Annotated in this window: 62 protein-coding genes and 2 pseudogenes (1 of these 64 running past the window's edge); 41 read left to right on the plus strand and 23 right to left on the minus strand. The window is 71.3% G+C overall.

All coding sequences use genetic code 11. The annotated features are described in order from the left end of the window. The 4 genes and pseudogenes from ACFQS7_RS25925 to ACFQS7_RS25940 all read left to right on the plus strand — a co-directional run. A partial coding sequence (locus tag ACFQS7_RS25925) for a transposase (protein WP_380070135.1) occupies window positions 1-117 on the plus strand: 117 nt, incomplete at its 5' end. 39 nt (window positions 118-156) lie between these two features. After that, on the plus strand, window positions 157-1,131 hold the full coding sequence (locus tag ACFQS7_RS25930; RefSeq protein ID WP_380070047.1) for a Bug family tripartite tricarboxylate transporter substrate binding protein: 975 nt from the start codon (window positions 157-159) through the stop codon (window positions 1,129-1,131). Between the two features lie 83 nt (window positions 1,132-1,214). Next, window positions 1,215-1,349: pseudogene (locus ACFQS7_RS25935) on the plus strand (IS3 family transposase); the annotation flags it as partial. Continuing rightward, window positions 1,286-1,993, plus strand: a complete 708-nt coding sequence (locus ACFQS7_RS25940; RefSeq protein ID WP_380070048.1) for an IS3 family transposase — start codon at window positions 1,286-1,288, stop codon at window positions 1,991-1,993. The pseudogene ACFQS7_RS25935 and the gene ACFQS7_RS25940, both read left to right, overlap by 64 nt. Window positions 1,994-2,110: 117 nt before the next feature. On the opposite strand, the gene ACFQS7_RS25945 is transcribed toward ACFQS7_RS25940, so the two are convergent. Next, the gene (locus ACFQS7_RS25945) at window positions 2,111-2,899 is read right to left on the minus strand and encodes a cyclase family protein (protein WP_380070049.1); all 789 of its coding nucleotides are present in this window, start codon (window positions 2,897-2,899) and stop codon (window positions 2,111-2,113) included. Window positions 2,900-2,911: 12 nt separating this feature from the next. Then, window positions 2,912-3,847, minus strand: coding sequence for a tripartite tricarboxylate transporter substrate binding protein (locus ACFQS7_RS25950; RefSeq protein WP_380070050.1), 936 nt, complete (start codon window positions 3,845-3,847; stop codon window positions 2,912-2,914). A gap of 185 nt (window positions 3,848-4,032) precedes the next feature. Between ACFQS7_RS25950 and ACFQS7_RS25955 the strand changes: the two genes are divergently transcribed. Both ACFQS7_RS25955 and ACFQS7_RS25960 read left to right on the plus strand, forming a co-directional pair. Further along, window positions 4,033-5,511, plus strand: coding sequence for an NAD-dependent succinate-semialdehyde dehydrogenase (locus tag ACFQS7_RS25955; RefSeq protein ID WP_380070051.1), 1,479 nt, complete (start codon window positions 4,033-4,035; stop codon window positions 5,509-5,511). 161 nt (window positions 5,512-5,672) lie between these two features. Further along, window positions 5,673-6,905, plus strand: coding sequence for a YeeE/YedE family protein (locus ACFQS7_RS25960; protein WP_380070052.1), 1,233 nt, complete (start codon window positions 5,673-5,675; stop codon window positions 6,903-6,905). Between the two features lie 103 nt (window positions 6,906-7,008). Here the strand turns inward: ACFQS7_RS25960 and ACFQS7_RS25965 are convergent, their stop codons facing one another. Beyond that, complete coding sequence (locus ACFQS7_RS25965; RefSeq protein ID WP_380070053.1) at window positions 7,009-8,613, minus strand: arylsulfatase; 1,605 nt, start codon at window positions 8,611-8,613, stop codon at window positions 7,009-7,011. A gap of 14 nt (window positions 8,614-8,627) precedes the next feature. Next, entirely contained in the window at window positions 8,628-9,551 is a 924-nt protein-coding gene (locus tag ACFQS7_RS25970) for a formylglycine-generating enzyme family protein (RefSeq protein ID WP_380070054.1), read from the minus strand. Between the two features lie 173 nt (window positions 9,552-9,724). Between ACFQS7_RS25970 and ACFQS7_RS25975 the strand changes: the two genes are divergently transcribed. Together ACFQS7_RS25975 and gorA are read left to right on the plus strand one after the other, a co-directional pair. Continuing rightward, window positions 9,725-10,696 carry a LysR family transcriptional regulator gene (locus ACFQS7_RS25975; protein WP_380070055.1) on the plus strand — a complete coding sequence of 324 codons (972 nt, stop codon included), beginning with the start codon at window positions 9,725-9,727 and terminating at the stop codon, window positions 10,694-10,696. An 86-nt stretch (window positions 10,697-10,782) separates the two neighbouring features. Then, the gene (gene gorA / locus ACFQS7_RS25980; protein WP_380070056.1) at window positions 10,783-12,159 is read left to right on the plus strand and encodes a glutathione-disulfide reductase; all 1,377 of its coding nucleotides are present in this window, start codon (window positions 10,783-10,785) and stop codon (window positions 12,157-12,159) included. A gap of 23 nt (window positions 12,160-12,182) precedes the next feature. On the opposite strand, the gene ACFQS7_RS25985 is transcribed toward gorA, so the two are convergent. Beyond that, window positions 12,183-12,653: a DUF302 domain-containing protein gene (locus ACFQS7_RS25985; protein ID WP_380070057.1), complete on the minus strand. Its 471-nt coding sequence runs from the start codon at window positions 12,651-12,653 to the stop codon at window positions 12,183-12,185. Window positions 12,654-13,085: 432 nt separating this feature from the next. Between ACFQS7_RS25985 and ACFQS7_RS25990 the strand changes: the two genes are divergently transcribed. From ACFQS7_RS25990 to gltX, 6 genes are all read left to right on the plus strand, one after another. Further along, entirely contained in the window at window positions 13,086-14,465 is a 1,380-nt protein-coding gene (locus ACFQS7_RS25990; RefSeq protein WP_380070058.1) for a class II 3-deoxy-7-phosphoheptulonate synthase, read from the plus strand. 18 nt (window positions 14,466-14,483) lie between these two features. Next, on the plus strand, window positions 14,484-15,653 hold the full coding sequence (locus ACFQS7_RS25995) for a nicotinate phosphoribosyltransferase (protein WP_380070059.1): 1,170 nt from the start codon (window positions 14,484-14,486) through the stop codon (window positions 15,651-15,653). A gap of 35 nt (window positions 15,654-15,688) precedes the next feature. Further along, the gene (locus ACFQS7_RS26000) at window positions 15,689-16,549 is read left to right on the plus strand and encodes a DMT family transporter (RefSeq protein WP_380070136.1); all 861 of its coding nucleotides are present in this window, start codon (window positions 15,689-15,691) and stop codon (window positions 16,547-16,549) included. Between the two features lie 70 nt (window positions 16,550-16,619). Then, window positions 16,620-17,009 carry a hypothetical protein gene (locus ACFQS7_RS26005; RefSeq protein WP_380070060.1) on the plus strand — a complete coding sequence of 130 codons (390 nt, stop codon included), beginning with the start codon at window positions 16,620-16,622 and terminating at the stop codon, window positions 17,007-17,009. Continuing rightward, a complete protein-coding gene (locus ACFQS7_RS26010; protein ID WP_380070061.1) occupies window positions 17,006-17,308 on the plus strand; it encodes a hypothetical protein in 303 nt (100 codons plus the stop codon). Before ACFQS7_RS26005 ends, ACFQS7_RS26010 begins: the two co-directional genes overlap by 4 nt. A 2-nt stretch (window positions 17,309-17,310) precedes the next feature. Further along, entirely contained in the window at window positions 17,311-18,645 is a 1,335-nt protein-coding gene (gene gltX, locus ACFQS7_RS26015) for a glutamate--tRNA ligase (RefSeq protein ID WP_380070062.1), read from the plus strand. A gap of 20 nt (window positions 18,646-18,665) precedes the next feature. Here the strand turns inward: gltX and ACFQS7_RS26020 are convergent, their stop codons facing one another. Next, window positions 18,666-18,983 carry a hypothetical protein gene (locus ACFQS7_RS26020; RefSeq protein ID WP_380070063.1) on the minus strand — a complete coding sequence of 106 codons (318 nt, stop codon included), beginning with the start codon at window positions 18,981-18,983 and terminating at the stop codon, window positions 18,666-18,668. 207 nt (window positions 18,984-19,190) lie between these two features. On the opposite strand from ACFQS7_RS26020, the gene cysS reads away from it, so the two are divergent. After that, entirely contained in the window at window positions 19,191-20,618 is a 1,428-nt protein-coding gene (gene cysS, locus ACFQS7_RS26025; protein WP_380070064.1) for a cysteine--tRNA ligase, read from the plus strand. A 382-nt stretch (window positions 20,619-21,000) separates the two neighbouring features. Continuing rightward, on the plus strand, window positions 21,001-21,804 hold the full coding sequence (locus ACFQS7_RS26030) for an RNA methyltransferase (RefSeq protein WP_380070137.1): 804 nt from the start codon (window positions 21,001-21,003) through the stop codon (window positions 21,802-21,804). A gap of 15 nt (window positions 21,805-21,819) precedes the next feature. Here ACFQS7_RS26030 and ACFQS7_RS26035 read toward each other — a convergent pair whose 3' ends face one another. Then, window positions 21,820-22,023, minus strand: coding sequence for a hypothetical protein (locus ACFQS7_RS26035; RefSeq protein ID WP_380070065.1), 204 nt, complete (start codon window positions 22,021-22,023; stop codon window positions 21,820-21,822). Window positions 22,024-22,226: 203 nt separating this feature from the next. On the opposite strand from ACFQS7_RS26035, the gene rpsD reads away from it, so the two are divergent. Next, a complete protein-coding gene (rpsD, locus tag ACFQS7_RS26040) occupies window positions 22,227-22,844 on the plus strand; it encodes a 30S ribosomal protein S4 (RefSeq protein ID WP_380070066.1) in 618 nt (205 codons plus the stop codon). A gap of 63 nt (window positions 22,845-22,907) precedes the next feature. On the opposite strand, the gene ACFQS7_RS26045 is transcribed toward rpsD, so the two are convergent. From ACFQS7_RS26045 to purB, 14 genes are all read right to left on the minus strand, one after another. Continuing rightward, window positions 22,908-23,882: a glycosyltransferase family 2 protein gene (locus ACFQS7_RS26045; protein ID WP_380070067.1), complete on the minus strand. Its 975-nt coding sequence runs from the start codon at window positions 23,880-23,882 to the stop codon at window positions 22,908-22,910. A 108-nt stretch (window positions 23,883-23,990) separates the two neighbouring features. After that, entirely contained in the window at window positions 23,991-24,977 is a 987-nt protein-coding gene (locus ACFQS7_RS26050) for an aldo/keto reductase (protein ID WP_380070068.1), read from the minus strand. Between the two features lie 104 nt (window positions 24,978-25,081). Then, complete coding sequence (gene grxD, locus ACFQS7_RS26055; RefSeq protein WP_380070069.1) at window positions 25,082-25,420, minus strand: Grx4 family monothiol glutaredoxin; 339 nt, start codon at window positions 25,418-25,420, stop codon at window positions 25,082-25,084. A 69-nt stretch (window positions 25,421-25,489) separates the two neighbouring features. Further along, the gene (locus ACFQS7_RS26060) at window positions 25,490-25,723 is read right to left on the minus strand and encodes a BolA family protein (protein WP_380070070.1); all 234 of its coding nucleotides are present in this window, start codon (window positions 25,721-25,723) and stop codon (window positions 25,490-25,492) included. Between the two features lie 4 nt (window positions 25,724-25,727). Further along, entirely contained in the window at window positions 25,728-27,950 is a 2,223-nt protein-coding gene (gene purL, locus ACFQS7_RS26065; protein WP_380070071.1) for a phosphoribosylformylglycinamidine synthase subunit PurL, read from the minus strand. 76 nt (window positions 27,951-28,026) lie between these two features. Continuing rightward, window positions 28,027-28,725: a phosphoribosylformylglycinamidine synthase subunit PurQ gene (purQ, locus tag ACFQS7_RS26070; protein ID WP_380070072.1), complete on the minus strand. Its 699-nt coding sequence runs from the start codon at window positions 28,723-28,725 to the stop codon at window positions 28,027-28,029. A 7-nt stretch (window positions 28,726-28,732) separates the two neighbouring features. Further along, on the minus strand, window positions 28,733-28,966 hold the full coding sequence (locus ACFQS7_RS26075) for a hypothetical protein (protein WP_380070073.1): 234 nt from the start codon (window positions 28,964-28,966) through the stop codon (window positions 28,733-28,735). 4 nt (window positions 28,967-28,970) lie between these two features. Then, on the minus strand, window positions 28,971-29,210 hold the full coding sequence (gene purS / locus ACFQS7_RS26080; RefSeq protein ID WP_380070074.1) for a phosphoribosylformylglycinamidine synthase subunit PurS: 240 nt from the start codon (window positions 29,208-29,210) through the stop codon (window positions 28,971-28,973). Next, window positions 29,207-29,392, minus strand: a complete 186-nt coding sequence (locus tag ACFQS7_RS26085) for a hypothetical protein (protein WP_380070075.1) — start codon at window positions 29,390-29,392, stop codon at window positions 29,207-29,209. Before ACFQS7_RS26085 ends, purS begins: the two co-directional genes overlap by 4 nt. A gap of 9 nt (window positions 29,393-29,401) precedes the next feature. Then, the gene (gene purC / locus ACFQS7_RS26090; protein WP_380070076.1) at window positions 29,402-30,166 is read right to left on the minus strand and encodes a phosphoribosylaminoimidazolesuccinocarboxamide synthase; all 765 of its coding nucleotides are present in this window, start codon (window positions 30,164-30,166) and stop codon (window positions 29,402-29,404) included. A gap of 131 nt (window positions 30,167-30,297) precedes the next feature. After that, window positions 30,298-30,558 carry a hypothetical protein gene (locus ACFQS7_RS26095; protein ID WP_380070077.1) on the minus strand — a complete coding sequence of 87 codons (261 nt, stop codon included), beginning with the start codon at window positions 30,556-30,558 and terminating at the stop codon, window positions 30,298-30,300. A gap of 302 nt (window positions 30,559-30,860) precedes the next feature. After that, the gene (locus ACFQS7_RS26100) at window positions 30,861-31,607 is read right to left on the minus strand and encodes an NRDE family protein (protein ID WP_380070078.1); all 747 of its coding nucleotides are present in this window, start codon (window positions 31,605-31,607) and stop codon (window positions 30,861-30,863) included. Between the two features lie 34 nt (window positions 31,608-31,641). Beyond that, the gene (locus ACFQS7_RS26105) at window positions 31,642-31,932 is read right to left on the minus strand and encodes a hypothetical protein (protein WP_380070079.1); all 291 of its coding nucleotides are present in this window, start codon (window positions 31,930-31,932) and stop codon (window positions 31,642-31,644) included. A gap of 87 nt (window positions 31,933-32,019) precedes the next feature. After that, complete coding sequence (gene purB, locus ACFQS7_RS26110; RefSeq protein ID WP_380070080.1) at window positions 32,020-33,357, minus strand: adenylosuccinate lyase; 1,338 nt, start codon at window positions 33,355-33,357, stop codon at window positions 32,020-32,022. 211 nt (window positions 33,358-33,568) lie between these two features. On the opposite strand from purB, the pseudogene ACFQS7_RS26115 reads away from it, so the two are divergent. The 5 genes and pseudogenes from ACFQS7_RS26115 to map all read left to right on the plus strand — a co-directional run. Continuing rightward, window positions 33,569-34,171, plus strand: a pseudogene (locus ACFQS7_RS26115) (TerC family protein); the annotation flags it as partial. Window positions 34,172-34,534: 363 nt separating this feature from the next. Beyond that, window positions 34,535-35,221, plus strand: coding sequence for a YjbE family putative metal transport protein (locus ACFQS7_RS26120; protein ID WP_380070081.1), 687 nt, complete (start codon window positions 34,535-34,537; stop codon window positions 35,219-35,221). Further along, window positions 35,221-35,796 carry a hypothetical protein gene (locus tag ACFQS7_RS26125; protein ID WP_380070082.1) on the plus strand — a complete coding sequence of 192 codons (576 nt, stop codon included), beginning with the start codon at window positions 35,221-35,223 and terminating at the stop codon, window positions 35,794-35,796. Before ACFQS7_RS26120 ends, ACFQS7_RS26125 begins: the two co-directional genes overlap by 1 nt. Window positions 35,797-35,830: 34 nt before the next feature. After that, window positions 35,831-36,742 (plus strand): methyltransferase domain-containing protein, encoded by a 912-nt coding sequence (locus tag ACFQS7_RS26130; RefSeq protein ID WP_380070083.1) that lies wholly within the window; start codon window positions 35,831-35,833, stop codon window positions 36,740-36,742. Window positions 36,743-36,834: 92 nt separating this feature from the next. Further along, window positions 36,835-37,641 (plus strand): type I methionyl aminopeptidase, encoded by an 807-nt coding sequence (gene map, locus ACFQS7_RS26135; protein WP_380070084.1) that lies wholly within the window; start codon window positions 36,835-36,837, stop codon window positions 37,639-37,641. 75 nt (window positions 37,642-37,716) lie between these two features. Here the strand turns inward: map and ACFQS7_RS26140 are convergent, their stop codons facing one another. Continuing rightward, on the minus strand, window positions 37,717-37,938 hold the full coding sequence (locus ACFQS7_RS26140; RefSeq protein WP_380070085.1) for a hypothetical protein: 222 nt from the start codon (window positions 37,936-37,938) through the stop codon (window positions 37,717-37,719). Between ACFQS7_RS26140 and ACFQS7_RS26145 the strand changes: the two genes are divergently transcribed. From ACFQS7_RS26145 to ACFQS7_RS26180, 8 genes are all read left to right on the plus strand, one after another. Continuing rightward, window positions 37,937-38,113 (plus strand): hypothetical protein, encoded by a 177-nt coding sequence (locus ACFQS7_RS26145; RefSeq protein WP_380070086.1) that lies wholly within the window; start codon window positions 37,937-37,939, stop codon window positions 38,111-38,113. The two genes, ACFQS7_RS26140 and ACFQS7_RS26145, sit on opposite strands and share 2 nt — an antisense overlap. Before the next feature lie 263 nt (window positions 38,114-38,376). Further along, window positions 38,377-39,228 (plus strand): RadC family protein, encoded by an 852-nt coding sequence (gene radC / locus ACFQS7_RS26150; protein WP_380070087.1) that lies wholly within the window; start codon window positions 38,377-38,379, stop codon window positions 39,226-39,228. 72 nt (window positions 39,229-39,300) lie between these two features. After that, entirely contained in the window at window positions 39,301-40,887 is a 1,587-nt protein-coding gene (locus ACFQS7_RS26155; RefSeq protein WP_380070088.1) for a rhodanese-like domain-containing protein, read from the plus strand. Between the two features lie 16 nt (window positions 40,888-40,903). Further along, window positions 40,904-41,647, plus strand: coding sequence for a double zinc ribbon domain-containing protein (locus ACFQS7_RS26160; protein ID WP_380070089.1), 744 nt, complete (start codon window positions 40,904-40,906; stop codon window positions 41,645-41,647). Window positions 41,648-41,789: 142 nt separating this feature from the next. Then, a complete protein-coding gene (locus ACFQS7_RS26165) occupies window positions 41,790-41,984 on the plus strand; it encodes a hypothetical protein (RefSeq protein ID WP_380070090.1) in 195 nt (64 codons plus the stop codon). Between the two features lie 42 nt (window positions 41,985-42,026). After that, window positions 42,027-42,284: a glutaredoxin 3 gene (grxC, locus tag ACFQS7_RS26170; protein WP_380070091.1), complete on the plus strand. Its 258-nt coding sequence runs from the start codon at window positions 42,027-42,029 to the stop codon at window positions 42,282-42,284. Window positions 42,285-42,457: 173 nt separating this feature from the next. Beyond that, window positions 42,458-42,952: a DUF1178 family protein gene (locus tag ACFQS7_RS26175; RefSeq protein WP_380070092.1), complete on the plus strand. Its 495-nt coding sequence runs from the start codon at window positions 42,458-42,460 to the stop codon at window positions 42,950-42,952. A gap of 5 nt (window positions 42,953-42,957) precedes the next feature. Further along, complete coding sequence (locus ACFQS7_RS26180; RefSeq protein ID WP_380070093.1) at window positions 42,958-43,359, plus strand: hypothetical protein; 402 nt, start codon at window positions 42,958-42,960, stop codon at window positions 43,357-43,359. 7 nt (window positions 43,360-43,366) lie between these two features. On the opposite strand, the gene ubiG is transcribed toward ACFQS7_RS26180, so the two are convergent. After that, entirely contained in the window at window positions 43,367-44,113 is a 747-nt protein-coding gene (ubiG, locus tag ACFQS7_RS26185; protein WP_380070094.1) for a bifunctional 2-polyprenyl-6-hydroxyphenol methylase/3-demethylubiquinol 3-O-methyltransferase UbiG, read from the minus strand. A gap of 134 nt (window positions 44,114-44,247) precedes the next feature. Between ubiG and ACFQS7_RS26190 the strand changes: the two genes are divergently transcribed. From ACFQS7_RS26190 to prmC, 11 genes are all read left to right on the plus strand, one after another. Next, window positions 44,248-45,474: an aspartate kinase gene (locus ACFQS7_RS26190; RefSeq protein ID WP_380070095.1), complete on the plus strand. Its 1,227-nt coding sequence runs from the start codon at window positions 44,248-44,250 to the stop codon at window positions 45,472-45,474. 4 nt (window positions 45,475-45,478) lie between these two features. Further along, window positions 45,479-46,528, plus strand: coding sequence for an NAD(P)H-dependent flavin oxidoreductase (locus ACFQS7_RS26195; protein ID WP_380070096.1), 1,050 nt, complete (start codon window positions 45,479-45,481; stop codon window positions 46,526-46,528). 106 nt (window positions 46,529-46,634) lie between these two features. Next, window positions 46,635-47,597, plus strand: a complete 963-nt coding sequence (locus tag ACFQS7_RS26200; protein WP_380070097.1) for a helix-turn-helix domain-containing protein — start codon at window positions 46,635-46,637, stop codon at window positions 47,595-47,597. A 91-nt stretch (window positions 47,598-47,688) separates the two neighbouring features. Further along, window positions 47,689-48,828, plus strand: coding sequence for a flavodoxin-dependent (E)-4-hydroxy-3-methylbut-2-enyl-diphosphate synthase (gene ispG, locus ACFQS7_RS26205; RefSeq protein ID WP_380070098.1), 1,140 nt, complete (start codon window positions 47,689-47,691; stop codon window positions 48,826-48,828). A gap of 2 nt (window positions 48,829-48,830) precedes the next feature. Next, window positions 48,831-48,998, plus strand: a complete 168-nt coding sequence (locus ACFQS7_RS26210) for a hypothetical protein (protein ID WP_380070099.1) — start codon at window positions 48,831-48,833, stop codon at window positions 48,996-48,998. A 70-nt stretch (window positions 48,999-49,068) separates the two neighbouring features. Beyond that, window positions 49,069-49,299, plus strand: coding sequence for an AbrB/MazE/SpoVT family DNA-binding domain-containing protein (locus ACFQS7_RS26215; RefSeq protein WP_380070100.1), 231 nt, complete (start codon window positions 49,069-49,071; stop codon window positions 49,297-49,299). Further along, window positions 49,299-49,448: a hypothetical protein gene (locus tag ACFQS7_RS26220; RefSeq protein WP_380070101.1), complete on the plus strand. Its 150-nt coding sequence runs from the start codon at window positions 49,299-49,301 to the stop codon at window positions 49,446-49,448. The genes ACFQS7_RS26215 and ACFQS7_RS26220 overlap by 1 nt, the downstream gene beginning before the upstream one ends. A 20-nt stretch (window positions 49,449-49,468) precedes the next feature. After that, window positions 49,469-49,702 (plus strand): type II toxin-antitoxin system VapC family toxin, encoded by a 234-nt coding sequence (locus tag ACFQS7_RS26225; RefSeq protein WP_380070102.1) that lies wholly within the window; start codon window positions 49,469-49,471, stop codon window positions 49,700-49,702. 40 nt (window positions 49,703-49,742) lie between these two features. Continuing rightward, window positions 49,743-51,119 carry a histidine--tRNA ligase gene (gene hisS / locus ACFQS7_RS26230; RefSeq protein ID WP_380070103.1) on the plus strand — a complete coding sequence of 459 codons (1,377 nt, stop codon included), beginning with the start codon at window positions 49,743-49,745 and terminating at the stop codon, window positions 51,117-51,119. Continuing rightward, a complete protein-coding gene (gene prfA, locus ACFQS7_RS26235) occupies window positions 51,116-52,171 on the plus strand; it encodes a peptide chain release factor 1 (protein ID WP_380070104.1) in 1,056 nt (351 codons plus the stop codon). Before hisS ends, prfA begins: the two co-directional genes overlap by 4 nt. 31 nt (window positions 52,172-52,202) lie before the next feature. Beyond that, window positions 52,203-52,787, plus strand: partial view of a peptide chain release factor N(5)-glutamine methyltransferase gene (prmC, locus tag ACFQS7_RS26240; RefSeq protein WP_380070105.1) — the 5' portion only. 285 nt of this gene lie beyond the right edge of the window; only the first 585 of its 870 coding nucleotides appear in the window; it begins with the start codon at window positions 52,203-52,205; its stop codon lies off the right edge, out of view.

Genomic DNA, 52,787 nt, shown 5'->3' on the forward strand with positions numbered 1-52,787 from the left:
AACCTCTGGGCGCGCCTCAAGGAATGGCGCGCCGTGGCCACCCGCTACGAGAAAACCGCCCGATCATTCCTCGGCGTCCTATCCCTCGCTGCCACCTTCGATTGGCTCAGGAGCTAACAGGCCCTAGCATCGCGGCGGATGCGGGGAGGAAGACACATGCAGCATGCGCAGGGGCGCCGCGCCCTGGCCGGGCTGGCCTTGGCAGGGTTGCTCGCGCCGCGGGCCGGGGCGCAGGAGGCCTGGCCGACCCGGCCCATCCGTCTGGTGGTGGCCTTCACCGCCGGCAGCGAGCCCGACATCCTGGCCCGCGCCCTGGCGCCGGTGCTGCAGGCGGAACTCGGCCAGCCCGTGGTGGTCGACAACCGCGTCGGCGCGGCAAGCGTGGTGGCGGCGGAACACGTCTCGCAGCAGCGGCCGGACGGCTACACGCTGCTGCTGACCTCCTCCTCCACCTTCTGCGTCACGCCGCATCTGTTCGCCACCCTGCCGTTCCGGCTGGAGCAGTTCCAGCCGCTGACGCTGCTGATGCGCGGCCAACTCGCGCTGTATGCCGACCCCAAGCTGCCGGTGCGCACGGTGGCCGAGCTGGTCGCCTATGCCCGTGCGCTGCCGCAGCCGATGCCCTATGCCGCCAATGTCGGGCTGGTCGCGCATCTGTCGGGCGAGCGGCTGAAACAGGCGACCGGCATCGACCTGCTCGACGTGGCCTACCGCGGCACGCCGGCGGCGCAGCAGATGCTGATGCGCGGCGACGTGGCCATGACCTTCGACGGCGTCGCCGCCTATGTCGGGCTGGTGCGCGACGGCGACCTGCGCGCTCTCGCGGTCACCGGCGAACGCCGCGTCCCGGTGCTGCCGGCGGTGCCGACCTTCGCCGAGGCGGGCTACCCGGACATTGCCCAGCCCTATTGGTACGGGCTGTTCGCGCCGGCCGGCATTCCGGCGCCGGTCATGGCCCGGGTGGTGGCCGCCACGCATGCCGCCTTGGCAGGGGCGCGGCTGGGCGAGCAGATGGTGGCCCAGGGCGCCGAGCTGCGTGGCAACCAGCCGGCCGAGTTCAGCGCCATGATCGCCGCCGAACGCGAGCGCTGGGGCGCGCTGATCCGCAGCATCGGGCTGCGGCTTGGCTGAGGACGAACCGAGCTAGGTAGGATCGAGACGCGATCACAACCTGACCAGTCCGGTGTCCCGCCTGCCGCCAGCCGCACCACGGCATGGTGCTGCTGGCACAGGTCCGGCCGGCCTTCGCGCTGCCGAACCGCACCCATGGCAGTCCGCGGCTGACATGCGAGTTGCGCGATGGCGGTCCGACCGTCGGTCGCCGCCCGACAGCACGCCTGATGCGCCGGAATCGGCTCAGGCGCGGCAGAAGCGTCGGTTCGAGCGGACGACCGACAGCCACCATGTCTGGCCGGTGGCACCGGGCCTGTTGGATCAGGAATTCACGGCGGCAGGTCCCGATGAGACACGGGCGGCCGACATCTCCTCCATCCGGACGAAGGAGGGCTGGCTTTACCTCGCCGTCGTCATCGACCTGTTCGCTCGCCGTGAGGTCGGCTGGTCGACCCGTGATCAGCTGTACCATGCCCTGGCCTTGGCGGCGCTGCGGGACGCGGTTGTGCCGCACCGCCCGGCGGCAGGCTTGATCCACCACGCGGACCACGGGGTGCAATTCGCAGCGCGTCGGGACCGCAAGCGGCTGCAGCAGCACGGCATGCTGTGCTCGATGAGCCGCAAGGGCGATCGCTGGGACAACGCGCCGATGGAGAGCTTGCATGCCACGTTGAAAGGCGAATTCGTCGAGCAGCACGACTGCCTGACGCGTGACGAAGCCAGGGCTGGCATAGTCCAGTTCCTCGAGGGCTGGTACAACCGACGCGGCTTGCATTCGGCCCTGGGCCGTCTCACGGCGAAGCAGAAGGCGGCAGCATTCCATGCGGCTGCGTCAGCCGCATGGAATGCTCTCCGTGGCAGCGGGGAAAGGCCGCGCTGAGCAGGGCGCGATGCGTGGTCATGGGTTTCCTCCGGGCCTTCTTTTCCGCGAGTGGAACGATTGCCGTCACGCCCGGCAAGCCGGCCTGCCGGCAGGTCCGGCCGCGCGATCCGCGTCCTATTCCTCGAAGATCGCCACCGCCCGCGTCCAGCCGGCCGAGGCGCGGTGCACCTTCACCGGGAAGCAGGCGACCATGAAGCCGTCCGCCGGCAGGGCTTCCAGGTTGTGCAGCTTCTCCATGTGGCAGTAGCCGATCTCGCGCCCGGCCCGATGGCCCTCCCAGATGATGTCGGGGGAGGCGCCCTCCGCCAGCCGCGCCTTGGTGACGCTGAACGGGATATCCCAGGACCAGGCATCGGTGCCGCAGACCCGGATGCCGCGCTCCAGCAGGTACAGCGTCGCCGCCTTTCCCATGCCGCAGCCGACATCGATGTAGTCGTCCTCCCCGTAGCGGCTGCCGGCGCGGGTATTGACCATGACGATCTCGAGCGGCTTGAGCACATGGCCGATGCGGTCCAGCTCCTTCGCCACGTCGTCCGGCTGCACCGTGTAGCCGTCCGGCAGGGCGCGGAAATCCAGCTTCACCCCGGGCTGGAAGCACCAGTCGAGCGGCACCTCGTCGATCCGCATCGACGGCCGCCCGCCGGGCACCAGGGCTTCGTCCTGGCGCGGGAAGAAGTGGTAGGGACTGTCGAGATGCGTGCCGGCATGGGTTGAGATCCGCGCCTGCTCGCGCGCCGCGTAATTGCCTTCCGGCAGCTGGTCCTGGCGGATGTCGAAGTAGTCCGCGATCGGCGGCGCGGTCATCCGATGGTCGTGGTAGTCGATCTGCGGCAGCGCCCAGGGCGGGTCGGACCTGATCCCCTGCTTGAGCGCGACCGAGATGTCGACGATGCGGCGGGCCATGGCGCGGCTCCTCTATTGCGGCTGCACGCCGAGCGCGCGCAGCACCTCGGCATGGTCGGCGAAGTGGTCGGACAGGCGCCGGGCGAAGTCGGCGCGGCCGAGATATTCCGGCAGCAACGCCCAGCGCTGGGTCAGCAGCCGGAAGCCCTCGGTCGCCATGGCGGCCTGGCAGGCGGCCTCCAGCCGGGCGAGCACCGGCTCCGGCGTGCCGCGCGGGGCGAAGAGGCCGGCGGCCGAGAGCTCGACCGCCTCGATTCCCTGTTCCCGGGCGGTCGGCACCTCGGGGAATTCCGGGTGGCGGCGGAGCGAGAAGGTGCCGATCAGCCGCATCTCCCCGGCGCGCGTCATCGGCACGCCGGAGGCGACGACGATCGCTGCCGCATCCAGCCGCCCGGCCTTCACCTCGAGCAGCGAGGCGGCGTCACCGCGGAAGGGGACGTGGACATACTCGCCGCCGGCGGCTGTGCGGATGCGCTCGATCCCGATGGAGGGCGCCGAATTCGGCCCGGGCGAGCCATAGGTCACCGGTCGCAGCCGCGCCGTGGCGACCATCTCCGGCAAGGACCGCCAAGGGCCGTCCGCGCGGACCATGACGCCGAGGATGTTCTCGGTGACGTTGCAGACCGGGGCGACGGCGTCCGGGCCGAGCCCGGTGTTGCGCACCAAATGCGGCTGGATGGTCAGCGGCACCAGGGCGGAGAATGCCAGCGTATGGCCGTCCGGCGGGCTGGCCGCCAGCACGCGCAGGCCGACGACGCCCGAGCCGCCCTCCCGGTTCGTCACCACCACCGGCTGGCCGAGCTGCGCCGCGAGGCCCTCCGACAGGGCGCGGGCAGTGGCATCGGCCTGGCTGCCGGTGGCATAGGGGTTGATGACGGTGACCGGGCGATCGGGGAAGGCCGCGGCCGCCATCGGCAGCAGCAACGCCAGCGCGGCGAGGCGCAGCATGCTTCCGCACGCGATATCCCGCGGCCTTCCGCGCGCGACGACGCGCGACTCTCCTCCGCGCATGGCGTTCCTCCGGCTTCGTTGCGGGCAGGCTAGGCCAGGGTCCGGCGCCGCGGAAGTGGGTCGCCCCTGACATCGCCCGCGGCACGTCCTATCTTGCGGGAAACCAAGGAAGGAGACCGGCCATGCTGGACGCCATCACGAGCCTGCCGCTGAAGGACCCCGAGCTCTTCCGCCAGGCCAATTGCATCAACGGCGAATGGGTGCAGGCCGATAGCGGCAAGACGCTGGAGGTCCGCAATCCCTCGACCGGGACCCTTGTCGGCCGCGTCCCCGCCATGGGCGCCGCCGAGACCCGCCGCGCCATCGAGGCGGCGCATGCCGCGCAGAAGGGCTGGCGCGCCATGCTGGCGAAGGACCGCGCGGTCATCCTGCGCAAGCTGTTCGAGCTGATGCTCGCCAATACCGACGACCTTGCCGCCATCATGACCGCCGAGCAGGGCAAGCCGCTGGCCGAGAGCAAGGGCGAGATCGCCTATGCCGCCAGCTTCCTCGAATGGTTCGCCGAGGAGGGCAAGCGGGTCTATGGCGACACCATCCCGCAGAATGCCAAGGGCCGCCGGGTCATCGTGACCAAGGAGCCGATCGGCGTCTTCGCCGCCATCACGCCGTGGAACTTCCCGGCGGCGATGATCACCCGCAAGACCGGCCCCGGCTGGGCCGCCGGCTGCACCGGCGTCATCCGCCCGGCCAGCCAGACGCCGTTCAGCGCCCTGGCGATCGCCGTGCTGGCCGAGCGCGCCGGCATGCCGGCCGGCGTCTGCAACGTCATCACCGGCCCGTCGGGCGAGACGGGCAAGGAACTCACCTCCAACCCGCTGGTGCGCAAGCTGACCTTCACCGGCTCCACCGATGTCGGCCGGCTGCTGCTGGCGCAATGCGCGCCGACCATCAAGAAGACCAGCATGGAATTGGGCGGCAACGCGCCCTTCATCGTCTTCGACGATGCCGATCTCGACGCCGCGGTGCAGGGCGCCATGGCCAGCAAGTACCGCAACACCGGGCAGACCTGCGTCTGCGCCAACCGGCTGCTGGTGCAGGACGGGGTCTACGACGCCTTCGCCGCCAAGCTGAAGGTGGCAGTGGAAGCCCTGAAGGTCGGCGACGGGATGGAACCCGGCGTCACGCAAGGCCCGCTGATCAACACCGATGCGGTGAAGAAGGTCGAGGAGCACATCGCCGACGCCACGGCGAAGGGCGCCAGCATCGTCACCGGCGGCAAGCGGGACGCCCGTGGCGGCAATTTCTTCCAGCCGACCATCCTGGCCAATGTCCCGCACGACGCGATGATCTTCACCGAGGAGACCTTCGGCCCGGTCGCGCCGCTGTTCCGCTTCAAGACCGAGGAGGAGGCGATCGCGCTCGCCAACGACACGCCCTTCGGCCTCGCGGCCTATTTCTACGCCCGCGACATCGGCCGGATCTTCCGCGTGGCGGAGGCGATCGAGAGCGGCATGATCGGCATCAACGAAGGGCTGATCAGCACCGAGGTGGCGCCCTTCGGCGGGGTCAAGGAAAGCGGCCTCGGGCGCGAGGGCAGCCATTACGGGATCGAAGAATATCTCGAGGTGAAATACCTGGCGATCGGCGGCATCGGCACCTGATATCCCCGACCGGCGCGCGTGGTTCGAAGGCATGTCCGCACCCGATGGCGGAATTGCCCAGAGCGCGCGGCCAGAGATGGTGAATCGGGTGGCCTGCCGCCGCAAATGGACCTGAGCGGGGCACGGTGCGTCCCGGTCCTGATCAGGAAGGTCCTTTCGGCATGTCCGCCACAACCCTCGGCGCCGCGCCATCCCCGGCGCGGCCGGCCGGTATCAACTCCCCGGCCGCGCTCGGCGCCGGCGCGCTGCTGGTCCTCGGCGCGCTGGCGATTGGCCAGGCGGTCAGCCCGCGGCAGGCATTGCTGTACCTGCTGGGCGCGGCGCTTGGCCTCGTGCTGTACCACGCCGCCTTCGGCTTCACCTCCGCCTGGCGGGTCTTCATCGCCGACCGCCGGGGGGAGGGGCTGCGGGCGCAGATGGTCATGCTGGCCATCGCCGTGCTGCTGTTCTTCCCCGCGCTCTCGGCCGGCTCGCTTTTCGGCCAGCCGGTCACCGGCAATGTCTCGCCGATCGGCATCTCGCTGCTCTTCGGCGCCTTCGTCTTCGGCATCGGCATGCAGATCGGCGGCGGCTGCGCCTCCGGCACGCTCTACACGGTGGGCGGCGGCTCGGTGCGGATGCTGCTCACGCTCGCGGCCTTCATCGCCGGCTCGGCGCTCGGCGCGGCGCATTTCCACTGGTGGGCGGCGCAGTGGCACCTGGCCCCCGTCTCCCTGGTGAAGGCCTGGGGCGTGGCGCCGGCATTGGCGGCCAACCTCCTGCTCTTCGCGCTGATCGCCGCCGGCACGCTATGGCTGGAGCGCCGGCGGCACGGCGCGCCGGCCGCGGCGCGGCCGGCGCCGCGGCAAGGGCTGGCGCGGGTCCTGCGCGGCCCCTGGCCGGTAGTGGCCGGGGCGGTGGCGCTGGCGCTGCTCAATTTCGCCACCCTGGCGCTGGCCGGGAAGCCCTGGGGCATCACCTCGGCCTTCGCCCTCTGGGGCTCCAAGGCCGCCATGGCGGTCGGCATCGATGCGGCTGGCTGGCCCTACTGGTCCACGTCGCAGGGCCAGGCCGCGCTGTCCGGCAGCCTGCTGAACGACGTCACCTCGGTGATGGATTTCGGCATCGTGCTGGGCGCGCTGCTGGCCGCCGCCCTGGCGGGGCGGTTCTCGCCGAGCCTGCGGGTGCCGCTGCGCTCGGCGCTGGCGGCGGTGATCGGCGGCGTCATGCTCGGCTACGGCGCGCGGCTGGCCTATGGCTGCAACATCGGCGCCTATTTCTCCGGCATCGCCTCCGGCAGCCTGCATGGCTGGGTCTGGCTGGCGGCGGCCTTCGCCGGCAGCATCATCGGCACCCGGCTGCGGCCGCTCTTCGGGCTGGAGGTGGAGCGGGTGCCGCGGCAGACCGGCTGCTGAGGCATCCGGCGGAGCGGGGAGGACATCGCCTCCCCGGTCTCCGTCCGGTCTCGCTGGCATGGCACCCGCCGCCTGGCCGGTGCCGGCGGCTAGGGCCAGGGGGTCAGCGGCTGCCGGCCTGTTCCATGCTGCGCAGCACGGCATCCAGGTTGAAGGCGTCCGGCCGCTGGCGGGGCGGGAATTCCTTGAAGGTCTCGTAGAACCGCTTCGCCATGGCCTGGGCCGGGATCAGCAGGAATATCCGGTCCATGTACCAGTCGTTGTAGGTGTTGCTGTCGGTGTCGGCGCGTTCGAAGGGATCCATGCGCAGGTCCAGCAGCTTCGGCGCGCGCAGCGGCACGAAGGGGTCCTGCCAGACGCCGAAGCCATGCGCCCGCTGCTCCAGGAAGACCACCTTCCAGCGTTCGTAGCGCATCGCCACCATCTGGCCGTCGTCGTTGAAGTAGAAGAACTCCTTGCGCGGGCTTTCCGTGGTCTGGCCGGTCAGCATCGGCAGGATGTTGTAGCCGTCCAGATGCACCTTGTAGGTCCGCCCCTGGGTGGTGAAGCCGGCCAGCAGCCTGGCCTTGATGTCGGCCTCGCCGGCGGCGGCGACCAGGGTGGGAAACCAGTCGAGGTTGGAGACGATCTGGTTGCTGACGCTGCTGGGCGCGACGCGGCCCGGCCAGCGGATCGCGAAGGGCACCCGGAAGGCGCCTTCCCAGTTGGAGTTCTTCTCCGACCGGAAGGGGGTGATGCCGGCATCCGGCCAGGCATTGTAGTGCGGGCCGTTGTCGGTGCCGTAGATGACGATGGTGTCGTTCGCCAGACCCAGGTCGTCAAGTTGCTTCAGGATGGCGCCGACATGGTCGTCGTGCTGCAGCATGCCGTCGGCATAGAAGCTGAGGCCCGACTTGCCCTTGTAGCTCTCCGGGACATGGGTGCGGAAATGCATCCGCGTCGCGTTGTGCCAGACGAAGAAGGGCTCGGTGCCGCCGGCCTTCCGCTTGATGAAATCGGTGGTCCTGGCCAGGATCTCGTCGTCGATCGTCTCCATCCGCTTGCGGGTGAGGGGACCGGTGTCCTCGATGGTCTGGCTGCCGTCGGGGTTGGCGCGGGTGTTCAGCACGCCGCGCGGGCCGAAGCGCTTCAGGAACTCCGGGTTCTTCGGGTAGTCGACGTTCTCCGGTTCCTCCGACGCGTTGAGGTGGTAGAGGCTGCCGAAATACTCGTCGAAGCCGTGCATCGTCGGCAGGTGTTCGTCGCGGTCGCCGAGATGGTTCTTGCCGAATTGGCCGGTGGCGTAGCCCATGCCCTTGAGGATGCGGGCGATGGTCGGGTCCTCGGGCCGCATCCCCGCCTCGGCGCCGGGCAGGCCGACCTTGGACAGGCCGGTGCGGACGGTGGACTGGCCGGTGATGAAGGCGGACCGCCCGGCGGTGCAGGATTGCTCGGCGTAGTAGTCGGTGAAGGTCATGCCTTCCTGGAAGATCCGGTCGATGTTGGGCGTGCGGAAGCCCATCATGCCGCGGTTGTTGTGGCTGAGGTTCCAGTAGCCGACATCGTCGCCCCAGATGACCACGATATTGGGCCGCCGCGCGGCGCCGGCCGGGGCGGGCGCCGCCGGGCGCGGTTGCGCCTGGGCCAGCTGCGTGGCGCCGGCGGTTGCCATGGCCATGGCCGCGCTGCCGCCCAGCAGCATGTCGCGGCGCGAACGTCCTTTGCTCATTGCCGTGCGTCTCCTCAGGGTTCGGTCGGGCGGCGGAGCACGCAGCGGAAGCCGATATGGCTCATGCCGGTGTCAACCATCTGGGCGTGGCGCGCGGCAGGGCGGTAGCGCCGGCAGTAGCTCGGCGCGCATAGGAAGGACCCGCCCTTGACCACCTTGCGGGGGATGCGGATGGCCGGCTGGGCGGGATCGAAGCTGCCCTCCATCGCCGGTCCGCGCGGATTGTCCGGCGCGCAGCAGGGCTTGGCAGGGTCCGCGGCATGCCGGGCGGCGAACCAGTCGGTGGTCCACTGCCAGACATTGCCGGCCATGTCGTGCAGCCCATAGCCGTTCGGGGCGTAGGAGCCGACTGGGGCGGTTCGCTCGAAGCCGTCAAGGGCGAAATTGCGCCAGGGGAAGGGGCCCTGCCAGGTATTCGCCTGTTGGACTCCGCCCGGCGCCAGCTCGTCGCCCCAGACGAATTCGCGGGCCTCCAGCCCGCCGCGCGCGGCGTATTCCCATTCCGCCTCGGTTGGCAGCGCCTTGCCGGCCCAGGCGGCATAGGCCTCGGCGTCCTCGTAGGCGACCTGCACCACCGGGTGGTTCGCCCGGCCCTCGACCCCGCTGCCGGGGCCTTCCGGTCGGTGCCAGCAGGCGCCGGGGGTCCAGTGCCACCAGTTGGTGACGTCGCGGGTATCGACCGGCCCGTCGGTCATGCGGAAGACCAGGGCGCCGGGGACCAGCATCGCCGGATCGGCGCCCGGGTACAGCGCCGCATCCAGTGGCCGCTCGGCCACCGTGCGGTAGCCGGTGGCGTCGACGAAGCGGGCATATTCGGCATTGGTGACGGTGGTGGCATCCATCCAGAAGCCGTCGACCCGGGCGGCGTGCGCCGGGCGTTCCTCCGGGTAGTGGCGGTCGGATCCCATGGTGAAGCGGCCGCCCGGGACCGGCCGCATGCCCAGGGGCGCGACCAATGGCGCGACAGGGGGCGCGACCCCATCCTCGCTCGACTGCACCGGATGCTCCTCCCTGACCCGCCGCCGGCACGACGCGGGCGGTGGGACTATGGCGCCGCCGGGTCGGATGTTACCAATGCCGTTGTGGCAGCTTATTCTTCCTGGAAAGGCATATGCTGAAAACCCGCGACCTGGTCCTGGTCCGCGCCATCGCCGAGCATGGCAGCCTGGCCCGCGCCGCCCGGGTGCTGGCGATGGGGCAGCCGGCGCTGACCCGCGGCCTGGCCGGCCTGGAAGCCCGGCTGCGCGGCCCGCTGTTCGAGCGCAGCCGGCGCGGCGTGGTGCCGACCGATCTCTGCCGCGCCCTGCTGGCGGAGGCCGGGGAGATCCTCGACCGGCTGGAGCGGCTCGACCGGCATCTGGCGGAGGTCCGCGGTCTCCAGGTGCAGACGCTGTCGATCAGCGCCGGCGGCTATTCCGCCGAATCCATCGCGGTGACGGCCGCCGCCCGCATGGTGGATCTGTATCCCAACATCCGGCTTCGCCTCGCCACGGCGAACTGGGCCGAGGTTCCGCGCAGCGTGCGGGAGCGTGAGGCGGCGATCGGCATCGCCGATCTCGGCGACCTCGGCGAGGCGCCTGATCTGCAGGTCGAGCGGCTGCACCCGATGCCGGCGGTCTTCCTGGTGCGGCCGGGCCATCCGCTGGCCGCGCCGGGGGAGCCGCTCGACCTGGCGCGCATCATGGCCTCGCCCTTCGTCTTCCTCGGCCGGGCACCGCGCCGCATCCAGCAACCACTGGTCCTGGCGCGCGAGCAGGCAAGGCAGGCAGGGCAGCCGCATCCCGCCTTCCCCGCCATTATGCTGGAAAGCCCGGCCGCAGCGATCATGGCGGTACAGGCCTCCAACGCCGTGGCGGGCACCACGATCGTCCTGGCCGAGGCGGCGATCGCGGCCGGGCAGGTGGTGGCGCTGCCCTGGCGGGCGCCCTGGATGGAGGCGCAGCTCGGCATCCTGCGACTGCACAACCACCAGCCCTCCCACGCCGAGGCGGCCTTCCTCGACCTGCTGCGGACTGCGGATGCGGACGCCGCCCGGCGCGGCCGGCGCTTCCTCGCGGCGCATGGCTTCGAGCCCGCGGCCTGATCAGCCGGCCGGGTACCCTTTCCTCCCCGGCCGTCGCATATAGGGGGCAAGGACCGGCACTGGCCGGCGGCGGAAAGGCGACCCTCATGGCCTACGACTTCGATCTCTTCGTCATCGGCGGCGGCTCCGCCGGCGTGCGCTGCGCCCGCATCGCCGCGACCCACGGCGCCCGCGTGGCCGTCGCCGAGGAGCGCTTCTGGGGCGGCACCTGCGTCAATGTCGGCTGCGTGCCCAAGAAGATCATGGTGAACGCCGCCGAATACGGCCAATGGGCCGAGGACGCCGCGGCCTTCGGCTGGACCGTGGAGAAGACCGGCTTCGACCTCTCGGTCCTGGCCCGCGCGCGGGATGCCGAGGTCGCCCGGCTGAACGGCATCTACGGCCGGCTGCTCGCCGGCGTCGGCTGCACCAGCTTCGACGCACGCGCCACCTTCATCGACGCGCATACGCTCGATGTCGGCGGCCAGCGGGTAACCGCGGAGAAGATCGTCATCGCGGTCGGCGGCCGCGCGGTGCGGCCCGGCCTGCCGGGCGACGAGCTCGGGATGCTGTCGGATGACATCTTCGACCTGCAGCAGGTGCCGAAGCGCCTGACCGTGGTCGGCAGCGGCTATATCGCGCTCGAATTCGCCTGCGTCTTCCGCGGCCTCGGTGCCGAGGTCGACCTCGTCTACCGCGCCGACCTGCCGCTGCGGGGGTTCGACGCGGATATCCGCGTGGCGCTGAAGGAGGCGCTGGACGCCCAGGGCATCCGCCAGCATGTCGGCCACCACCCGGCCCGGCTGGACCGCCAGGGCGACCATCTGCGGCTGTCGCTGCTGGGCGGCGCAGCGGTCGAGGCCGATGCGGTGCTGTTCGCCACCGGGCGGGTGCCCAACACCGGCGGGCTGAAGCTGGATGCCGCCGGCGTCATGTGCACCGAGAAGGGCGCGGTCGAGGTGGACGAGGAGCACCGCACCACCGCGCCGAACATCTGGGCGATCGGCGACGTCACCGACACGCTGAACCTGACGCCGATGGCGACCGCGGTCGGCCATGCCCTGGCCGATACCCTTTTTGGGAAGAACCCCCGCAAGGCCAGCTACCTGAACGTCCCCACCGCGGTCTTCACCTCGCCGCCGATCGGCACGGTGGGGCTGACGGAGGCGGATGCGGCGCTGCTCGGCCCGGTCGACATCTACCTCGCCTCCTTCACCCCGATGCGCCACACCATCAGCAAGCGGCCGGGGCGGAAATCTCTCATGAAGCTGGTGGTCTGCCAGGAGACCCAGCGGATGCTCGGCGCCCATATGCTGGGCGAGGACAGCGCCGAGATCATGCAGGGCATCGGCATCGCAGTGGCGGCCGGGCTGACCAAGCAGGATTTCGACCGCACCATCGGCATCCATCCGACGGCGGCGGAGGAGTTCGTGACCATGCGGACCCGGACGCGGGAAGCCGGCGTGCGGGCGGCGGCGGAGTAGCCGCGGGGCCAGAGCCGGCCGGGCTAATCCGCGGCCTTGCGGACCAGCGTTTCCAGCAGGGTATCGGTGGCGCGCTGGGCTTCGGGCGGGATGCCGACGCCGTGGCGGGCAAAGACCCGCTCGGCGATGTCCACCCCGGTGCTGCGAGTGACCATGGTGCGGCCCTGGTCGTCCTCCCAGACCAGCACGCGCATCGGCAGGTCGATGGCCAGGGTCGGGTTGGCCGCAATGCCCGGCGTGCCGGCGCGCGGGTTGCCGAACAGCACCACGGTCCGCGCCCGCAGCGCGAGGCCGGCCTCGCGCGCGGCGGCGGCGTGGTCGACCTCGGTGAAGACGATCCAGCCGGCCTCGCGCACCGCGGCGGCGAAGCGGTCGAGCGTTGCGCGCGGCGGATGCGCGCTGGGCCGGGTGACCAGCCCCACCGGTTGGGCCCGGGCCGGCAGGCCCGATGCCAGGGCTGCAAGCGCCGCGGCGACGAGACATCCCCGGCGCATGACCGCAGGTCTTCGCATGGCATGGCCGCAGGAAGCCGGCCCTTGCGCCGAAGCGGCTCCGGTGGCGGCAGGCAGGGCGGTGGTGCGGGACATGGGCTTGAATTCCCTGATCCTGTCGCCGAGGGCGGGCCGACCGGTTGCTGCGCGGCCCGGTGCGCCAAGCCTTCGAACATGCGTGGCATCCTCCCATGCAGCGACCGCCCGCAGCGAGCACGCCGCCGCGAGCCTGGCGGTGCCGTGCGGGAGGTTGCGGCATCGCGGGCCCGCGCGATCCAGGCATCGGACGCAGTTGGTCGTCCGGGGTGCCGGTCGGGCCGCCGGCTCCCTGCGGCGGCGGAATGGCAGACCCGAGACTGCGGCCTGCCTTTGCCGGGTTCACCTCGGCGTGCGGCTGGGCTAGGCTCCCCGCCCTTTGACTTAGGAAACGCCTCAATGACCGCGCGCGGGTGGCACCCCGGAAGCTGGCGGGACATGCCGATCCGGCAGGTTCCCGATTATCCCGATCAAGCGAAGCTGGCCGAGGCCGAGGCCCGCCTCGCGCAATGGCCGCCGCTCGTCTTCGCCGGCGAGGCGCGCCGGCTGAAGGCCGCCCTTGCGAAGGCCGGCAACGGCCAGGCCTTCGTGCTGCAGGGCGGCGACTGCGCCGAGAGCTTCTCCGACTTCACCGCCAACATCATCCGCGACACCTTCCGGGTGCTGCTGCAGATGGCGGTGGTGCTGACCTTCGGCGGCGGCACCCCGGTGGTGAAGCTCGGCCGCATGGCCGGGCAGTTTGCCAAGCCGCGGTCCTCGGACAGCGAGACCAAGGACGGCGTCACCTTGCCGTCCTACCGCGGCGACATCGTCAACGGCCCGGACTTCACCGCCGCCGCCCGCGTGCCGGACCCGGCGCGGATGGAATTCGCCTATATGCAGTCGGCCGGCACGCTGAACCTGCTGCGCGCCTTCGCCACCGGCGGCTACGCCGACCTGCACCAGGTGCACCGCTGGAACCTCGGCTTCGTCGAGCGCAGCCCGCTGGCCGCCCGCTATGCCGACCTTGCCTCCCGCATCGACGAGACGCTGGGCTTCATGCAGGCCTGCGGCATGTCCGACCTGCCGCAGGTGCGGGAGACGGATTTCTATACCTCGCACGAAAGCCTGCTGCTTGGTTACGAGCAGGCGCTGACCCGGGTCGATTCCACCAGCGGCGACCACTATGCCTGCTCGGCCCACTTTCTCTGGATCGGCGACCGCACCCGGCAACTGGACGGCGCGCATGTCGAATTCCTGCGCGGGGTGAAGAACCCGATCGGCCTCAAGGTCGGCCCGAGCTCCGACCCCGATGACCTGGTCCGGCTGACCGAGGTGCTGAACCCCGGGAACGAGATGGGCCGGCTGACCCTCATCTCCCGCATGGGCGCCGATAAGCTGGAGGCCAAGCTTCCCCCCCTGCTGCGGGCGGTGAAGCGAGCCGGCCGCAACGTGGTCTGGCTGTCCGACCCGATGCACGGCAACACCACCAGCGTCGGCGCCTACAAGACCCGGCCCTTCGATGCGATCCTCACCGAGGTCCGCCATTTCTTCGACGCCCATGCCGCGGAGGGCACCCAGCCTGGTGGCGTGCACGTCGAAATGACCGGCCAGGAGGTCACCGAATGCCTCGGCGGCGCGCATAAACTCTCCGAAGCCGACCTGGCGCTCCGCTACCAGACCTTCTGCGACCCGCGGCTGAATGCCGAGCAGTCGCTGGAACTGGCCTTCCTGATCGCGGAGGAACTGAAGGCCCGGCGCGTCGCCGCACCGGTGCTGCCCGCCCGGGCGGCCGAATAGGCGAAGGGGGGACAAGACATGGACGGATCGCCGCCGGCAGGGCCATCGGATGCGGCGATCTCCGCCCGCACCGACGCCTATTTCAACCGCACCAGGGCGATCGTGCAGCGCTTCGGCGATGTCCGCGTCACCTATGCGGTCTTCCTCCGTCGCCCGGTGGTCAGTGCACCCCGGCTGGCGGTGGAATTCCTTGAAGGCGTGGCGCGGGAACGCGGCACGCGCTTCGAGATCGAGCTGATGCACCCCGAGGGCACCTGGGTCGGTGCCGGCGACCCGCTGCTCTACCTCACCGGCTCCTTCGTCGAGCTCTCGGACCTCGAGACTTTGTACCTGCAGAAGCTGGGCCCGCCCTGCGTCGCCGCGCACAATGCCTACCAGATGTGCGTCGAGCTGCCGGAGGTATCCTTCCTGGCGATGGATGCGCGGCACTGCGCCGGCGCCGAGATGGCCAACATGATGGCCTATGCCGCCAGCGTCGGCGGCGGCGCCGCTGCCAAGGAAGGGGCGCGCGGCTTCATCGGCAACGCCACCGATGCCACCGCCCACTGGTTCGGCGCGGCGCGCGGCTACGGGACCATGCCGCATGCCCTGATCGGCTATGCCGGGACGACGCTCCGCGCCGCCGAGATGTTCCAGGAAGCCTTCCCGGAGGAGAACCTTACCGTCTTGGTGGATTATTTCGGCAGGGAGGTGACCGACGGCATCGCGGTCTGCCGCCGCTTCCCCGACCTGGCCGCGGCGGGCAAGCTTGCCGTCCGGCTCGACACCCATGGCGGCCGCTTCCTCGAAGGGCTCGATCCGGCCGAGAGCTATGCCGTGCTGGAACGCCACGCCCCCGGCGCCATCCGCCGCTACCGGTCGGAGACCGAGCTGCGCCACCTGGTCGGCACCGGCGTCTCCGCCAGCGCCATCTGGCGGATGCGGGAAGCCTTGGACGAGGCAGGCTTCCCCAAGGTGCGGATCGTCGCGTCCTCGGGCTTCAACGTGCAGAAATGCCGCGTGATGGCCGATGCCAGGGCGCCGATCGACGTGGTCGGCACCGGCAGCTTCATCCCCGATGTCTGGTCGGAAACCTATGCCACCGCCGACATCGTCGCCTATGACGGCGAGGCCCGGGTGAAGGTCGGCCGCGAATTCCTGCTGCGTCGCAATACCGACCGCAAGAAGAACGGGGGCCATCCGGGCTGAGCGTCCCGGCGGAAGCGGCGCAGCGGCGCGACCGGCTGGCCGGCTGGACCTGCGGGCTTGGCCTGCTCTGCATCTGGGTCAGCTTCCACCTGATGTCGCGGCTGACGGTGCGGCAGGGGCTGACCCCCTGGGACGTGGCGGCGCTGCGTTTCGGCGGCGCCTTCCTCGCCGCCCTGCCGCTGCTGGCCTGGTTCGGCCTGCCGCGCATCCCGCCGCGGCGCTGGCCGGCCATCATCGTCTTCGCCGGGCTCTGCTTCCCCTTGTGCGCCTATGCCGGCTACCAGCTGGCGCCGGCGGCGCAGGGCTCCACCGTGATGGCGGCCGGGCTGCCGGTGGCGGCGGCGCTGCTGAGCGTGGCGATGGGGCAGGGGCGGATCGGCCCCTGGCGGGCGGCGAGCCTGGCCATCGTCGCCGCCGGCTGCCTGCTGCTGGGCCGCGCCACGGCCGGCGCCTTCGCGGGTGCCTGGACCGGGACGCTGCTGTTCCTTACCGCCGTCACCGGCTGGGCAGTCTATACCCTGCTGGTGCAGCGCTGGCGGCTGCGGGCGATCGAGGCGACGCTGACCGTCGCCCTGCTGACCGGGCCGGTCTACCTGCCGGTCTGGTATTTCCTGCTGCCCTCCAGCCTCGCCCAGGCCTCCTGGGCGGCGGTCGTCACCCAGGCGGCCTTTCATGGCATCGGCTCGGTCCTGCTGGCCGGCGTCTTCTACACCCGCTGCGTCGCCTTGCTGGGGCCGGGCCCGACCACCATGATCGGCGCCGCGGTGCCTGGCCTGGCCGCGCTGCTCGCCTGGCCGCTGCTGGGGGAGGCGCTGTCGCCCCTGGGCCTGCTGGCGGTCGGCGTGGTCTGCGCCGGGCTGGCCCTGGCGGTGCTGCGGCCCGACCGGCCGGGCTGAGCCGCGCCGGATGCGTGCGTTCCGCCGCCCGCGGCGTTATGGCTGCCCCAATGATCCGCGGACCCATCCCATGAGCGCCTTCGATTCCGGCCTGTTCAGCCCCCCGGGCGGATTTTCCGTCCGCATCATGGACCTCTCGGGCGGCAACGGCGCCGATCCGGTCGAGACCATCGGCGGATTCCTCACCTTGGAGCACGCCAACAGCTTCGCCCGCCGCTACGTCCGGGACAGCATGGAGCGTTGCCGCACCCGCGGCATGCGGCCGGACGCGGTGATCGCCGCCTGGTTCGCCTATGGCGAGGATGCCGAGGTGGTCGGCGGTGCCGAGCAGGCCTGGCGCAGCGCCGCCGAGCTGAACGACTTTGCCGCCCGTCCCCCTGGCAATGCCGAGGACCGCAATTGGCGTGCGCTCGACCCGCGTCGCGATGCGGACGACGAGGCCGCGGAGGAGGAGGAATGAGCCGCCACAGCGTCCGCTGCGGCGACTTCGCCGACGAGGGCGACCCGGAGGAGGAATGGCTGGTCACCGGCTTCGCCTCGGCCGAGGCCGCCCAGGAATACGCCCGCCGCTTCGTCCGTGCCCAGGTCGAGGACCTCCGCCGCGAGGCCAAGTCCCCCGCCGAATTGGCCGAGATGTACGACCGCTGGGGCGAGTATGCCGAAACGCCCGGCTTCGACCGCGCCGCCTGGGTCAGCCACTGCATCGCCCACCCTGCCGCGCGGAAGCAGGACACCGACTACGCCGTGCTGGAGCCCTGACCGTGAAACTCCGCTTCGCCCCATCCCCCACGGGCTACCTGCATGTCGGCAATGCCCGCGTCGCGCTGGTCAACTGGCTGCTCGCCCGGCAACTCGGCGGCCAGGTTCTGCTGCGCCTCGACGACACCGATTCCGAGCGCAGCAAGTCCGAATACGCCGAGGCGCTGGAGGAGGACCTGCGCTGGCTCGGCCTCGACTGGGACGAGCACTTCCGCCAGTCCGACCGCATGCCGCTCTATGCGGCGGCGGCGGAGAAGCTGAAGGCCTCCGGCCGGCTCTACCCCTGCTTCGAGTCGGAGGAGGAGCTGCGCTACAAGCGCGAGCAGCAGCTCCGCCAGAAGCGCCCGCCGATCTATGACCGCGGTGCGCTGAAGATGACGAAGGAGCAGTACGACCGCGCCCTGGCCAACGGCAAGCGGCCGCATTGGCGCCTCAAGCTGAACATGTGGGAGGTCAAGTGGTTGGACGGCGTGCTCGGCCCGCGCGTCGTGAAGCTGCCCAGCCTGTCGGATCCCGTCCTGCTGCGCGCCGACGGTACGCCGCTCTATACCTTCACCAGCGTGGTGGACGATCTCGAGAGCGGGGTCACCCACATCGTCCGCGGCGAGGACCACGTCACCAATACCGGCGTGCAGATCGACCTCTGGGAAGCGCTGGGCGGCAATGCCGACAAGCTCCGCTTCATCCACCTGCCGCTGCTGACCGATGCCGATGGCGGGCCGCTGTCGAAGCGCCTGGGCTCGCTCTCGCTGCGGCAGCTGCGCAAGGATGGGGTGGAACCGGCGGCGCTTGCCGGCTATCTCGCGGCCCTCGGCACCGCGCAGGACCCGGCGGCGGGGATGCCGCGCGACCTGGTGGCCGGCTTCAGGCTCGCAGCCATCTCGAAATCCGCCGCCCGCTTCGATGTCCAGCAGCTGCTGGCGCTGAACCGCAAGCATCTGCACCACGCCAGCTTCGAGAGTGTCCGGGCGCTACTGCCCGAGGGCGCCGACGAGGCCTGGTGGAAGGCCATCCGCGGCAACCTCGACCTGCTGTCCGAGGCGAAGCCGTGGTTCGAGGTGGTGCGTGGCACCCTGGTCCCGCCGCCGCAGGAAGGCGAGGAGGAATATCTCCGCGCCGCCCTGGCCGTGCTGCCGCCGGCGCCCTGGGACGAGACGACCTGGGGCGCCTGGACCGGCGCGGTCAAGGAGGCGACCGGCCGCAAGGGCAAGCCGCTGTTCCAGCCGCTGCGCCTCGCCCTGACCGGCGAGGATCACGGGCCGGAGATGAAGGCGCTGCTGCCGCTGATCGGGCCGGAGAAGGTGGCGCTACGGCTGAAGGTGGCGGCCGCCGGCTGAGCCGGCGACCGCCTGCGGCCTCAACGCATCGGCGTGGTGGTACCGGTGGTGCCGCGCGGCGCGTCCTTCATCGGCGCACGGCTGGTGCCGGTGCCGGTGCCCGGGTTGGCGCCGGTGGTGTTGGACCCGGTGGCGCGGTCGATGGCGCGGCCGGCGGCGGTGCCGGGCGGGTTGCCGCGGGTGCCGTCGGCTGGGGTCGGCGCGCTGCCGGTGGCGCGGTCGAGGGTACGCTGGGTGGCGGTGCTCGGCGGGTTGCCGGGCGTGCCGTCCCGCTGGGCGAGCGCCGGGCCGGCGATGAGGCTGGTGGCGACGAGGCCGATGGCGAGTTTGCGGAGCATGGCTATTTTTCTCCCGTGTGGTGGATAGCCAGAAGGCCCTTCGCCCCGGGAGGTTCCCCCAACGGGATCTCGCAATCCGGTGGCATCCTCGTCGCCGCTTGGGCATGGTGCGGAATGGTCACCGCCCCGCCTTGTTGCCGCTGAACGCCCGCCGCAGGTGTGGCCGATGATGCGTTCTGCCCGCGACCGGACTATGGATGCGCCGTGATGACCTTCGACCTGACGCTGCACAACAGCCTGACCCGCACGCGCGAGACCTTCGCGCCCATCGATCCCAGCCATGTCCGGCTCTATGTCTGCGGACCGACGGTCTATGACCTGGCGCATCTGGGCAATGCGCGCCCGGTGGTGGTCTTCGACCTGCTGGCCCGGGTGCTGCGGCGGATCTATCCGCGGGTCACCTATGTCCGCAACATCACCGATGTCGAGGACAAGATCACCGCCCGCAGCCTCGAGACCGGCGAGCCGATCGGTGCCATCACCGCCCGCACCACGGCCGACTTCCACCGCGACATGGCCGCCCTCGGCGCCCTGCCGCCGGACCAGGAACCCCGCGCCACCGACAGTATCGCCCCGATGGTCGCCCTGATCGAGCGGCTGATCGGCAACGGCCATGCCTATGCCGCCGAGGGCCACGTGCTGTTCAGCGTCGCGTCCTTCCCCGAATACGGCTTGCTTTCGGGCCGCAACCAGGAGGAGATGCTGGCCGGCGCCCGGATCGAGGTCGCGCCCTACAAGCGCGACGCCGGCGACTTCGTGCTGTGGAAGCCGAGCACTCCGGAACAGCCGGGTTGGGACAGCCCCTGGGGCCGCGGCCGTCCCGGCTGGCATATCGAATGCTCCGCCATGTCCTGGAAGGCGTTGGGCGAGGTCTTCGACATCCATGGCGGCGGGCAGGACCTGCTCTTCCCGCACCATGAGAACGAGGTGGCGCAATCCCGCTGCGCCTTCGGCACCGCCGCCATGGCGAGGTACTGGCTGCACAACGGCATGCTCCGCGTCGACGGGGAGAAGATGTCGAAGTCGCTCGGCAATTTCCTCACCGTGCGGGACATCCTGGAACGCGGCGCCTGGGCAGGCGAGGCCTTCCGGCTGGTGCTGCTGCGCACGCATTACCGCTCGGACCTCGACTTCACCTTCGCCGGGCTCGACGAGGCCAAGGCCGAACTCGACGACCACTATGCCATGCTGGCCCGCGCCGTGCCGCCGCCCGAGATGATGGACGTGCAGGCCGAGATGGCCGAATGGGTGCTGGAGCCGCTGCGCGACGACCTCAATACCCCGCTCGCCCTCGGCCGGCTGCGCGACCTGCGGACGCTGGAGAACGTCGCCAGCGTCGGCGGCTCGGCCGCCACCGTGCTGCACCGGATTGGCAAGCCCTGGCCGGTGGTCGCCGGCCTGGCCGCCGCGGCCTTCCGCGACGCGGCCGCGGTTTTGGGTTTGTGCCAGGCGGCGCCGCAGGAATGGCTGCAAGGGGGCGAGGATACCGCCTGGGTGGACCAGGCGATCGCCGACCGGCTGGCGGCGCGGAAGGGCCGTGACTTCGCCGCGGCGGACCGCATCCGCGACGCGCTGAAGGCCAAGGGGATCCTGCTGGAGGATGGGCCGCAGGGGACCACCTGGCGGCGGGCGTGAGCCACAAGCAAGACCGGGGGAGAGAGGGCACCTCTCTCCCCCGGACCCCCACTCACCGTTTTCTCTGAGTCTAGGACGCGCCGGTTTGACTGCCTCGCCCGAGGATTGGCTGGATGCCATCAAGCGGATCGCGCTGACCGACCCGAAGCGGGCCTGGCTGCGGGCGCATCTCGACGCGCCGGATTGCACCGCGACCGAAGCCGCGCTGGCCGAACGGACGGGGCAGCCGATCGCGGCCTACCGGGCGCTCGCCGTCGAACTCGCGGCGGCGATGGAGACCGACCCGCCGGCCGATCCGCTGGCGCTGCTGGCCGAGCCGGCAGGGGAGGGCACCTGGCGGCTCCGGCCGGCGCTGGCCTTCGGCCTCGGCGCGCACCGGCTGATGCCGGAAGCCTGGACCCGTGGCGGCAAGCCCTCCGCCGACCTGCACCCGGCCCCGGGCGAGAGCCCCATCGTCGTCCTGGTCCGGCCGCAACTGGCGGAGAATATCGGCTCGGTCGCCCGCGCCATGGCCAATGGCGGGCTCTTCCATCTGCGCCTGGTCGCGCCGCGCGACGGCTGGCCGCAGGACCGCGCCTGGCGCACCGCCTCCGGTGCCGACCCGATCCTCGACGCGGCAGTGGTCTACCCCGACGTGCCCTCCGCCGTCGCCGATTGCCACCGGGTCTTCGCCACCTGCCCGCGGCCGCGCCATATCGTCGTGCCGATCCGCACCGCCCGCGCCGCAGCCGAGGACCTGCGCGAGATCAACGGGCGGGGGCTCCGCACCGCCGTGCTGTTCGGCCCGGAGCGCGCGGGTCTCGAGAACGACGACGTCGCCTGCGCCGATACCCTGGTCCGCTACCCGCTGAACCCCGAGCACATGTCGCTCAACCTGGCCCAGGCAGTGATGATCCTGGCCTATGAATGGTGGACGGTGGCGGAGCCGACCCCGCCGCGCCAGTTGCAGACCAACGAGACCCATGTCGCCACCAAGGGCGAGCTGGAAGGCTTCCTCGGCCGCCTCACCGCCGAGCTCGACGCCGCCGGCTTCCTCGACAACCTGCCGAAGCGCCCCGGGATGGTTCGCAACCTGCGCCACTGGTTCGAGCGCGGCGAGGTGACCGAGCAGGAGTTGCGCACCCTGCACGGCGTGGTGACGGAACTGTCGCGCGGCCGGATGCGGCGTGGCCGGCCAGAGGATTGAGCCCCGCAGGCGGCGCTACAGCCGTTTCGCCAGCTTCCGCGCCAGCACATAGCCTAGGAGTCCCGCCACCGGCGCCGCCGGCAGGACCAGCAGCCAGCCGATATGCGCGCCCTGCACCGCCAGCCCCAGCCCGACGCCGAGCATCAGCCCGCCCACCAGGCTGCCCACCACCCCGGCCGTCAGGCCGAGCACCAGGATCTCTTCGCGCGTCACGCTCATGGGAGCCGATTAGGCGGCACAATGCGGGTTTGACAAGGCCGGCTCCCGCCGACTACACCCCCGCCTCTTCCTGGGAACGTGGACATGCCCCAAGGCAACTTGGTTCGGCATGCGCCCGCCTTGGCCCATGCGGGGCCGGGGCCTACCGGGACAACACTGCAAAGAAGGCCGCATCCCGGAATGGGGGCGGACGAACACTTCGCATGACCAAGCGTCTCGAATCCAAGTACAAGATCAACCGCCGCCTCGGCGTCAACCTCTGGGGCCGCGCCAAGTCTCCGATCAACAAGCGTGAGACGATCCCCGGTCAGCATGGCGCCCGCCGCAAGCAGAAGCCGACCGACTTCGGCGTGCAGCTCATGGCGAAGCAGAAGCTGAAGGGCTACTACGGCAACATCGGCGAGAAGCAGTTCCGCAAGTATTACGAGGAAGCGGTCCGCCGCAAGGGCGACACCTCGGAGAACCTGATCGAGCTGCTGGAGCGTCGTCTCGACGCCGTCATCTACCGGATGAAGCTGGCGCTGACCCCCTTCGCGGCGCGGCAGTTCGTCAACCATGGCCATGTGCTGATCAACGGCCGCCGGCTGAACATCCCGTCCTACCAGGTCCGCGACACCGACACGATTGAGGTCAAGGAGAAGTCGAAGCAGCTTACCTGCGTGCTCGACGCGGCGCAGAACGGCGAACGTGACGTGCCGGAATACATTGAGGTGGATCACCGCGCGATGCGCGGCCGCTTCCTGCGCGCCCCGAAGCTGTCGGACGTGCCGTATCCGGTGCAGATGGAACCGAACCTGGTGGTCGAGTTCTACTCCCGCTAAACGGCCGATCCCTCCCGGATTGCCGGACGCCGGGCCCGCAAGGGTCCGGCGTTTTGCGTTGCGCTACCCAGGATAGGCCACGAACGGCCCGTGCAGCCGCCGCGGCAGCACCGGCATGGCATGCGCCGCGGCCAGCAGCAGCGCCCGCTTCGGCGTCGGCGCCTGGGCGACCGAAGCGCGCAGCCGTTCCAGCCCCGCTGCCCGCTGGCCGTGCCGGATCAGCTCCCGCCCGACGATCCAGGCATTCTCCGCCTCGGCCCGCCGCTGGATCGCCAGGAAGCGCGGCCGGCCCAGCCGCGCCTCCAGCGCCGGGTTGCCCCAGATCGCCAGCATTGCCGGGGCGAAGGCGGCCGGGTCGCGCGCCATGCGGTGATAGGCGCTGCCCGAACGCTGCCGCAGGAACAGGATCGGCGCGGCCCCCGGCGCCACCGTCCAGGGGCCCTGCAGCGACAGGCGGATCCAGTATTCCCAATCCTCTCCGTAGCGCAGCTGCGGCAGGAAGGGGCCGGCCTGGCGCACCGCGTCCCGCCGCAGCAGCAGGTGGCCGCCATTGGCGAAGAGGTTCTCGACCAGCAGCATCTCCAGCAGGTCGCCGGCGGGGAAGGGGCCGGACTTGCGGCGCAGCGGCGGATCGCCGGGGCGGGCATCCTCCGCCACCACCGCATAGCCGCCATAGGCGCCGACCGCTGCCGGCGCCGTCGCCAGCGCCGCCAGCAGGCGGGGCAGCGCGTCCGGCGCCAGCCAGTCATCGGCATCGAGGAACAGGATCGCATCGCCGCGGGCCTCCGCCATGGCCCGGCTGCGGGCGGCGGAGACGCCGGCATTCTGCTGGGTGATCAGCCGGATGCGGGGATCCTTGCGGGCCGCCACCACGTCCGCGGTGCCGTCGCGGGAGCCGTCGTCGACGACGATCATCTCCCAGTCGCGGAAGCCCTGCGTCAGCACGCTGTCGACCGCCGCGCCGACGAAGCGGGCGACGTCGTAGGCTGGCGTCAGGATGGAGACGGCGGGGGCGGGGGTGGCAGGTTCGCGCGGCATGCGGGAGGGGTGGCACAGGCGGCCTCATCCCCGACGTCACACGCGGGCGAACGGCAAACAAAAGAGCGCGGGAAGGTATTCCCCCGCGCCCGCATCTACTGTTCCGGGTCAGGCATAGACCGATTTCATCGCGCCGGGCGGGTAGCGGGTGCCGGCGGCGGCGCCGGCGGGAACGGCGGCGGCGATGCGGGCGACATCGTCGGGCGAGAGCGTCACACGCAGCGCGCCGAGGTTCTCCTCGATCCGCGGCAGGTACCGGGTGCCGGGGATGGCGACCACGTCCTCGCCCTGCGCCAGCAGCCAGGCCAGGGTCAGTTGCGCCGGGGTGCAGCCCTTCTCCGCCGCGATCGCCTCCACCTTCGCCACCAGGGCGCGGTTGGCGGCGAAATTCGCCTCCTGGAACCGCGGATGCGCCGCCCGCCGGCCGTCCACCTGGGCGAATTCCTGGATCGCCCCGGTCAGGAAGCCGCGTCCGAGCGGGCTATAGGCGACGAAGCCGATGCCGAGCGCCGTGGTGGTGGCGCGGGTCTCCTCCGCCTCCTCGCGGTACAGCAGGGAATACTCGGTCTGCACGCAGGCGATGGGGTGGATGGCATGCGCCCGGCGGATCGTGTCCGGCCGGGCCTCGGACAGGCCGAGGAAGCGGACCTTGCCCTGCTCCACCAGCCGCTTCATCGCGCCCACCGTCTCCTCGATCGGCACGTTGGGGTCGACGCGGTGCTGGTAGTAGAGATCGATCACCTCGACGCCGAGCCGCCGGAGCGAGGCCTCGCAGGCCTGCTGGACATAGCCGGCCGAGCCGTTGACGCCGTTCGGGCCGCCGGGATTCTGGGTCTGGCCGAACTTCGTCGCCAGCACCACGCGGTCCCGCCGCCCCACCAGGGCACGGCCGAGGACCTCCTCGTTATGGCCCCAGCCATACATGTCGGAGCTGTCGAAATGGTCTATGCCGCGGTCGATCGCGGCGCGGATGAGGTCGGCCGAGGCGGCGTCGTCCGCCTCCCCATAGACGCCGGAGAGCGACATGCAGCCGAGCCCGATGGCGGAGACCGAAAGGCCGGTCCGGCCCAGGCTGCGGTGCGGCAAATCGGCCATGCGGCTTCCCCCCTTCGTGCTTCGCTTGGGCGAAGCCTAGCAGGGTGGCACGGCGCGTCGAGATGTCCCGCCCGGGCCCATGGCCCGGGCGGATGCGCCCGGGATCAGGCCTCGGCCGAAACCGGGATGCCCTTCTCCTTCATCAGGCTGGACAGCTCGCCGGCCTGGAACATCTCCATGATGATGTCGCAGCCGCCGACGAACTCGCCGCCGACATAGAGCTGCGGGATGGTCGGCCAGTTGGTGTAGGCCTTGATCCCCTCGCGGATCTCGGCGTCCTCCAGGACATTCACGCCCTTGAAGGGCACCCCCAGGTGCGACAGGATCTGCACCACGCGGGCGGAGAAGCCGCATTGCGGGAAGACCGGCGTGCCCTTCATGTAGAGCACCACGGGGTTCGCCTTGATGTCGCTCTCGATGCGCTCGAAGGTCGGGTTGGTCATCTGTGGCTTCCTTTCCGCAGGTTGCGCCGCCGGTCCGCGGCGGCCGTCCCATTCATCCGTTGCTGCCGGTCAGCCCGGTGCCGAGGTCTGCAGCGCAAGGGCGTGCAGCTCGCCCCCCATCCGGCCGCGCAGCGCGGCATAGACCAACTGGTGCTGCTGCACCCGGCTTTTTCCCTTGAAGGCGTCGGAGACGACGGTCGCGGCGTAATGGTCGCCGTCGCCGGCCAGGTCCTCGATCGTGATCTGGGCGTCAGGCAAGGCTGCCTTGATCAAGGCCTCGATTTCCGCCGGCTGCATCGCCATCCGTTTACGCTCCCCCAGCTTCGCGCATCAGTGCCGGCAGAGTGCGCTCATGCGCCTCCACCAAGCTCGCGACGGATATGGACTGGCCATCGGGCAGAACCAAGCCCTCCCCCCCGCTATGGCCGATATGCGCGGCCGGCACCCCGGCCGCCGCGGCGGCCGCCAGCAGCGCGGCACCGTCCGGCACCGCCAGCAGGTAGCGGCCCTGGTCCTCGCCGAACCACCAGCCATGCCCCGGCAGGCCGTCCGGGCCAGCCGCAAGGGTCGCGCCGGTGCCGCCGGCCATGGCCATCTCGGCCACCGCCACCAGCAGCCCGCCATCCGAGAGGTCGTGGCAGGCGTCGACCAGCCCCTGGCGGATCCAGCCGCGCACCGCGTCGCCGTTGCGGCGCTCGGCGGCCAGGTCGACCGGCGGCGGCGCGCCTTCCTCCCGGCCGGCGACCTCGCGCAGCCAGAGCGACTGGCCGAGCCAGCCCCGCGTCTCCCCGACCAGCACCAGGTCGAGGCCGTGCCTCAGCGCCAGGCCAACCGCCTGGGAGACGTCCTCGAGCACGCCGACGCCGCCGATCGCCGGGGTCGGCAGGATGCCGCGCCCCTCGGTCTCGTTGTAGAGCGAGACATTGCCGCTCACGACCGGGAAGTCGAGCGCGATGCAGGCCGCCGCCATGCCGCGGACGGCGGCGGCGAACTGGCCCATGATCTCGGGCTTCTCGGGATTGCCGAAATTCATGTTGTCGGTGATCGCCAGCGGCAGGCCGCCCGTGGCGGTGATGTTGCGCCAGGCCTCGGCCACCGCCTGGGCGCCGCCCGCCTCGGGGTCGGCCAGGCAGTAGCGCGGGGTGCAGTCGGTGGTCATCGCCAGGGCGCGGCGGCTGTCCTCGATCCGGACGATGGCGGCGTCCGCCGCGCCGGGGCGCTTCGCGGTCTGGCCGCCGACCATGCTGTCATACTGGTCCCAGATCCAGCGGCGGGAGCAGAGGTCGAGGCTGCCGACCAGGGTCAGCAGCGCCGCCGCCGGGCCGACCGGGTCGGCGACCGCGGCGGCCTCCAGCACCGGCAGCTTCGGCGTCTCGGCGGTCGGCCGGCGGTAGAGCGGGGCTTCCGATTCCAGCGGGGCGAGCTCGATATCCGCCTCCAGCTGGCCCCTGTGCTTCAGCACGATCCGGCCGGTGTTGGTCAGGTGGCCGATGACGGCGAAGTCCAGCTCCCATTTGGTGAAGATCGCCTCGGCCACGGCCTCCCGGCCCGGCTTCAGGATCATCAGCATGCGCTCCTGGCTCTCGGAGAGCATCATCTCGTAGGCGGTCATCCCGGTCTCGCGCTGGGGCACGCGGTCCAACTCGAGCTCGATCCCCATGCCGCCCTTGCCGGCCATCTCGACGCTGCTGCTGGTGAGCCCGGCGGCGCCCATGTCCTGGATGGCGACGATGGCGTCGGTCGCCATCAGCTCCAGGCAGGCCTCGATCAGCAGCTTCTCGGTGAAGGGGTCGCCGATCTGGACGGTGGGGCGCTTCTCCTCACTGTCCGCGGTGAATTCGGTGCTGGCCATGGTGGCGCCGTGGATGCCGTCGCGGCCGGTCTTCGACCCGACATAGACCACCGGGTTGCCGGTGCCGCTGGCCGCCGCCGTGAAGATCCGGTCGGCCCGGGCGATGCCGACGGTCATCGCATTGACCAGCGGGTTGCCGTTGTAGCGCGGATGGAAATTGACCTCGCCGCCCACGGTCGGCACGCCGACGCAATTGCCGTAGCCGCCGATGCCGCGCACCACGCCGTCGATCACCGCCTTCATCCGCGGCGCATCCGGCATGCCGAAGCGCAACGCGTTGAGGTTGGCGATCGGCCGCGCGCCCATGGTGAAGACGTCGCGCAGGATGCCGCCGACCCCGGTCGCCGCGCCCTGGTAGGGCTCGATGAAGGAGGGGTGGTTGTGGCTCTCCATCTTGAAGACCGCGGCCAGGCCGTCGCCGATATCGATGACGCCGGCATTCTCGCCCGGACCCTGGATCACCCAGGGGGCCTTGGTCGGCAGCTCCTTCAGCCAGACCCGGCTGGACTTGTAGGAGCAGTGCTCCGACCACATCACCGAGAAGATGCCGAGCTCGCAGGGCGACGGGTCGCGGCCGAGGATCGCCAGGACGCGGTCGTATTCGTCGGGCTTCAGCCCGTATTCGGCGGCGAGCTGGCGGGCCCGTTCGGGCGCGAGGAGGGCAGGGGTCTGGGTCATGCGAGGGGGCCCGGAAAGCGCGCCCGAAGACGGGGCGAATGGCGAAGGGGAAGCGGCGCGGCGGGGCGCCGCGGGGTCACGCCGCGGCCAGCGCCGCCGCCAGGCTCTCGAACAGCGGCAGCCCGTCGGTGCCGTCGATCTCCGGGTCCACCTGGTTCTCCGGATGCGGCATCAGGCCGAGCACCCGCAGGTTGGGCGAGAGGATCCCAGCGATGTTCCGGGCGCTGCCGTTGCGATTGGCGGCCGCGGTCACCTCGCCCGACGGCGTCGCGTAGCGCAGCGCCACCAGCCCCTCGCCCTCCAGGCGATCGAGCGTCGACGCGTCGGCGAAGTAGTTGCCGTCGCCATGCGCCATGGTCGAGCGGAAGACCTGGCCGCGCCGGAAGCGGTTGGTATAGGGCGTGTCGGCGCGTTCCACCCGCATGTGGCAGTCCATCGACAGGAAGCGCAGCGTGGCGTTGCGCAGCAGCGCGCCCGGCAGCAGCCCGGCCTCGGCCAGCATCTGGAAGCCGTTGCAGACCCCCAGCACATGCCCGCCCTTCCCGGCGAAGTCCTGGATGGCCCGCATGATCGGGCTCTGCGCCGCCATGGCGCCGCAGCGGAGGTAGTCGCCGTAGGAGAAGCCGCCCGGCAGCACCACCAGGTCGGTGCCCGCCGGCAACGCGGTGTCGCGGTGCCAGAGCATCGCCGGCCTGCGGCCGGTCACCCGCTGCAGGGCGAGCGCCATGTCCCGCTCGCGGTTGGTGCCGGGAAAAAGGACGATTCCTGCGCGCATCACACCATCACCCCTGCAATACCCGCAGCCAGTGCAGGCCGCCGAGCACCAGCATCGTCACCAAGGTCGCCAAGGTCGCCGCCGTCATCCAGCGGTTCAGCTTGTGCTTCTGCTGGTCCAGCCAGCCGGCGCGCCGCTTCGGCACCGCCTTCACCGCCGCCAGCCGGTCCTCCCGCCAGCGCAGTCCGAAGGCGATCAGCACCGTCAGCACCAGCAGGACGAGGAGGGAGAGCTTGACCATGCGGTCAGGCGATCTCGACGCGGAAGCTCTCGATCACCGTATTGGCCAGCAGCTTGGCGGCCATCGCCTCGGCCGCCTGCTTGGCCGCGGCGGCGTCGGTTTCGGCGAGCTCCAGCTCGATCACCTTGCCCGCCCGCACCTCGCCGACGCCCTCGAAGCCGAGCCCGGCCAGCGCATGCCCGATCGCCTTGCCCTGCGGGTCGAGCACGCCCGCCTTCGGCATCACCGTCACCAGTACCTTCATGTCACGTCACCGCCCAGCAGACGCCGCCCGTAGCGGCCATACAGGTAGCAGCCATAGCTGCCGATCACCGCGAAGATCAGCGGCCAGATCGTCGCCGGGAAGAGCCCCAGCAGGGACAACAGGGCGTAGAAGCCGATGACGGCACAGAGCACCACCACCGCTTCGAGGAAACGCGCCAGCATCGCCGCCCCCTATTGCATCATCTCGGGACCCTTGAGGTCCCGGACCCCGGCTTCCGGCAGGATGCCGAGCCGGCGGGCGACTTCCTGGTAGCCTTCCTCGACCTTGCCGAGGTCGCGGCGGAAGCGGTCCTTGTCCATCTTCTCGCCGGTCTTGCTGTCCCAGAGCCGGCAATTGTCCGGGCTGACCTCGTCGGCCAGGACGATCCGCATCTCCTCGTTCTCATAGAGGCGCCCGAATTCGATCTTGAAATCGACCAGGGAGATGCCGACGCCGAGGAAGAGGCCGGTGAGGAAATCGTTGATCCGCAGGGTCAGCGCGACGACGTCGTCGAGGTCCTGCGTCGCGGCCCAGCCGAAGGCGGTGATGTGCTCCTCGCACACCATCGGGTTCTTCAGCGCCGCGTTCTTGTAGTAGTACTCGATGATCGAGCGCGGCAGCCTGGTGCCCTCGGCGATGCCGAGCCGGGTCGAGAGGCTGCCGGCGGCGACGTTGCGCACCACGACCTCGAGCGGGATGATCTCCACCTCGCGGATCAGCTGTTCCCGCATGTTCAGCCGGCGGATGAAGTGGGTCGGCACGCCGATATCCATCAGCCGCATCATCAGGTACTCGCTGATGCGGTTGTTGAGCACGCCCTTGCCGGTGATGGTGCCCTTCTTCTCGGAATTGAACGCCGTGGCGTCGTCCTTGAAGTACTGCACCAGGGTGCCCGGCTCCGGCCCCTCGAACAGGATCTTGGCCTTGCCCTCGTAGAGCTGCCGGCGTCGCGCCATGGTCTGATCGGTCCTTCCTGCTGCCGCGCGGCTCGGGCCCGGCGCCTGGCGCCCCGGCGGGCCGGGCGCGCCGGCAGCGTCCCTATAGCAAGCGGGACGCCCTACCGCCACGGGTGGGGGAGCGCGCCGCCTTATCGCGCCAGGGCGCCCGGCAGCAGGCTGGCGATCAGCCCGGTCGCCGTGGCGTAAAGCACTAGGTCGGGCCCTGCCGCCGCATAGCGGTAGCCGGGAAAATAGGGCAGCAGCACCGCCAGCCCGGGCGGCAGCGGCTGGTGTGGCACGCCGGGCGGCAGCGGCCTGCCCACCGCCAGCGTCAGCGCGGCGCCGGGCGGGCGCCAGTCCGGATTGGCCGCCAACCAGGTGCGGACCAGGTCCCGGTCCAGCGGACGCAAGGCAGGGCTGTCGTCGCCGGCCCGGATGGCTGGGCGCCGGGGCTGCGGCCCGGCCTCCGCGCTGCCTTCCGTCGTGCCGGCCGGGGCCGGCCTGGCCCGTGTGGAGGCCGGGCGGGCCGGCTTGGGCCCAGGCTTCGCCGGCATGGCGCGAGGCTTCGGGCCCGGCGGTTTGCCGGGCGTCCGACCGGGCGCCGTCTTGGCGGGCAGCTTCGGCTGGGTTGGCGGCTCGGGGGGCGGTGCAGCCGATGCCGTTCCCGGCACCAGCAGTCCCGCCAGGACCAGCAGGGCCTGCCGTCGCGTGCTCATGCCGGCGATGCTCCGGTCCCGACCGGGCGGAATTCCGCCGCGCCGGCCGCACCCGCGGCGAAGCGCCAGCCCAGGGCGCCGTCGGCGGCGATCGCCAGCAGGCTTGCGCAGACCGTGCCGAACCCATCGGTCGGCGGCACCCGCAAGGCGTCGGCGCGGCTTTCGGCGATGCTGTCGTCGGCCAGCAGTGCCTCCCAGCTGCGCCAGTCCGCGGTGCCGGGGTCCGGCACCGGCGCGGCGCGGAAGCGCGGCAAGTGCCGGGCGGTGCGGGGGCTGGCGAGGTCGTTCGGGTCATGCGCGGTGATCATCGACAGGCCGGGCGGCAGCGGCAGCACCTGCGGCCGGCCATGGCCCTCGGCGCGCAGGAAGATCCCGCCATGACGGTCGGCGACGGCCATGTTGAAGGATCGCCATTCAACCGCGGGCAAGGCGGCGATGGCCGCAGCGGCGGCGGCGGCGGTGGTTTCGCGCAGCGCCAGCAGAGGGAGCTCGCCGCGGCTCCGCTTGCCCGGCGCCGGGCCGAGGCTGCCCGGCCGGTTCAGCACCGCGGCCACGACGCCGGCCCGGTTGACCGCCATCCAGGTGCCGCCGCTGAGCCGGTCGCGCCCGCCGGTGACCTCGGGGAAGTCCGGCCACCAGCGGCCAGGCGGGTCCCAGGTGCGGTCGAGCATCTCGTCGCGGTTGGCGGCGACCAGGACCGGCCAGGCATGGCCCGGCCGGTGCAGCAGGATAACGGTGCACATCAGCAGGGGGCCTCAGCGGGGGCCCCGGCCGCGGTCAGCGGTAATAGTAGGGAGGCGGCGGCGGCGCGTAGTAGCGCGGCGGTGGCGGCGGGAAATAACCTGGCGGCCGGCCGTAATGGCCCGGGGGCGGGCCGTAATAGGCGGGCGGCGGCGGCCGGTAGTACACCGGCGGCGGGGGCGGCGGCCGCCAGTAGCGTGGCGGCGGCGGGCGGTAGAAACCCGGCCCCGGCCCGTACCAATGGCCATGCGCCTCGGCCGGCATGGCCCAGGCCAGGGCGCCGAGCCCGGCCGCGGCGGCGAGGAACAGCATCTTCAGGCGGCGCATCGCACCAGACCTCCTTGTCGATGCCCGATATAGGCATGGCATGGGGCGGAAACGCGGCGGCGGGACGGCCCGCCCTGGGCAGCCGCATCACGCCGCTGCGAAGACCCGGGCGAAGATCGTGTCGACATGGCGGAAGTCGCGCTGCGGGTCCATCGCCTTGGCCAGCGCCGCGGCGTCGAGCACCCCCGCCACCTCCGGGTTGGCCAGCAGGTTCTCCGCGAAGCTGCGGGCATCGTCCTTGCCCAGCTTCGTCCAGGTCGCCATCGCCGCCTGCTGCACCGCCGCATAACTCGCCTCGCGGCTCAGCCCGGCCTGGGTCAGCGCCAGCAGCACCTTCTGGCTGTGCACCACGCCGCCGAGGCTCTCCAGGTTCTCGGCCATGCGCTCGGGGTAGACGGTCAGCTTCTCCATCATCCCGGTCAGGCGCGACAGCGCGAAGTCGAGCCCGATGCAGGCATCCGGGGCGATCACCCGCTCGACGCTGGAATGGCTGATGTCGCGCTCGTGCCAGAGGGTGACGTTCTCCAGCGCCGGGACGACATGGCTGCGCACCAGCCGGGCCAGGCCGGTCAGGTTCTCCGACAGCACCGGGTTGCGCTTGTGCGGCATGGCCGAGGAGCCCTTCTGGCCGGCGTGGAAATACTCCTCAGCCTCGCGCACCTCGGACCGCTGCAGGTGCCGCACCTCGGTCGCCAGCCGCTCGATCCCGGCGGCGACCACCGCGAGTGCCGCGAAGAAGGCGGCATGGCGGTCGCGCGGAATGACCTGGGTGGAGACCGGCTCGACCGCGAGCCCGAGCCTGGCCGCGACGAATTCCTCCACCCGCGGGTCGACGCTCGCGAAGGTGCCGACCGGGCCGCTGAGGGCGCAGGTGGCGATCTCGGCCCGGGCAGCGACCAGGCGGGCGCGGTTGCGGGCGAATTCGGCGTAGTGGCCGGCCAGCTTCAGGCCGAAGGTGGTCGGCTCGGCATGGATGCCGTGGCTGCGGCCGATGGTGGGCGTGTACTTGTGTTCCTCGGCGCGGCCCTTCAGGGCGGCCAGCAGCGCATCGACATCGGCGATCAGCAGGTCGGCGGCGCGGGTCAGCTGCACCGCGAAGCTGGTATCGAGCACGTCGGAACTGGTCAGCCCCTGGTGCATGAAGCGGGCCTCGGGGCCGATGCCTTCCTGCATCCAGGTCAGGAAGGCGATGACGTCGTGCCGGGTGACCCGCTCGATCGCGTCGATCGCCTCGACCTCGGCGGCGCCGATGGAGGCCGCGCGCGGGGTGCCCTTCTCCCGGATCACCCTGGCTGCCTCGGCCGGGATGGCGCCGGATTCGGCCATTGCCTCGGCGGCCAGGGCCTCGATCTCGAACCAGATCCGGAAGCGTTCCTCGGGGGACCAGATCGCGGCCATCTGCGGGCGGGTGTAGCGGGGGACCATCCGGGCCTCGGGCGTTCGGGCGGCCACGCTGCGGCGCGCGGCGGCGATGTGTCGGGCAGCCGCGCGGTTTGAACCACCGGCCCGATCCTTGGCAAGAGGCGCCGGCGAGGGCAGGGCGGACTCCGGCTGCGGGGTTGCAAATAGATTGCCTATTATTTATGTGCGGGGCATCATCCAACCCCGGTTAGCCGGTGCAGGAATTCCACCCGATATGCCCGACTGGCTCTTGCCGCTCACCCAGGTTCTGTTCATCGACCTCGTCCTTGCCGGCGACAACGCCATCGTGGTCGGCATGGCTGCGGCTGGCCTGCCGGCCGACCAGCGCCGCAAGGCGATCTTCTGGGGCATCATCGCCGCCACCATCATGCGCATCGGCTTCGCCGCGGTGACCGCCCAATTGCTGGCGATCGTAGGCATCACCCTGGCCGGCGGCGTGCTGCTGCTGTGGGTCTGCTGGAAGATGTACCGGGAACTGCGCGACGGTGGCCATGGCAACGAATCGGAGGCTGAACTTGCCGCCGCCCAGGCCACGGCGCCGCGCAAGACCCTGCCGCAGGCCATCACCCAGATCCTGGTGGCCGACATCTCGATGAGCCTGGATAACGTCCTGGCCGTCGCCGGCGCGGCCAAGGACCATACCTGGGTGCTGGTGGCGGGGCTGGCGATCTCCGTGGTGCTGATGGGCGTGGCGGCGACGCTGATCGCCAACCTGCTCAACAAGCATCGCTGGATCGCCTGGGTCGGCCTGCTGGTCATTCTCTATGTCGCCGCCGACATGGTCTGGCAGGGGACACACCAGGTCGCCGACAAGGTGCCGGGCGCCTATGCCTACCTGATGCTGCCGCTGGGCTACCTGGCGCTGCCGCAGGTGTTCCCGGCCTGGATCTGGGCCGCGGCGACGCTCGGCCAGGTGGTGGTGATCGCGGCGTTGGCGGCGTTGACCGTCGGTGCTGTCCGCCGCCTTAGCGGCACCGAAACCCACGCCCCGCCGCAGCAGCAGGAGGTGGAGCCCCGGCTGAAGCCCGCCGAGTAGCCTTCCCAAGCGCACCGGGCGACGACACGCAGGGTGGGTGCCCGGCGGCTTCACAGGCCGCCGCGCCTCCCTTAGCTTGCCGGCCGCCGGGATTCCGGCCATTTCGCGCAACTTTCTTCCGGCCGGAGACGCTACCGTATGGACATGACCTCGATGTTGGCCGAGTGGGATTGGCTCACGCTGACCCAGATCCTCGGCGTGAACATCATTCTCTCCGGCGACAATGCGGTGCTCATCGCCCTCGCCGCCGCCGGCCTGCCGGCCAACCAGCGGCCGAAGGCGATCATGTTCGGCATGGTGCTGGCCGTGGTCCTGCGCATCGTGCTCAGCATCGCCGCGGTGCAGTTGCTGGCGATCCCTGGCCTCATGCTGGTCGGCGGCCTGTTGCTGCTTTGGATCGGTTACGGCTTCTTCAAGGAACTGCGGGCCGAGGACAAGGAGGACGAGTCGGGAGACCACAGCCACCATGAGGTCAAGACGATGGCGACGGCGCTGCGCCAGATCGTCATCGCCGATGTCTCGATGAGCCTCGACAACGTCCTGGCGGTAGCCGGCGCGGCGGCTGGCAACATGCCGATGCTGATCGTCGGCCTGATCATCTCGATCCTGCTGATGGGCGTGGCCGCGACGCTGATCTCCAAGCTGCTTGAGCGCTACCGCTGGATCGCCTATATCGGCGTCGCGCTGATCATCTATATCGGCCTGAAGATGGTCTGGGAGGACGGGCATCACCTGATGCAGCGTTTCGGCGGCGAGCACGCCGCGCTGCAGCAGCGCCCGGCCCTCGTAGCGGCTGTGCCGGCCACCGCCCTGGTGGGCCTGCCGGGCTGATGCGGCGCGGGGTGCTGCGCGCCGCCAGCCTTGCCGGCGCGCTCGCCCTGGCCGCCTGCGCGGCGCCCGAGACGGCGGCGACGGCGCCGGTCACTCCGGCCGACCTCGCGGCGCGGCTGCCCGCGAGCGCCGCCGGTTTCCAGCGCGGTGCGACCTTGCCGCTGCCACAGCGGGAACAAGGGCGGGAGGTCGCCTATGCCACCCGCGGCCGCGTCGCCGCGGGAGCCATCCTCGAGCTCTACCGCCTGGCCGAAGGACCGGTGCCGCCGGGCGCCGCATCGCCGGCCGCCGCCATGGCGCTGGCCGGCCTGCTTGATGAGGCGCTGCGCGCCCCAGGCCACCGCCAGCAGCGGGAAGTCGCCCGGCTGACATTGCCGCTGGCAACCGAGCCGCGCCTGGCCTGCGCCGAAACCAGCGGGCTGTATGGCCGGGAAAGGGTAGAGGGTCTGCTCTGCGCCGGCGGTGTCGGCGGCGGGCTGCTGCGGCTGCGGGTGACCATGCCGCAGCGCGAGCCGGCCCCGGCCGATCCGCGCGCCTTCGCCACGGCGATCCTGGCAGCCTTGCAGGCACCGTGACATCAGCGCTGTGGCGCCCTACCTGCGGTGCGGCATGACCCTTCCCGAGCACGACCCGATGCGGGTCTTCGACCGCCGCCTGGTGCGGCTCCGCCGCGACCGCGCCGCCGCCACCGTGACCCGCGTGGCGCCGGTGCTGGAGGCCGCCGCCGAGCGGCTGCTCGACCGGCTGGACGACACCACGCGGCGCTTCTCCCGGGCGCTCGAGATCGGCGGCCGCGGCGTGGTGGCGCCGCTGTTGCGGGCGCGCGGCATCCCTTTCGTCGTCTCGCTCGACCTCTCGGCTCGGATGGCGGCCGGGGCAGGCGGGCTGGCGGTCGCCGGCGACGAGGAATGGCTGCCCTTTGCCGCGGGCAGCTTCGACCTGGTGGTGGCGAACCTGTCGCTGCACTGGGTGAACGACCTGCCCGGGGCGCTGGTGCAGATCCGCCGGGCGCTCAGCCCGGACGGGCTGTTCCTTGCCGCGCTGCCCGGCCTCGGCACGCTGCAGGAACTGCGCGAGGCCTTGGCCGAGGCCGAGACCGAGCTGCGCGGCGGGATCTCGCCCCGGGTCTCGCCCTTCCCGGAACTGCGCGACCTGGCCGGGCTGCTGCAGCGGGCCGGGTTTGCCCTGCCGGTGGCGGATGGGGAGGCGCTGCCGATCCGCTACCGCACCCCGCTGGCGCTGTTCGAGGACCTGCGCGCGGCGGGCGAGGGCAATGCGGTGCGAGCGCGTGACCCGCGCACGCCGCCGCGGGCGCTGCTGCCGTCGGCGGCCAGCCGGCTGCCGGTCGATGCCGAGGGCTTCCCTGCCAGCCTGCGGCTGCTGGTGATGACCGGTTGGTCGCCGCATGAGAGCCAGAGCAAGCCGGCCCGGCCGGGGAGTGCCACGGTGCGGCTGGCGGATGCGCTGGGTGTCGAGGAGCGCGCCGCCGGGGAGCCGACCGGGCGCGGACCGGCCCGCTGAGACGCAACCCCCAAGCCAGCCTTGCGCTTGCGTCTGGCGGCCCCCACGCGCATGTTAATAGCCATTCACCCTGCCAGAGACAGCCGAGCACCATGGACCAGCAGGGCGGCGACTCACGCCGCATCACGATCCACACGTCCGAGGATTTCGCCGGCATGCGCCGGGCCGGCCAACTGGCCGCCGAGACCCTCGACATGATCACCCCGCATGTCCGCCCCGGCATCACCACCGGCGAGCTGGACCGGCTGTGCCACGACCACATCCTGGCGGCCGGGGCGACGCCGGCGCCGCTCGGCTATCGTGGCTACCCGAAGTCGATCTGCACCTCGATCAACCACGTCGTCTGCCACGGCATCCCGGGCGAGCGCGTGCTGGCCGATGGCGACATCGTCAATATCGACGTCACCGTCATCCTCGACGGTTGGCATGGCGATACCAGCCGCATGTACGTCGCCGGCACCGCCTCGACCAAGTCGCGGCTGTTGCTCGACGTCACTTATGAATCGCTGATGCTCGGCGTCGCCGCGGTAAAGCCGGGGGCGACGCTGGGCGATATCGGCCATGCCATCCAGGTCTTCGTTGAGCGACACCGTTTCTCGGTGGTGCGCGACTTCTGCGGCCATGGAATCGGCCGCCGCTTCCACGAGCCGCCGAACGTGCTGCATTTCGGCCGCCCCGGTGAAGGCCCAGTGCTGAAGCCGGGAATGTTCTTCACCATCGAGCCGATGGTGAATGCCGGCCGATCGGACGTGAAGATCCTCGACGATGGCTGGACCGCGGTGACCCGCGATCGCAGCCTTTCCGCCCAATTCGAGCACATGGTGGGCGTTACCGAGACGGGGTGCGAGGTCTTTACCTTCTCCCCGGCCGGGCTGCATCGGCCGCCCTATTCGGGCTGATCCGCGAGAACCGGTCCGGGAGGAGATCTCCCGGACAATGTCGCGTGCGGCTATGCCGCGCGACCGGCGACCCGGTCAGGGGCAGCTCTGCTGCATGCCATACTGGCCGAGCCGCCGGTTCGGGTCGCCCACCGTGCCCATGGGCAGGCCGCGATAGGCAACCTGCGGACCGCCGACATCGCATCCGGCGATCCGCGGCGTGCCCTGGGTAGCACCGGCGAGGCAGCCGGTGCCCGCCCGGTCGCGGGCCGCGCCGGACATCGGGTCGTCGCAGGTGCCAGCGGCCGTACCAGCCATGGGCGGCGCGGTGCGCGGCGCTTCCGGCTTTGTACAGGCGGCCAAGCTGATGCTGGCGGCAAGAACTGCCAATACGAAACGTTTTGACATTGTTTCCCTCGGTGTCTTGACACTTGCCGAGCTTCGCACCGCGACGGTTGCCGGCCTTGCGGCACCGCAAGAGTCGGTCGATTGAGGATCATGTCACTCGAACGTGCATCAAGCGCAGGCGAGGAACGGGGCGCGAGATGCCATGCGAACCGCACTATGCACAGGCATGACATAACTGCGCGCCCACGTCCGGTAGCCATCCTACCGGCCTGGTTTCTTCGTGCCCTGCTGCTGACCGGAACCTTCGCCCTGCCGCCGGGACGGTTCCGGGGTCGGATCGTCTTTTCGTAGACGAAATCCTCCAAATCGTTATGATCGCCTGCGTTGCACAACCCGCAGGTGGGCAAAATGGGTAAGGCCGATCCGAGGTCCGGGCTGTCTGACGCGGGGCTATCTTGCCTGCTGTCCCTGCCGGAGCCGGCCCGCAGCCCACGCACCGCGGCGGCGCCACGCCGCCGGCCAGCGCCGGCGCCCCGCCTGCCGGGCTTGCCGCTGGAAGGCCTGCCCGACACGGCCGAGGATGCCGAGACCCCCGGCCATCTCGGCCACCGCGCCCGGATGCGGCAGCGCCTGCTGGTCGCCGGCCCCGAAGCGGTGCTGGACCACGAACTTCTGGAGATGGTGCTGTTCCTGGCCCTGCCGCGGCGCGACACCAAGCCGATCGCCCGCGCCCTGCTCAACCGCTTCGGCAGCTTCGCCAACGCCATCGCCGCCCCGCCGATCGAGCTGCGCGGGGTCGAGGGGCTGGGCGATGCCGGGACCGCGGCGCTGAAGACGGTGCAGGCCGCAGCCCTCCGCCTGACGCGCGAGGAATTCAAGCAGACCGTCGTGCTGAACTCCTGGGACCGGCTGATCGACTACCTGACCGCGCACCTGGCGCGGGAGCGGGTGGAGGAGGTGCACGTCCTCTACCTCGACACCCGCAACCGGCTGATCGCCGACGAGGTGCAGGGCAGGGGGACGGTCAACCACACTCCGGTCTACCCGCGGGAAGTGGTGAAGCGGGCGCTCGAGTTGCAGGCGACGGCGATGATCCTGGTGCACAACCACCCTAGCGGCGACCCGACGCCGTCGCGCACGGACATCGAGATGACCGGGGAGATCAAGGCCGCCGCCATGGTCTTCGGCATCGCGTTGCACGACCACATCATCATCGGCAACGGCCGGCATGTCTCGCTGCGCCAGGAAGGCCTGCTGTGACGCGCTTCACCCCTTTGTCGCCCCGCTGCCCACGGGTCTAGGCTGGCCGGCGAAACGGGGGAGAAGACGACCATGCAAATGATCGACGCGCCGACGCTGAAGGCCTGGATCGGCGATGGCGGGGAACTGGCGATCCTCGATGCGCGGGAGGATGGCGAGTTCGGCAGGTCGCATCTGTTCTGGGCCAATCCCTGCGCCCTGTCGCGGGCCGAGACGCGGGCACGCGCCATCCTGCCGCGCCTTGGCGTGCGGATCTGCTGCGTCGATGGCGGGGAGGGCGGGCTGGCCGAGACGCTGGCCGCGATCCTCGCGACGATCGGCTGCACCGATGTGTCGGTGCTGGCGGGCGGCACCCGGGCCTGGGAAGCCGCCGGCTACGTGCTGTTCTCCGGCGTCAACGTCCCCTCCAAGGCCTTCGGCGAGTGGGTCGAGCACCAGTACCACACCCCTTCGGTCGACCCCGGCGAGCTGCGGGCGATGATGGAGGCCGGGCAGGACATGGTCGTGCTCGACAGCCGGCCGATGGACGAGTTCCACCGCATGTCCATCCCCGGCGCGATCGACGTGCCTGGCGGCGAGCTGGTCTACCGGATCGGCGACATGGTGCCCTCGCCCGGCACCACCATCGTGGTGAACTGCGCCGGCCGGACCCGGTCGATCATGGGGGCCGAGAGCCTGCGCAGCGCCGGCGTGCCGAACAAGGTCGTCGCCCTGCGCAACGGCACCATGGGCTGGGAGCTGGCCGGCTTCGCCTGCGACCGCGGCAGGACCGCCAGCTTCCCGCGCGGCACCCCGGCCAGCCTGCCCCTGGCGCTGGACCGCGCCCGGGCCTTCGCGGAGCGCTGGGGGGTGAAGACCATCGACCGCGCCGCATTGCCGGCGCTGCTGGCTGACACCGCGCGCACCACGCACGTGCTCGATGTCCGCGACCCGGAGGAATACCTGGCCGGCCACCTGCCGGGCAGCCGCATGGCGCCGGGCGGACAGCTCGTGCAGGGGAGCGACAACTGGATCGCGGTGCGCGGCGCCCGGGTGGTGCTGGTGGACGATACCGGGGTGCGGGCCCGGATGACCGGCGGCTGGCTGCGCCAGCTCGGCGGCTGGGAGGTTTATGTCCTCACCGACGGTCTCGCCGGCCCGCTCGAGACCGGCCCCTGGCAGTCCGATTGCCCGGAGGCCGCGGCGCTCTCGCCCGCCACCGTCACGCCGGCGGACCTCGCCGTGGCGCTTGAGGCCGGCACCGCGCAGGTGATCCAGCTCACCCGCTCGCTCGACTTCCGGGAGGGGCATCCGCCCGGCGCGCTCTGGGGCGTGCGGACCCGGCTGGCGGCGCTGCGGACGCGCCTGGCCGCGGACCGGCGGATCGTGGTCGTCGCGGCCGAGGAGGCCATCGGCCGGCTGGCGGTGCCGGAACTGGAAGCGCTCGGCCTCGGCCCCGTGGCGCTGCTGGCCGGCGGGATCGCCGCCTGGAAGGCGGCCGGCCTGCCGCTGGAAGCGGACCGCCGCGACCCCGCGGATGCCGACTGCATCGACGTCTATCTCCGCCCTTATGACCGCAACGACGGGGTGGAGGCGGCGATGCGCGAATACCTCTCCTGGGAGATCGACCTGGTGCATGAGGTCGCCCGCGACGGCGATGCGCGCTTCGGCCAGGCCTAGCCTTCCGGCAGCCGGCATGGTGCTGCGGCGGCTCGGCCTGGCGGCGCTGGATGCGGTGCTGCCGCCGCACTGCCTGACCTGCGATGCCGCGGTGGATGCCCAAGGGGCGCTCTGCGGCGCCTGCTTCGGGACGCTGTCCTTCGTCACCGCGCCGCTCTGCGCCCACTGCGGCGTGCCCTTCCCGCATGCCGGAGCGGGGCCGGCCTGCCCCGCCTGCGTGGCCCGGCCGCCCGCCTTCGACGCCGCCCGCGCCGCGCTGCGCTATGACGAGGGGGCGCGGCGCCTGGTGCTGCCCTTCAAGCATGCCGACCGCACCGAGCTGGCCGGCCCGCTCGCCCGCCATATGGCCCGGGCCGGGGCGGCGCTGCTGGCGCGGGCGGAATTCATCGCCCCGGTGCCGCTGCATTGGCGGCGGCTGCTCGCGCGCCGCTACAACCAGGCGGCGTTGCTGGGCGCCCGGCTGGCCCGGCTTTCCGGCATCCCGCAACTTCCCGATGTGCTGCGGCGGGTGCAGCCGACGCCGCCGCTCGGCGAACTCGGCGCGGCGGCGCGGGCGACGCTGCTGGCGGAGGCCTTCGCCGTCTCCCGCCGCGGCGCCGCGCGGATCGCCGGGCGGCGGGTGCTGCTGGTGGACGATGTCATGACCTCGGGCGCCACCGCCGAGGCCTGTGCCCGGGCGTTGCTGGCGGCCGGCGCCGCGGCGGTGGACGTGCTGGCGGCGGCGCGGGTGCCCGATCCCCGGCTGGAGGCGCCGCGCTGACCTGGCGGCCGCCTCCGGCACGGGTGGTTTGTTTTCAGGTTATCGATCCGGACGCGGATATCGATCTTTGGCGAGCCGCGCTAACCCGGAGTTCATTCCAAGGCGCGACCCTGTCAGGTGTCGACAGGCAGCAGGAGGCCGCATGTCCAGCATCCCGCATGGTGCCGAGCCCGCATCGGGCCCGCCGCTGGGCACCACGTCATCCTTCGCCCTGCCGGCCCGGCAGCGGCGGATCGGTGCCGGGGACGAGGATCCGCCGGCCAGGCTGCTGACCATGGTGGCCATCGGCTTCCTGCTGGCCAGCCCGGTCATTACCCTGCTTCTTGCCGTGCCGTGACGGGTGCTTGACCGCGGCGCCCGCCGGACCAAACTGCATGGCATGCCCAAGGTCGAAATCTACACCACCCTGTTCTGCCCCTATTGCGAGCGCGCCAAGGCGCTGCTCGGCAAGAAGGGCGTCGCCTTCGAGGAGCTGGACGCGCCCAATGGCTCGCAGGCCCGCAAGGACGCCATCGCGCGCTCCGGCGGCCGCACCACGGTGCCGCAGATCTTCATCGATGGCACCGCGATCGGCGGGTCGGACGAACTCGCCGCGCTGGAGCGCGCCGGCAAGCTGGACCCGCTGCTGGCGGCCTGAGGCCCGCCGATGACCGCAGTGACACGGGGCGCGGCGGCCCGGGGCGGCCATCCCGGCATGGCGTGCCGAGGATCTTTACGTCCGCGCAAGAATTTGGCACTCCCAATGGCGGAGTGCCGGCCTATAATGAAGGTTCGTGTCCGGGCGATGCCGCGGGCCGGGGAAAGCTTGGGATGATCCATTACGATCTACGCTGCGATGCCGGGCATGAGTTCGACGGCTGGTTCCCTGACAGTGCCGGCTTCGAGGCGCAGGCCAAGGCCGGTTTCGTCGAATGCCCGGTCTGCGGCGCAACCGAGGTCGCCAAGCGGCTGATGGCCCCGGCCATCCCGAAGAAGGGCCGCAGCCGGGTGAAGGAAGTGGTGCCGCCGCCGGCCCCGCCGGCCGCCGCCGCGCCACCACCGCTGCCGCCGCCGGGCAGCAGCCAGGCTGCCGCCGGACCGGTGCCGGCGCAGGTGGTGGCCCTGCTGCAGCGGATGCGGGCCGAGGTCGAGAAGAATTGCGACTATGTCGGCCCCGGCTTCGCCGAGGAGGCGCGTCGGATGCACCGCGGCGAGAGCGACCGCCGGGGCATCTACGGTGAGGCCTCCGAGGCCGATACCGAGGCGTTGCAGGAGGAGGGGATCGAGATCGCGCGCCTGCCCTGGGTGCCGCGCGCCGACGGGTGAGACGGATGCGCTGGCTGGTCCTGGGCTTGGTGTTGCTGGCGGGGGCAGCCTCGGCGCAGGAGACGCTGCGGACCTACGACGCCGCCGGCCACGCCACCGGGCGGCAGGAGAGCCGTGGCGGGACAACTCGCTTCTACGACAGCGCCGGGCGCAGCACGGGGCGGGCGGAAACGCGGGACGGCACCACGCGGTTCTATGACCAGGCCGGTCGCAGCACCGGCCGGGCCGAGGGCGGCCGTTTCCATGATCCGACCGGGCGCTCCACCGGCCGCGCCGAGCGCCGGGGGGACACGACCCGCTTCTACGACGGCGCCGGCCGCTCCACCGGCCGGGCCGAGACACGCGGCGACACGACGCGCTTCTACGACCCATCCGGCCGCCGCACCGGCGAGGCGCGGCGGCAATAGGCGCGGGTCACCCCGCCGCCGCCATCACCAGGTAGTTCACCCCGACATCGCGCCCCGTGCTCCAGCGCCCGGTCAGCGGGTCCATGCTCAGCCCGGCGATGTCCACCACCCGCAGCCCCGCCTGCCGTAATTTCGCGCCCAGCTCAGCCGGGCGGACGAACATCCGCCAGTCATGCGTCCCCACCGGCAGCAGCCGCAGCAGGTATTCGGCGCCGAACTTGGCCATCAGCCAGGAGCGTGGCGTGCGGTTGAGGGTGGACAGGAACACCGGCCCGCCCGGCGTCACCAGCCCGGCCAGGTGCCGGCAGAAGCCCTCGCGGTCGGCGACGTGCTCGATCACCTCCAGCGCCAGGACCGCATCGAACCCGCTGCCGCCCGTGGCCAGCAGGTCCTCCGGCCGGCCCTCGCGGTAGTCGATCGCCAGGCCCCCTGCCGCGGCATGGGCGCGGGCCGCCGCCAGGGCCGATCCCGCCGCGTCCAGCCCTGTCACGGTGGCGCCGGCCCGGGCCAGCGCCTCGCTCGCCAACCCGGCGCCGCAGCCGACATCGAGCACCCTGAGCCCCGCCAGCGGCCGCTCGGCCGCCGGGTCGCGGCCCTGCCGCCGGGCGATGCGGGCGATGATCCAGCCCATCCGCGCCGGGTTCATGGCGTGCAGCGGCCGCATCGGCCCCTTCGGGTCCCACCATTCGGCTGCCAGCCGGTCGAATTTGGCGATCTCCGCCCCGATCGCCGTGCCGCTTTCGACCTGCGCCATGTGCCGCATCCTCGTCATGCCCCTCGCGAATGTTGCAGCGCGGGGTCCGGGTGGGTATCTGTGCCGGCCTTCGCGCGGGCGCAACCGCGCGACCCATTGCCTGCACCACCCAATTTCCCACCAAGAAGCGCCCCATGGCCCGCATCGTGATGAAGTTCGGCGGCACCTCCGTCGCCGATCTCGACCGTATCCGCAACGTCGCCGCCCGCGTGAAGCGCGAGGTCGAGGCCGGGCACGAGGTTGCCGTCGTCGTCTCCGCCATGTCCGGCGCCACGAACCAGCTGGTCAAGTGGTGCCAGGAGCTGTCGCCGCTGCACGACGCCCGCGAATACGACGTGGTGGTGGCGACCGGCGAGCAGGTCACCATCGGCCTGCTCGCCATCGCGCTGCAGACCGTGGGCGTCGAGGCGCGGTCCTGGCAGGGCTGGCAGATCCCGATCGTCACCGACGGCGCGCATGGCAAGGCCCGGGTCGAGAGCATCGACGGCAGCCTGCTGATCGAGCGCATGCAGCAGGGCCAAGTGCCGGTGATCGCCGGCTTCCAGGGGATCGAGCCGGCCCGCAACCGGGTGACCACGCTCGGCCGCGGCGGGTCGGACCTCTCGGCGGTGGCGATCGCGGCCGCGGTCAAGGCCGACCGCTGCGACATCTACACGGACGTGGACGGCATCTACACCACCGACCCGCGCATCGTGCCGCGCGCCCGCAAGCTGGACCGCATTGCCTACGAGGAGATGCTGGAACTGGCCTCTGTCGGCGCCAAGGTATTGCAGACCCGCTCGGTCGAGCTCGCCATGAAGCAGCGGGTCCGGGTGCAGGTGCTATCGAGCTTCGAGGACAAGCCAGGCTCCCTGGTGGTGGATGAGGACGAGATCGTGGAACAGCCCATCGTGAGCGGCATCGCCTATTCGCGGGACGATGCGAAGGTGACGCTGCGGCGGGTCCCGGACCGGCCCGGCATCGCCGCTGGCGTCTTCGGCGCGCTGGCCGCGGCCAACTGCAACGTCGACATGATCGTGCAGAACATCGGCGCCGACGCCACCACCGACATGACCTTCACCGTCGGCAAGGCCGACCTGGCCCGGGCGCAGGACACGCTGGAGAAGGCCCGCGCGGAGCTGGGCTTCGAGGCGATCCTGGCCGACCCCGAGGTCGCCAAGATCAGCGTCGTGGGGGTGGGCATGCGCAGCCATGCCGGCGTCGCCAACACCATGTTCAGGGCGTTGTCCGAGAAGGGCATCAACATCCAGGTCATCTCGACCAGCGAGATCAAGGTGAGCGTCCTGATCTCGGCCGAGTACACCGAGCTGGCGGTGCGCGCGCTGCACACCGCCTACGGCCTCGACGGCCCGGCGGCGTAGGGCGATGGACATGATCGCCCCCGCCACCACCGCTTCCGCGGCCGCGCTGGACCGGCTGATGGCGCGCGGCGCCGCCTTCTTCGGCAGCCGCGTTGCCATCATGGGCGGGGCGATGTCCTGGGTGAGCGAGCGGCACCTGGTCGCCGCGCTGTCCAACGCGGGGGCCTTCGGCGTCATCGCCTGCGGCGCGATGGAGCCGCCGCGGCTGGCCGAGGAGATCGCCGGCACCCAGGCGCTGACCGCGAAGCCCTTCGGCGTGAACCTCATCACCATGCACCCGCGGCTGGACCAGCTGGTCGAGACCTGCCTGGCAGCCGGCGTGACGCATATCGTCTTCGCCGGCGGCATCCCACCCGGCGCCGCCATCAAGCGGGCCAAGGAGGGCGGCGCAAAGGTGGTCTGCTTCGCCCCGGCCCTGGCCCTGGCCCGGAAGCTCGTGCGGTCAGGCGCCGACGCGCTGGTGATCGAGGGATCCGAGGCCGGCGGGCATATCGGCCCGGTCAGCCTCAACGTGCTGGCGCAGGAGATCCTGCCGAGCATGGCCCGGGAGGTTCCGGTCTTCGTGGCGGGTGGCATCGGCCGCGGCGAGGCGATCCTGTCCTACCTCGAGATGGGCGCGGCCGGCGTGCAGCTCGGCACCCGCTTCGTCTGCGCGACCGAATCCATCGCCCATCCGAAATTCAAGCAGGCCTTCATCCGCGGCGCGGCGCGCGACGCCCTGCCGACGGTGCAGATCGACCCGCGCTTTCCGGTGATCCCGGTGCGCGCGCTGCAGAACGAGGGCACCCGCCGCTTCATTGAGCATCAGGCGGTGGTGCTGGAGCGCTTCACCGCCGGCGTGGTGACCAAGGACGAAGCGCAGCTCGAGATCGAGCATTTCTGGGCCGGCGCGCTGCGCCGCGCGGTGATCGACGGCGATGTCGAGCAGGGCAGCCTGATGGCCGGCCAGAGTGTCGGCATGGTGGGCCGCGAACAGCCGGTGGCCGAGATCATCGCCGAGCTGATGGCCCAGGCGGAGGCCGCGCTCGCCGCCCGGCAGCCCGCCGTCGCGTGACAGCCGGGCCCGGGCCGTGGCAGGCTCGGGTCCATTGCCTGACGATTGATCGCGCAGCCGTGAATTCGATTTGCCGTCATGGCGTGACCGGGTTACATCGCGAGGCGTGCCCGACGACATGAAGCGCCTGTCCCAGTTCGAAGCCGGCAACGGCGAGCCTGCTCGGCTCGGCGCCGAACTGCGCGATGCCCGCCTCGCGCTTGGCCTGTCGATCGAGGATCTGGCCCAGTCGCTGCGCATCCGCCGGGTTTACCTGGCGGCGCTGGAGGAAGGCCGGGTCCGTGACCTGCCGGCGCCGGCCTATGCCGTCGGCTTCGTCCGCACCTATGCGCGCAGCCTCGGCCTGGACGAGGCCGAGGTGGTCCGCCGCTTCCGCGAGGCGAGCGGCCCGACCGTGGCGCGCAAGACGGACCTGGTCTTCCCCGAGCCGGTGCCCGACCGTGGCGTGCCCGCCGGCGCGGTGGTGCTGGTCGGGGTGGTGCTGGCGGTCGGCGCCTATATCGGCTGGTACCAATGGTCCGGCAGTGGCAGCCGGACGGTCGATGCGGTGCCGCCACTGCCGCCGGCGATCGAGTCGGCACTGCGCGAGGGCAGCCCGCCCGAGACGGCGCCGGAGCACGAACCGCCTGCGGCCACGGTGAATCCGACCCTTGCCTATGCAGCGCCGGTGCCGGCGAAGCCGGCGCCGGTCGCGACGGTCCCCGCTGCCCCGCCCGGCGCTGCCCCCGCGCCGCCGCCACCCGTTGCCGCGGAGGGCCGCATCCTGCTGCGCGCCAGGGCCGCCGAGGTCTGGATCCAGGTGCGGGAGCGCCAAGGCGGCCCGGTGCTGGTCAATCGGGTGCTGCGGCCGGGCGAGTCCTGGCAGGTGCCGGCCCGGGACGGGCTGCTGCTGTCCACCGGCAATGCCGGCGGGCTGGAGGTGCTGGTGGATGGCCAGCCGACCCCGGGGCTCGGCGCCGGCCAGTCGGTGCGACGTGACCTGCAGGTCGATGCCGAGAAGCTGAAGGCAGGCCAGCCGCTCGCCGCCCTGGCGCCGTCGCGCCCTGCCGCCCCGGCCCCGCCGCAATAGGCACATCCCGGCCCTGCGAGGCCGGTGCTTTGGGATCGGCGCCGGGGCTGCCATATTGGGGAGGATTCCGCAGGACGATCCGGGAAACCCCATGAGCTACCGTCCCTACCAGATGATCACCCGCCGCAAGTCCCGCCAGATCATGGTGGGCAAGGTGCCGGTCGGGGGCGATGCGCCGATCACCGTCCAGACCATGACCAACACCCCAACCGAGGACGCCGCGGCGACCATCGCGCAGATCCGCCGGGCCGAGGTCGCAGGCGTCGATATCGTCCGGGTCTCCTGCCCAACGCCGGAAAGCACCGCGGCGCTGGCCGAGATTTGCCGGGAGGTGAATGTTCCCATCGTTGCCGACATCCATTTCCACTACCGCCGGGCGATCGAAGCGGCCAAGGCGGGTGCGGCCTGCCTCCGCATCAACCCAGGCAACATCGGCAGCGCCGAGCGGGTGAAGGAAGTGGTCAAGGCGGCCCGCGACCATGGCTGTTCCATCCGCATCGGCGTCAATGCCGGCAGCCTCGAGAAGCACCTGCTGGAGAAGTACGGCGAGCCCAACCCGGAAGCGCTGGTCGAGAGCGCGCTCTGGCACGCCGCCCACCTGCAGGACAACGACTTCCACGAGTTCAAGATCAGCGTGAAGGCCAGCGATGTCTTCCTCGCCGCCGCCGCCTACCAGCAACTGGCCGAGGTCTGCGACCACCCGCTGCATATCGGCATCACCGAAGCGGGCGGGAAGCGGACCGGCACGGTGAAGTCGGCGGTGGGCCTCGGCAGCCTGCTCTGGGCCGGGATCGGCGACACCATGCGGGTCTCGCTCTCCGCCGAGCCGGAGGAGGAGGTGCATGTCGGCTGGGAGATCCTGAAGTCGCTCGGCATCCGCCATCGCGGCGTGAAGATCATTTCCTGCCCCTCCTGCGCGCGGCAGGGGTTCGATGTCATCCGCACGGTCGCCACGCTGGAGGACCGGCTGGCGCATATCGAAACGCCGGTGACGCTGTCGATCATCGGCTGCGTGGTGAACGGGCCGGGCGAGGCGCTGATGACCGATATCGGCCTGACCGGCGGCGGCGCCGGCCGGCACATGATCTATGCCGCAGGCAAGACCGACCATACCATCGACGAGGCCGGCTTGGTCGACCACGTGGTGGCGCTGGTCGAGGGCAAGGTGGCGCAGATCCAGGCCGCCGAGGCGGTGGCCAAGGCCGAGGCGGCGAAGCAGGCGGCGGAGTAGCCGTGAACGGCTTCGGCGTCTCGGCATTGCTGGTCGGGACGCTGCGCCGGCACAAGGTACCGGGGCTGGACGAGGATATCGGCCGGCGGGATGCCGCGCTGCGGCGGCTGGGGGTGATGCTGGGGGTGCAGTTGGCGCTGTACCTGGCGGTGACCCTGGCGGTGCGCTGATCGCGCTTGCTTCGGCCGGCCCGGCTGCCTAGGCAATACCGGTCCGGCAAGAGGTATTGCCGCCATGGGCATGCCCCTCACCGTCAAGGGCCAGGTCACCATTCCCAAGCCCATCCGGGACCGGCTTGGGCTGACCCCGGGCAGCAGGGTGGATTTCACGGTCGCCGATGACGGCGAGGTCCTGCTGCGGAAATCCGCCGAGGCGCCGGCCGCGCCCGACCGTTTCCGCTGCCTGCTCGGCCGCGCCACCGCCGGCCTGACGACCGACGAGGTCATGGCCATGACCCGGGGCGAGGACTGATGGTCCTGGTCAATTTCAATGTCCTGCTCGACCTCCTCTCCGCGCCCAATCCCTGGGCCGACTGGTCGCTTGAACAATTCGGCCGTGCCGCCGCGGCCGAGGGCCTCTGCGCGAATGCCGTGGTCTTCGCCGAGGTCTCGATAGGCTAGGCTTCCAAGGCCTGGCCAAGGTGGAGGCGACGCTGGCCGAGGCGGAGGTCGCCGTCCTGCCCATCCTGCACGCCGCCCTGTTCCGCGCCGGCAAGGTCTTCCAGGCCTATCGCCGCCGCGGCGGGACCCGCACCGGCGTGTTGCCGGATTTGTTCATCGGGGCCCATGCCGAGGTGTCCGGGCTGCGGCTGCTGACCCGCGACGCGGCGCGCTACCGGACCTATTTCCCGACGCTCGACCTCATCGCCCCTTGAACCCTTGCCCCCGGCCGCGCCACGCGGCAAACCGCGACCCATGGCCCAAGCTCCGCTCCAGCCCGCCCGCGGCACCCATGACCTGATCGGCGCGGAGTTCCGCCGGCACCACCTCGTCATCGAGACGGCGCGGCGGGTGGCCACGCTCTATGGCTTCGAGGAATGGTCCACCCCGATCTTCGAGGATACCCGGGTCTTCTCCCGCGGCCTGGGCGACACCTCGGACGTCGTCTCGAAGGAGATGTACGTCTTCGAGGACCGCGGCGGCGAGAGCGTGACGCTGCGGCCGGAGAACACCGCCGGCGTCTGCCGTGCCCTGGTGACCAACGGCCTGACCCAGTCGAACCTGCCGCGCAAGGTCTTCTATGCCGGGCCGATGTTCCGTTACGAGCGGCCGCAGAAGGGCCGCTACCGGCAATTCCACCAGATCGGCATCGAGGTGCTGGGCGCCGCCGAGCCGCTGGCGGATGCGGAGGTGATCGCCTGCGGCTGGCACATCCAGCAGGAGTTGGGCATCGAGGAGGGCACGGTTCTCGAGATCAACACCCTGGGCGACGCCGCCAGCCGCGACGCCTACCGCGCCGCGCTGGTCGCCTACTTCACCGCGCATCGCGACGCGCTGTCCGAGGAAAGCCGGGCGCGGCTGGAGAAGAACCCGCTGCGCATCGTCGACAGCAAGGACCCCAAGGACCGCGCCCTGGTCGCCGGCGCGCCGACCATCCACGACCACCTGACGCCGGAGGCCGCCGCCTTCTATGCCGCGGTGAAGCGCTACCTCACCGCCTTCGAGGTGCCCTTCCGGGAGAACCCGCGCATCGTGCGCGGCCTCGACTACTACAGCCACACCGCCTTCGAATTCGTCACCGACCGGCTCGGCGCCCAGGGCACCGTCATGGGCGGCGGCCGCTACAACGGCCTGGTCGAGGAGATGGGCGGCCCGGCCACCCCCTCGGTTGGCTGGGCGGCCGGGGTCGAGCGGCTGTCCCTGCTGGTCGAGGCCAATGCGCTGACGCCCGAGCCCTCGCGCCCGGTCGCCATCGTCCCGATGGGTGAGGCGGCCGAGCTGGCCTCGCTGGCCATCCTGCAGTCGCTGCGCGACCACGGCGTGGTCGCCGAGGTCGGCTACAAGGGCAACTTGAAACGGCGCATGGAGCGCGCCAACAAGATCAATGCCGGCGCCGCGGTCATCCTGGGTGATGCCGAACTGGCCGAGGGCATGGCAGTGGTGAAGAACCTTGATGCCGGCAGCCAGGTGCGGGTGGCGCTGCCCGACCTGCTGCGGGCGCTGGCCGAGACCGGCGTGGTCGAGACCGCAGCCCAGGCCATGCTGCAGACCATTCTGGAAGAGGAGTTCGGCGCCGAGGGAAGCGATATCGACCTCGACGAGCCGCTGGACGCCGACGAGGCCCGCGGGTGAGCATCGCCGACAAGCTCGACCGGGTCCTGACCCGGGCGGAGGAGGTCCGGCACCTGCTCTCGACCGCCGAGGGCGGCCAGTTCGGCGCGCTGTCGAAGGAGCTCTCCGAGCTCGAACCCCTGGTCGAGAAGGTCGAGGCATTGCGCGCCGCCGAGCGCGCACGCGACGAGGCCGAGGCCATGCTGGCCGACCCCGAGCTGCGCGAGCTGGCCGAGGATGAGTACCTCGCCCAGAAGGAGGCCGTGCCGCGGCTGGAGCGCGAGGTCCGCCTCATGCTGCTGCCGAAGGATTCGGCGGATGAGCGCAGCGCGATCCTCGAGATCCGCCCCGCCGCCGGCGGCGACGAGGCGTCGCTCTTCGCCGCCGAGCTGTTCCGCGCCTACCAGCGCTACGCCGAGGTACGGCGCTGGAAGTTCGAGGTGATGGAATACGATGAGGGCGAGCTGGGCGGCGTGAAGGGCGCGGTCGCCGAGATCCAGGGCCGCGGCGTCTTCGCCCGGCTGAAATACGAAAGCGGCGTGCACCGGGTGCAGCGCGTGCCGGCGACCGAGACCCAGGGGCGCATCCATACCTCGACCATCACGGTCGCCGTGCTGCCGGAGGCCGAGGAGGTCGACGTCCAGATCAATGAGGCCGACCTGCGGATCGACACCTACCGCGCCAGCGGCGCCGGCGGCCAGCACGTGAACAAGACCGACAGCGCGGTCCGCATCACCCACATCCCCACCAATACCGTGGTGGCGATGCAGGAGGAGCGCAGCCAGCACAAGAACCGCGCCAAGGCGATGAAGATCCTCCGCGCCCGGATCTACGAGGCCGAGCGCGCCAAGCTGGCCGGTGCCCGCGCCGCCGATCGCCGCGGCCAGGTCGGCACCGGCGACCGGTCCGAGCGCATCCGCACCTACAACTTCCCCCAGGGGCGCGTCACCGACCACCGCATCGGCCTGACCCTGCACAAGATCGACCGGGTGATGCTCGGCGAGTTCGACGAGATCGTCGATGCGCTCACCGCCGAGGACGAGGCGGCGCGGCTGGCCGCCGACGGCGAGTGACCGGCGCGCCTCCTGTGCAGGGGAGGGCGTGATGACCGCCTGCGCCGATCCGGCCGGGACGGTAGGATTCTTCCTCTGCCGCGCCGGCCAGCACCTGCGTGCGGCGGCGATCGAGAGTCCTCGGCTGGAGGCCCGGCTGCTGCTGGCGCATGCCATGGCCTGCCGGCAGGAGGACCTGCTGCGCGACCCGCGCGCCGCGGTCCCGCCGGCGGCGGCGGCCCGCTTCGGCGATATGCTGCGCCGCCGGCTTGACCACGCGCCGGTCGCGCATCTGCTGGGCGAGCAGGAATTCTGGTCGCTCCGCTTCGCCGTCTCCGGCGCCACGCTGATCCCACGCCCGGATTCGGAGACGCTGATCGAGGCGGCGGTCGAGGCCCTGCCCGATCGTGCCGCGGTGCGACGGGTGCTCGACCTCGGCACCGGCACCGGGTGCCTTTTGCTGGCGGCGCTGTCCGAGTTTCCCACGGCAACGGGCCTTGGCCTGGACCGCGTGCTGGCCGCCGCGGCACTGGCACGGGACAACGCGGCGCGGCTCGGCCTGGGCGACCGTTCCGCCTTCGCCGTGGCCGATTGGGCCGCGCCGGTTGCCGGCCGCTTCGACCTGATCCTGTCCAAC

It is taken from the genome of Dankookia sp. GCM10030260 (assembly GCF_042666655.1).
Taxonomy (GTDB): domain Bacteria; phylum Pseudomonadota; class Alphaproteobacteria; order Acetobacterales; family Acetobacteraceae; genus Paracraurococcus.

What these genes read in the sequence shown, in the direction of transcription:
- ACFQS7_RS26075 (WP_380070073.1), bottom strand. Translation starts at nt 28,966, where the DNA reads ATGGTCAAGCTCTCCCTCCTCGTCCTGCTGGTGCTGACGGTGCTGATC.
- ACFQS7_RS26175 (WP_380070092.1), top strand. Translation starts at nt 42,458, where the DNA reads ATGATCCATTACGATCTACGCTGCGATGCCGGGCATGAGTTCGACGGC.
- ACFQS7_RS26060 (WP_380070070.1), bottom strand. Translation starts at nt 25,723, where the DNA reads ATGGCGATGCAGCCGGCGGAAATCGAGGCCTTGATCAAGGCAGCCTTG.
- ACFQS7_RS26045 (WP_380070067.1), bottom strand. Translation starts at nt 23,882, where the DNA reads ATGCCGCGCGAACCTGCCACCCCCGCCCCCGCCGTCTCCATCCTGACG.
- purS (WP_380070074.1), bottom strand. Translation starts at nt 29,210, where the DNA reads ATGAAGGTACTGGTGACGGTGATGCCGAAGGCGGGCGTGCTCGACCCG.
- cysS (WP_380070064.1), top strand. Translation starts at nt 19,191, where the DNA reads ATGACCTTCGACCTGACGCTGCACAACAGCCTGACCCGCACGCGCGAG.
- ACFQS7_RS26050 (WP_380070068.1), bottom strand. Translation starts at nt 24,977, where the DNA reads ATGGCCGATTTGCCGCACCGCAGCCTGGGCCGGACCGGCCTTTCGGTC.
- ACFQS7_RS25985 (WP_380070057.1), bottom strand. Translation starts at nt 12,653, where the DNA reads ATGCGCCGGGGATGTCTCGTCGCCGCGGCGCTTGCAGCCCTGGCATCG.
- ACFQS7_RS26195 (WP_380070096.1), top strand. Translation starts at nt 45,479, where the DNA reads ATGGACATGATCGCCCCCGCCACCACCGCTTCCGCGGCCGCGCTGGAC.
- ispG (WP_380070098.1), top strand. Translation starts at nt 47,689, where the DNA reads ATGAGCTACCGTCCCTACCAGATGATCACCCGCCGCAAGTCCCGCCAG.
- ACFQS7_RS26125 (WP_380070082.1), top strand. Translation starts at nt 35,221, where the DNA reads ATGCGGCGCGGGGTGCTGCGCGCCGCCAGCCTTGCCGGCGCGCTCGCC.
- ACFQS7_RS26100 (WP_380070078.1), bottom strand. Translation starts at nt 31,607, where the DNA reads ATGTGCACCGTTATCCTGCTGCACCGGCCGGGCCATGCCTGGCCGGTC.
- ACFQS7_RS25960 (WP_380070052.1), top strand. Translation starts at nt 5,673, where the DNA reads ATGTCCGCCACAACCCTCGGCGCCGCGCCATCCCCGGCGCGGCCGGCC.
- rpsD (WP_380070066.1), top strand. Translation starts at nt 22,227, where the DNA reads ATGACCAAGCGTCTCGAATCCAAGTACAAGATCAACCGCCGCCTCGGC.
- ACFQS7_RS25945 (WP_380070049.1), bottom strand. Translation starts at nt 2,899, where the DNA reads ATGGCCCGCCGCATCGTCGACATCTCGGTCGCGCTCAAGCAGGGGATC.
- ACFQS7_RS26145 (WP_380070086.1), top strand. Translation starts at nt 37,937, where the DNA reads ATGGGCGGCGCGGTGCGCGGCGCTTCCGGCTTTGTACAGGCGGCCAAG.
- ACFQS7_RS25965 (WP_380070053.1), bottom strand. Translation starts at nt 8,613, where the DNA reads ATGAGCAAAGGACGTTCGCGCCGCGACATGCTGCTGGGCGGCAGCGCG.
- ACFQS7_RS26130 (WP_380070083.1), top strand. Translation starts at nt 35,831, where the DNA reads ATGACCCTTCCCGAGCACGACCCGATGCGGGTCTTCGACCGCCGCCTG.
- ACFQS7_RS26215 (WP_380070100.1), top strand. Translation starts at nt 49,069, where the DNA reads ATGCCCCTCACCGTCAAGGGCCAGGTCACCATTCCCAAGCCCATCCGG.
- purC (WP_380070076.1), bottom strand. Translation starts at nt 30,166, where the DNA reads ATGGCGCGACGCCGGCAGCTCTACGAGGGCAAGGCCAAGATCCTGTTC.
- ubiG (WP_380070094.1), bottom strand. Translation starts at nt 44,113, where the DNA reads ATGGCGCAGGTCGAAAGCGGCACGGCGATCGGGGCGGAGATCGCCAAA.
- ACFQS7_RS26190 (WP_380070095.1), top strand. Translation starts at nt 44,248, where the DNA reads ATGGCCCGCATCGTGATGAAGTTCGGCGGCACCTCCGTCGCCGATCTC.
- purQ (WP_380070072.1), bottom strand. Translation starts at nt 28,725, where the DNA reads ATGCGCGCAGGAATCGTCCTTTTTCCCGGCACCAACCGCGAGCGGGAC.
- ACFQS7_RS26010 (WP_380070061.1), top strand. Translation starts at nt 17,006, where the DNA reads ATGAGCCGCCACAGCGTCCGCTGCGGCGACTTCGCCGACGAGGGCGAC.
- ACFQS7_RS26140 (WP_380070085.1), bottom strand. Translation starts at nt 37,938, where the DNA reads ATGGCTGGTACGGCCGCTGGCACCTGCGACGACCCGATGTCCGGCGCG.
- ACFQS7_RS26085 (WP_380070075.1), bottom strand. Translation starts at nt 29,392, where the DNA reads ATGCTGGCGCGTTTCCTCGAAGCGGTGGTGGTGCTCTGTGCCGTCATC.
- ACFQS7_RS26020 (WP_380070063.1), bottom strand. Translation starts at nt 18,983, where the DNA reads ATGCTCCGCAAACTCGCCATCGGCCTCGTCGCCACCAGCCTCATCGCC.
- ACFQS7_RS25975 (WP_380070055.1), top strand. Translation starts at nt 9,725, where the DNA reads ATGCTGAAAACCCGCGACCTGGTCCTGGTCCGCGCCATCGCCGAGCAT.
- grxC (WP_380070091.1), top strand. Translation starts at nt 42,027, where the DNA reads ATGCCCAAGGTCGAAATCTACACCACCCTGTTCTGCCCCTATTGCGAG.
- radC (WP_380070087.1), top strand. Translation starts at nt 38,377, where the DNA reads ATGGGTAAGGCCGATCCGAGGTCCGGGCTGTCTGACGCGGGGCTATCT.
- ACFQS7_RS25955 (WP_380070051.1), top strand. Translation starts at nt 4,033, where the DNA reads ATGCTGGACGCCATCACGAGCCTGCCGCTGAAGGACCCCGAGCTCTTC.
- ACFQS7_RS25990 (WP_380070058.1), top strand. Translation starts at nt 13,086, where the DNA reads ATGACCGCGCGCGGGTGGCACCCCGGAAGCTGGCGGGACATGCCGATC.
- ACFQS7_RS26165 (WP_380070090.1), top strand. Translation starts at nt 41,790, where the DNA reads ATGTCCAGCATCCCGCATGGTGCCGAGCCCGCATCGGGCCCGCCGCTG.
- grxD (WP_380070069.1), bottom strand. Translation starts at nt 25,420, where the DNA reads ATGACCAACCCGACCTTCGAGCGCATCGAGAGCGACATCAAGGCGAAC.
- gorA (WP_380070056.1), top strand. Translation starts at nt 10,783, where the DNA reads ATGGCCTACGACTTCGATCTCTTCGTCATCGGCGGCGGCTCCGCCGGC.
- ACFQS7_RS25970 (WP_380070054.1), bottom strand. Translation starts at nt 9,551, where the DNA reads ATGCGGCCGGTCCCGGGCGGCCGCTTCACCATGGGATCCGACCGCCAC.
- ACFQS7_RS26105 (WP_380070079.1), bottom strand. Translation starts at nt 31,932, where the DNA reads ATGCGCCGCCTGAAGATGCTGTTCCTCGCCGCCGCGGCCGGGCTCGGC.
- ACFQS7_RS25930 (WP_380070047.1), top strand. Translation starts at nt 157, where the DNA reads ATGCAGCATGCGCAGGGGCGCCGCGCCCTGGCCGGGCTGGCCTTGGCA.
- ACFQS7_RS25950 (WP_380070050.1), bottom strand. Translation starts at nt 3,847, where the DNA reads ATGCTGCGCCTCGCCGCGCTGGCGTTGCTGCTGCCGATGGCGGCCGCG.
- ACFQS7_RS26005 (WP_380070060.1), top strand. Translation starts at nt 16,620, where the DNA reads ATGAGCGCCTTCGATTCCGGCCTGTTCAGCCCCCCGGGCGGATTTTCC.
- map (WP_380070084.1), top strand. Translation starts at nt 36,835, where the DNA reads ATGGACCAGCAGGGCGGCGACTCACGCCGCATCACGATCCACACGTCC.
- ACFQS7_RS25995 (WP_380070059.1), top strand. Translation starts at nt 14,484, where the DNA reads ATGGACGGATCGCCGCCGGCAGGGCCATCGGATGCGGCGATCTCCGCC.
- ACFQS7_RS26180 (WP_380070093.1), top strand. Translation starts at nt 42,958, where the DNA reads ATGCGCTGGCTGGTCCTGGGCTTGGTGTTGCTGGCGGGGGCAGCCTCG.
- ACFQS7_RS26035 (WP_380070065.1), bottom strand. Translation starts at nt 22,023, where the DNA reads ATGAGCGTGACGCGCGAAGAGATCCTGGTGCTCGGCCTGACGGCCGGG.
- purL (WP_380070071.1), bottom strand. Translation starts at nt 27,950, where the DNA reads ATGACCCAGACCCCTGCCCTCCTCGCGCCCGAACGGGCCCGCCAGCTC.
- ACFQS7_RS26155 (WP_380070088.1), top strand. Translation starts at nt 39,301, where the DNA reads ATGCAAATGATCGACGCGCCGACGCTGAAGGCCTGGATCGGCGATGGC.
- purB (WP_380070080.1), bottom strand. Translation starts at nt 33,357, where the DNA reads ATGGTCCCCCGCTACACCCGCCCGCAGATGGCCGCGATCTGGTCCCCC.
- ACFQS7_RS25940 (WP_380070048.1), top strand. Translation starts at nt 1,286, where the DNA reads ATGCGAGTTGCGCGATGGCGGTCCGACCGTCGGTCGCCGCCCGACAGC.
- ACFQS7_RS26120 (WP_380070081.1), top strand. Translation starts at nt 34,535, where the DNA reads ATGACCTCGATGTTGGCCGAGTGGGATTGGCTCACGCTGACCCAGATC.
- hisS (WP_380070103.1), top strand. Translation starts at nt 49,743, where the DNA reads ATGGCCCAAGCTCCGCTCCAGCCCGCCCGCGGCACCCATGACCTGATC.
- ACFQS7_RS26160 (WP_380070089.1), top strand. Translation starts at nt 40,904, where the DNA reads ATGGTGCTGCGGCGGCTCGGCCTGGCGGCGCTGGATGCGGTGCTGCCG.
- ACFQS7_RS26220 (WP_380070101.1), top strand. Translation starts at nt 49,299, where the DNA reads ATGGTCCTGGTCAATTTCAATGTCCTGCTCGACCTCCTCTCCGCGCCC.
- ACFQS7_RS26030 (WP_380070137.1), top strand. Translation starts at nt 21,001, where the DNA reads ATGCCGGAAGCCTGGACCCGTGGCGGCAAGCCCTCCGCCGACCTGCAC.